Annotated in this window: 51 protein-coding genes and 1 pseudogene (2 of these 52 only partly in view); 17 read left to right on the forward strand and 35 right to left on the reverse strand. The window is 71.6% G+C overall.

All coding sequences use genetic code 11. The annotated features are described in order from the left end of the window. The 3 genes from ACFC0D_RS02680 to pssA all read left to right on the forward strand — a co-directional run. On the forward strand, positions 1-1024 hold the 3' portion of the coding sequence (locus ACFC0D_RS02680) for an acyl-CoA dehydrogenase family protein (RefSeq protein WP_329114005.1). It extends 182 nt beyond the left edge of the window; the window shows 1024 of its 1206 coding nt (coding positions 183-1206); its start codon lies beyond the left edge, outside the window; it ends in the stop codon at positions 1022-1024. Between the two features lie 169 nt (positions 1025-1193). Next, positions 1194-1850, forward strand: coding sequence for a phosphatidylserine decarboxylase (locus ACFC0D_RS02685; RefSeq protein ID WP_376430642.1), 657 nt, complete (start codon positions 1194-1196; stop codon positions 1848-1850). Next, the gene (gene pssA / locus ACFC0D_RS02690) at positions 1843-2718 is read left to right on the forward strand and encodes a CDP-diacylglycerol--serine O-phosphatidyltransferase (protein WP_376430715.1); all 876 of its coding nucleotides are present in this window, start codon (positions 1843-1845) and stop codon (positions 2716-2718) included. Before ACFC0D_RS02685 ends, pssA begins: the two co-directional genes overlap by 8 nt. Positions 2719-3057: 339 nt before the next feature. On the opposite strand, the gene ACFC0D_RS02695 is transcribed toward pssA, so the two are convergent. The 5 genes from ACFC0D_RS02695 to ACFC0D_RS02715 form a co-directional block, all read right to left on the reverse strand. Continuing rightward, positions 3058-4329: an ABC transporter substrate-binding protein gene (locus ACFC0D_RS02695; RefSeq protein WP_376430643.1), complete on the reverse strand. Its 1272-nt coding sequence runs from the start codon at positions 4327-4329 to the stop codon at positions 3058-3060. After that, a complete protein-coding gene (locus ACFC0D_RS02700; RefSeq protein ID WP_376430644.1) occupies positions 4326-5429 on the reverse strand; it encodes a branched-chain amino acid ABC transporter permease in 1104 nt (367 codons plus the stop codon). Before ACFC0D_RS02700 ends, ACFC0D_RS02695 begins: the two co-directional genes overlap by 4 nt. Beyond that, complete coding sequence (locus ACFC0D_RS02705) at positions 5422-6312, reverse strand: branched-chain amino acid ABC transporter permease (RefSeq protein WP_329114013.1); 891 nt, start codon at positions 6310-6312, stop codon at positions 5422-5424. The genes ACFC0D_RS02700 and ACFC0D_RS02705 overlap by 8 nt, the downstream gene beginning before the upstream one ends. After that, entirely contained in the window at positions 6309-7142 is an 834-nt protein-coding gene (locus tag ACFC0D_RS02710; RefSeq protein WP_376430645.1) for an ABC transporter ATP-binding protein, read from the reverse strand. The genes ACFC0D_RS02705 and ACFC0D_RS02710 overlap by 4 nt, the downstream gene beginning before the upstream one ends. An 82-nt stretch (positions 7143-7224) precedes the next feature. Further along, positions 7225-8043, reverse strand: coding sequence for an ABC transporter ATP-binding protein (locus tag ACFC0D_RS02715; protein WP_376430646.1), 819 nt, complete (start codon positions 8041-8043; stop codon positions 7225-7227). A 181-nt stretch (positions 8044-8224) separates the two neighbouring features. Between ACFC0D_RS02715 and ACFC0D_RS02720 the strand changes: the two genes are divergently transcribed. Then, positions 8225-9424 carry a PucR family transcriptional regulator gene (locus tag ACFC0D_RS02720; RefSeq protein WP_376430647.1) on the forward strand — a complete coding sequence of 400 codons (1200 nt, stop codon included), beginning with the start codon at positions 8225-8227 and terminating at the stop codon, positions 9422-9424. Positions 9425-9462: 38 nt separating this feature from the next. Here the strand turns inward: ACFC0D_RS02720 and ACFC0D_RS02725 are convergent, their stop codons facing one another. Beyond that, positions 9463-10617 carry a glycerate kinase gene (locus ACFC0D_RS02725; RefSeq protein WP_376430648.1) on the reverse strand — a complete coding sequence of 385 codons (1155 nt, stop codon included), beginning with the start codon at positions 10615-10617 and terminating at the stop codon, positions 9463-9465. A 168-nt stretch (positions 10618-10785) separates the two neighbouring features. On the opposite strand from ACFC0D_RS02725, the gene ACFC0D_RS02730 reads away from it, so the two are divergent. The 3 genes from ACFC0D_RS02730 to ACFC0D_RS02740 all read left to right on the forward strand — a co-directional run bounded on the left by ACFC0D_RS02730 (position 10786) and on the right by ACFC0D_RS02740 (position 13179). Beyond that, positions 10786-11859, forward strand: coding sequence for an ADP-ribosylglycohydrolase family protein (locus ACFC0D_RS02730; protein ID WP_376430649.1), 1074 nt, complete (start codon positions 10786-10788; stop codon positions 11857-11859). Then, complete coding sequence (locus ACFC0D_RS02735; RefSeq protein ID WP_376430650.1) at positions 11856-12347, forward strand: NUDIX domain-containing protein; 492 nt, start codon at positions 11856-11858, stop codon at positions 12345-12347. The genes ACFC0D_RS02730 and ACFC0D_RS02735 overlap by 4 nt, the downstream gene beginning before the upstream one ends. A 115-nt stretch (positions 12348-12462) precedes the next feature. After that, on the forward strand, positions 12463-13179 hold the full coding sequence (locus ACFC0D_RS02740; protein WP_376430651.1) for an NAD-dependent deacetylase: 717 nt from the start codon (positions 12463-12465) through the stop codon (positions 13177-13179). 14 nt (positions 13180-13193) lie between these two features. Here ACFC0D_RS02740 and ACFC0D_RS02745 read toward each other — a convergent pair whose 3' ends face one another. The 3 genes from ACFC0D_RS02745 to ACFC0D_RS02755 are packed head-to-tail and all read right to left on the reverse strand — an operon-like array spanning position 13194 to position 16656. Next, positions 13194-14615, reverse strand: coding sequence for a hypothetical protein (locus tag ACFC0D_RS02745; RefSeq protein WP_376430652.1), 1422 nt, complete (start codon positions 14613-14615; stop codon positions 13194-13196). 45 nt (positions 14616-14660) lie between these two features. Further along, the gene (locus tag ACFC0D_RS02750) at positions 14661-15161 is read right to left on the reverse strand and encodes a methylated-DNA--[protein]-cysteine S-methyltransferase (protein WP_376430653.1); all 501 of its coding nucleotides are present in this window, start codon (positions 15159-15161) and stop codon (positions 14661-14663) included. A 13-nt stretch (positions 15162-15174) separates the two neighbouring features. Further along, positions 15175-16656, reverse strand: a complete 1482-nt coding sequence (locus ACFC0D_RS02755; RefSeq protein WP_376430654.1) for an AlkA N-terminal domain-containing protein — start codon at positions 16654-16656, stop codon at positions 15175-15177. 206 nt (positions 16657-16862) lie between these two features. On the opposite strand from ACFC0D_RS02755, the gene ACFC0D_RS02760 reads away from it, so the two are divergent. Further along, positions 16863-19622 (forward strand): SpoIIE family protein phosphatase, encoded by a 2760-nt coding sequence (locus ACFC0D_RS02760; RefSeq protein WP_376430655.1) that lies wholly within the window; start codon positions 16863-16865, stop codon positions 19620-19622. Positions 19623-19637: 15 nt separating this feature from the next. Here the strand turns inward: ACFC0D_RS02760 and ACFC0D_RS02765 are convergent, their stop codons facing one another. Then, positions 19638-21698, reverse strand: coding sequence for a SpoIIE family protein phosphatase (locus ACFC0D_RS02765; RefSeq protein ID WP_376430656.1), 2061 nt, complete (start codon positions 21696-21698; stop codon positions 19638-19640). Between the two features lie 163 nt (positions 21699-21861). On the opposite strand from ACFC0D_RS02765, the gene ACFC0D_RS02770 reads away from it, so the two are divergent. Beyond that, the gene (locus tag ACFC0D_RS02770) at positions 21862-23805 is read left to right on the forward strand and encodes a cellulase family glycosylhydrolase (protein WP_376430657.1); all 1944 of its coding nucleotides are present in this window, start codon (positions 21862-21864) and stop codon (positions 23803-23805) included. A gap of 3 nt (positions 23806-23808) precedes the next feature. Here the strand turns inward: ACFC0D_RS02770 and ACFC0D_RS02775 are convergent, their stop codons facing one another. Both ACFC0D_RS02775 and ACFC0D_RS02780 read right to left on the reverse strand, forming a co-directional pair. Beyond that, the gene (locus ACFC0D_RS02775) at positions 23809-25014 is read right to left on the reverse strand and encodes an aromatic amino acid transaminase (RefSeq protein ID WP_376430658.1); all 1206 of its coding nucleotides are present in this window, start codon (positions 25012-25014) and stop codon (positions 23809-23811) included. Beyond that, a complete protein-coding gene (locus ACFC0D_RS02780) occupies positions 25007-25939 on the reverse strand; it encodes a DMT family transporter (RefSeq protein WP_376430659.1) in 933 nt (310 codons plus the stop codon). The genes ACFC0D_RS02775 and ACFC0D_RS02780 overlap by 8 nt, the downstream gene beginning before the upstream one ends. 172 nt (positions 25940-26111) lie before the next feature. Between ACFC0D_RS02780 and ACFC0D_RS02785 the strand changes: the two genes are divergently transcribed. After that, on the forward strand, positions 26112-26585 hold the full coding sequence (locus tag ACFC0D_RS02785) for an Lrp/AsnC family transcriptional regulator (RefSeq protein ID WP_376430716.1): 474 nt from the start codon (positions 26112-26114) through the stop codon (positions 26583-26585). Between the two features lie 110 nt (positions 26586-26695). On the opposite strand, the gene ACFC0D_RS02790 is transcribed toward ACFC0D_RS02785, so the two are convergent. The 4 genes from ACFC0D_RS02790 to ACFC0D_RS02805 form a co-directional block, all read right to left on the reverse strand. Beyond that, a complete protein-coding gene (locus ACFC0D_RS02790; protein ID WP_376430660.1) occupies positions 26696-27259 on the reverse strand; it encodes a tellurite resistance TerB family protein in 564 nt (187 codons plus the stop codon). A gap of 93 nt (positions 27260-27352) precedes the next feature. Beyond that, positions 27353-27877: an O-acetyl-ADP-ribose deacetylase gene (locus ACFC0D_RS02795; RefSeq protein ID WP_376430661.1), complete on the reverse strand. Its 525-nt coding sequence runs from the start codon at positions 27875-27877 to the stop codon at positions 27353-27355. A gap of 117 nt (positions 27878-27994) precedes the next feature. Beyond that, positions 27995-29416, reverse strand: coding sequence for a phytoene desaturase family protein (locus ACFC0D_RS02800; RefSeq protein WP_376430662.1), 1422 nt, complete (start codon positions 29414-29416; stop codon positions 27995-27997). A 63-nt stretch (positions 29417-29479) separates the two neighbouring features. Continuing rightward, entirely contained in the window at positions 29480-30316 is an 837-nt protein-coding gene (locus ACFC0D_RS02805; protein ID WP_376430663.1) for an inositol monophosphatase family protein, read from the reverse strand. A 121-nt stretch (positions 30317-30437) separates the two neighbouring features. Between ACFC0D_RS02805 and ACFC0D_RS02810 the strand changes: the two genes are divergently transcribed. Continuing rightward, complete coding sequence (locus ACFC0D_RS02810; RefSeq protein ID WP_376430664.1) at positions 30438-31493, forward strand: biotin/lipoate A/B protein ligase family protein; 1056 nt, start codon at positions 30438-30440, stop codon at positions 31491-31493. Positions 31494-31534: 41 nt separating this feature from the next. Here the strand turns inward: ACFC0D_RS02810 and ACFC0D_RS02815 are convergent, their stop codons facing one another. Both ACFC0D_RS02815 and ACFC0D_RS02820 read right to left on the reverse strand, forming a co-directional pair. After that, positions 31535-32965, reverse strand: a complete 1431-nt coding sequence (locus tag ACFC0D_RS02815; protein WP_376430665.1) for an amidase — start codon at positions 32963-32965, stop codon at positions 31535-31537. Between the two features lie 33 nt (positions 32966-32998). Continuing rightward, positions 32999-34540 (reverse strand): NCS1 family nucleobase:cation symporter-1, encoded by a 1542-nt coding sequence (locus ACFC0D_RS02820; protein ID WP_376430666.1) that lies wholly within the window; start codon positions 34538-34540, stop codon positions 32999-33001. Positions 34541-34764: 224 nt separating this feature from the next. On the opposite strand from ACFC0D_RS02820, the gene ACFC0D_RS02825 reads away from it, so the two are divergent. Further along, positions 34765-34938, forward strand: a complete 174-nt coding sequence (locus ACFC0D_RS02825) for a CsbD family protein (protein ID WP_376430717.1) — start codon at positions 34765-34767, stop codon at positions 34936-34938. Positions 34939-35076: 138 nt separating this feature from the next. Here the strand turns inward: ACFC0D_RS02825 and ACFC0D_RS02830 are convergent, their stop codons facing one another. The 8 genes from ACFC0D_RS02830 to ACFC0D_RS02865 all read right to left on the reverse strand — a co-directional run bounded on the left by ACFC0D_RS02830 (position 35077) and on the right by ACFC0D_RS02865 (position 42632). Next, complete coding sequence (locus ACFC0D_RS02830) at positions 35077-35391, reverse strand: hypothetical protein (protein WP_376430667.1); 315 nt, start codon at positions 35389-35391, stop codon at positions 35077-35079. 142 nt (positions 35392-35533) lie between these two features. Then, positions 35534-36535, reverse strand: a complete 1002-nt coding sequence (locus ACFC0D_RS02835) for a TIGR03842 family LLM class F420-dependent oxidoreductase (protein ID WP_376430668.1) — start codon at positions 36533-36535, stop codon at positions 35534-35536. Between the two features lie 9 nt (positions 36536-36544). After that, positions 36545-37948, reverse strand: coding sequence for a dihydropyrimidinase (hydA, locus tag ACFC0D_RS02840; protein ID WP_376430669.1), 1404 nt, complete (start codon positions 37946-37948; stop codon positions 36545-36547). Positions 37949-37974: 26 nt separating this feature from the next. Beyond that, a complete protein-coding gene (locus tag ACFC0D_RS02845; protein ID WP_376430670.1) occupies positions 37975-39255 on the reverse strand; it encodes an aspartate aminotransferase family protein in 1281 nt (426 codons plus the stop codon). After that, on the reverse strand, positions 39252-40094 hold the full coding sequence (locus ACFC0D_RS02850) for a nitrilase-related carbon-nitrogen hydrolase (protein WP_376430671.1): 843 nt from the start codon (positions 40092-40094) through the stop codon (positions 39252-39254). The genes ACFC0D_RS02845 and ACFC0D_RS02850 overlap by 4 nt, the downstream gene beginning before the upstream one ends. 316 nt (positions 40095-40410) lie before the next feature. Then, positions 40411-41667 (reverse strand): UL36 very large tegument protein, encoded by a 1257-nt coding sequence (locus tag ACFC0D_RS02855; RefSeq protein ID WP_376430672.1) that lies wholly within the window; start codon positions 41665-41667, stop codon positions 40411-40413. Positions 41668-41845: 178 nt separating this feature from the next. Continuing rightward, a complete protein-coding gene (locus ACFC0D_RS02860; protein ID WP_376430673.1) occupies positions 41846-42226 on the reverse strand; it encodes a PPOX class F420-dependent oxidoreductase in 381 nt (126 codons plus the stop codon). A gap of 10 nt (positions 42227-42236) precedes the next feature. Then, positions 42237-42632, reverse strand: coding sequence for a winged helix-turn-helix transcriptional regulator (locus ACFC0D_RS02865; RefSeq protein ID WP_376430674.1), 396 nt, complete (start codon positions 42630-42632; stop codon positions 42237-42239). Between the two features lie 61 nt (positions 42633-42693). Here ACFC0D_RS02865 and ACFC0D_RS02870 point away from each other — a divergent pair, with 61 nt between their 5' ends. After that, positions 42694-43368: an NAD(P)-dependent oxidoreductase gene (locus tag ACFC0D_RS02870; protein WP_376430675.1), complete on the forward strand. Its 675-nt coding sequence runs from the start codon at positions 42694-42696 to the stop codon at positions 43366-43368. A 38-nt stretch (positions 43369-43406) separates the two neighbouring features. Here the strand turns inward: ACFC0D_RS02870 and ACFC0D_RS02875 are convergent, their stop codons facing one another. After that, complete coding sequence (locus tag ACFC0D_RS02875) at positions 43407-43658, reverse strand: helix-turn-helix transcriptional regulator (RefSeq protein WP_362358844.1); 252 nt, start codon at positions 43656-43658, stop codon at positions 43407-43409. A gap of 27 nt (positions 43659-43685) precedes the next feature. On the opposite strand from ACFC0D_RS02875, the gene map reads away from it, so the two are divergent. Continuing rightward, a complete protein-coding gene (gene map, locus ACFC0D_RS02880) occupies positions 43686-44459 on the forward strand; it encodes a type I methionyl aminopeptidase (protein ID WP_376430718.1) in 774 nt (257 codons plus the stop codon). 178 nt (positions 44460-44637) lie between these two features. Here map and ggt read toward each other — a convergent pair whose 3' ends face one another. Beyond that, positions 44638-46434 (reverse strand): gamma-glutamyltransferase, encoded by a 1797-nt coding sequence (gene ggt / locus ACFC0D_RS02885; RefSeq protein WP_376430676.1) that lies wholly within the window; start codon positions 46432-46434, stop codon positions 44638-44640. A gap of 104 nt (positions 46435-46538) precedes the next feature. Here ggt and ACFC0D_RS02890 point away from each other — a divergent pair, with 104 nt between their 5' ends. Then, a complete protein-coding gene (locus ACFC0D_RS02890) occupies positions 46539-47279 on the forward strand; it encodes a hypothetical protein (RefSeq protein ID WP_376430677.1) in 741 nt (246 codons plus the stop codon). On the opposite strand, the pseudogene ACFC0D_RS02895 reads toward ACFC0D_RS02890, so the two are convergent. Together ACFC0D_RS02895 and ACFC0D_RS02900 are read right to left on the reverse strand one after the other, a co-directional pair. Beyond that, positions 47251-48470: pseudogene (locus ACFC0D_RS02895) on the reverse strand (cytochrome P450). The gene ACFC0D_RS02890 and the pseudogene ACFC0D_RS02895 sit on opposite strands and share 29 nt — an antisense overlap. Before the next feature lie 47 nt (positions 48471-48517). Beyond that, complete coding sequence (locus ACFC0D_RS02900) at positions 48518-49132, reverse strand: hypothetical protein (protein ID WP_376430678.1); 615 nt, start codon at positions 49130-49132, stop codon at positions 48518-48520. Positions 49133-49325: 193 nt separating this feature from the next. Here ACFC0D_RS02900 and ACFC0D_RS02905 point away from each other — a divergent pair, with 193 nt between their 5' ends. Both ACFC0D_RS02905 and ACFC0D_RS02910 read left to right on the forward strand, forming a co-directional pair. Then, positions 49326-50501, forward strand: a complete 1176-nt coding sequence (locus tag ACFC0D_RS02905) for an Ig-like domain-containing protein (protein ID WP_376430679.1) — start codon at positions 49326-49328, stop codon at positions 50499-50501. 106 nt (positions 50502-50607) lie between these two features. After that, entirely contained in the window at positions 50608-52155 is a 1548-nt protein-coding gene (locus tag ACFC0D_RS02910; protein WP_376430680.1) for an alpha/beta fold hydrolase, read from the forward strand. A 51-nt stretch (positions 52156-52206) separates the two neighbouring features. On the opposite strand, the gene ACFC0D_RS02915 is transcribed toward ACFC0D_RS02910, so the two are convergent. From ACFC0D_RS02915 to ACFC0D_RS02935, 5 genes are all read right to left on the reverse strand, one after another. Next, positions 52207-53079: an amino acid ABC transporter permease gene (locus tag ACFC0D_RS02915; RefSeq protein ID WP_376430681.1), complete on the reverse strand. Its 873-nt coding sequence runs from the start codon at positions 53077-53079 to the stop codon at positions 52207-52209. Further along, positions 53076-53720: an amino acid ABC transporter permease gene (locus ACFC0D_RS02920; protein WP_376430682.1), complete on the reverse strand. Its 645-nt coding sequence runs from the start codon at positions 53718-53720 to the stop codon at positions 53076-53078. The genes ACFC0D_RS02915 and ACFC0D_RS02920 overlap by 4 nt, the downstream gene beginning before the upstream one ends. A gap of 14 nt (positions 53721-53734) precedes the next feature. After that, positions 53735-54652, reverse strand: coding sequence for a glutamate ABC transporter substrate-binding protein (locus ACFC0D_RS02925; protein WP_376430683.1), 918 nt, complete (start codon positions 54650-54652; stop codon positions 53735-53737). A 17-nt stretch (positions 54653-54669) separates the two neighbouring features. Next, positions 54670-55416 (reverse strand): amino acid ABC transporter ATP-binding protein, encoded by a 747-nt coding sequence (locus ACFC0D_RS02930; protein ID WP_376430684.1) that lies wholly within the window; start codon positions 55414-55416, stop codon positions 54670-54672. 142 nt (positions 55417-55558) lie between these two features. Beyond that, positions 55559-55812: the 3' portion of a DUF6278 family protein gene (locus ACFC0D_RS02935; protein WP_376430685.1), read on the reverse strand. Its footprint extends 184 nt past the window's final position; only the last 254 of its 438 coding nucleotides appear in the window; the start codon falls outside the window, past its right edge — the gene reads right to left on this strand; the stop codon is at positions 55559-55561.

Raw genomic sequence — 55812 nt, forward strand, 5'->3', positions numbered from 1 at the left:
CGAGGAGTACGGGGGCCTGGGTGAGTCGCTGCTCACCTACGCGCTCTGCGTGGAGGAGATCGCCCGCGGCTGGATGTCGGTCTCCGGCATCATCAACACGCACTTCATCGTCGCGTACATGCTGAAGCAGCACGGCACCCAGGAGCAGAAGGACTACTTCCTTCCGCGGATGGCGGCCGGCGAGACGCGTGGCGCCTTCTCGATGTCGGAGCCGGGCCTCGGCTCGGACGTCTCGGCGATCACCTCCAAGGCGGTCAAGGACGGCGACGAGTACGTCCTCAACGGCCAGAAGATGTGGCTGACGAACGGCGGAACGTCAACGCTGGTCGCCGTTCTCGTCCGAAGTGACGAAGGACACCCCGAGGGCACGGCGCCCCACAAGTCGATGACGACCTTCCTCGTCGAGAAGGAGCCCGGCTTCGGAGAGGTCCGCCCCGGCCTCACGATCCCCGGGAAGATCGACAAGATGGGTTACAAGGGCGTCGACACGACCGAACTCATCATGGACGGACTGCGCATTCCGGCCAATCGGGTACTCGGCGGCACCACCGGCCGAGGGTTTTACCAAATGATGGACGGCGTCGAGGTCGGCCGCGTGAATGTCGCGGCCCGTGGCTGCGGTGTCGCACAGCGTGCCTTCGAACTGGGTGTCTCGTATGCCCAGCAACGTCACACTTTCGGCAAGGCGATCGCCCAGCACCAGGCGATTCAGTTCAAGCTCGCCGAGATGGCTACCAAGGTCGAGGCCGCTCATGCCATGATGGTGAATGCAGCACGCAAAAAGGACTCCGGGGAACGAAACGACCTCGAAGCAGGGATGGCGAAGTACCTCGCCTCCGAATACTGCAAGGAAGTCGTCGAGGACGCCTTCCGTATCCATGGCGGATACGGGTTCTCGAAGGAGTACGAGATCGAGCGCCTCTACCGCGAGGCTCCGATGCTGCTCATCGGCGAGGGTACCGCCGAGATCCAGAAAATGATCATTGGGCGCAGGCTGCTCGAGGAGTACCGATTCCAGGGCTGATTGTCGGATTTGGGTCGGTTTGGCCGCGAAGAAGATCACACCCTGTCATCGTCTTCCGGCCGCCGACTCGGCTTCTGGCTTGCCCAGTTGCGGCCCGCAACCGATAGCATCGCCCGAAAGCCGCCGTCCCCTGTTGCCAGTGCGGCATCATCCGCTACGAAGGTCATCCATGCCCCACAGCCAAACCTCTGCACACCGCGACACCCCCAAGGGCGTACGCATCGCACGCGGAGCATCGCCGTGGCTTCTGCCGACCGTCGCCACCGCGGCGCTGAGCCTCGTGCGTGCGCGCAAGTCTCGGCGTGCCGCGGCCATCGCCGTGCCCACCACCGCCCTGGCGGCGGGCATGCTGTGGTTCTTCCGCGACCCCGAGCGCGAGATCGCTCAGGGCCGGGTCATCTCCCCCGCCGACGGTGTGGTGCAGAGCATCATGCCGTGGAAGGACGGGCGCACCCGGGTCGCCATCTTCATGAGCCCGCTGAACGTCCACGTCAACCGCGCGCCGCTCGCCGGCACGGTGACGTCCGTGGAGCACGTCCCCGGTGGGTTCGTCCCGGCGTTCAACAAGGAGAGCGAGAACAACGAGCGCGTTGTCTGGCACTTCGACACCGAGCTCGGTGACATCGAGATGGTGCAGATCGCGGGGGCCGTGGCCCGCCGCATCGTGCCGTACATCCCGCAGGGGACGAAGGTCGAGCAGGGTGAGCGCATCGGCCTGATCCGCTTCGGGTCGCGCGTTGACATCTACCTTCCGGAAGGTGTCGACGTCGCCGTCGAGGTCGGTCAGACCACGACCGCGGGGGTGACTCGCATTGACCGTGATTGATCCCGACACCAGGGCCGCCGACTGGGTCGCCGACGGCGACGCGGAGGAGGCCGAAGAGGCCGAGGAGATGCCTCTGTCGTTGAGGCTGTCCATAGCGGACGCCCTCACGCTCGGTAACGCCACGTGTGGATTCATGGCGGTGTACTTCACCACCACGGGCATCCTCATCCCGCACCTCACCGGCAGCGCCGAGACCGGCATGGCGCGCAACAGCGCCGCCACCGCCGTGATCCTGATGCTCGCCGCGGCGATCTTCGACCTGTTCGACGGCATCGTGGCGCGCAAGCTGCGCTCGTCCCCGATGGGCGCCGAGCTCGACAACCTCTCGGACCTGATCAGCTTCGGTCTGGCCCCGGCCTACTTCGTACTCGTGTACGGCATGGTCACGCCCGGCGCGCAGCAGAAGGTCTCGGCGGTGGCCGCGATCGTGGTGCTGCTCGCGGTGGTGCTGCGGCTGGCGAGATTCTCGTGCGTGACCTTGAAGGACGGCATGTTCCAGGGCATGCCGAGCCCCTTCGGCGCGCTGACGGTGGTCTCGATCGTGCTGCTGGAGCTGCCGTTCATCCCGACGCTGCTCGCGATCATCGGTGTCGCCTGGCTGATGGTGAGCCGGGTCGAGTACCCCAAGCCGCGGGGTGTCCTCGCGGTGGCGATGCTCGCCTGGATCGTCGGAGCCATGGGCATGCTGGCCGCCTGGGCGTTCGACGCGCCGGGCGGACAGTTCCTGCTGCAGGCCGGTTGCGCCCTGCAGGTGGTGATGGGCGCCGTGATCCCCCTCTTCGCGACGGCCCGTCGGGTGAACACCTTCCGCGGCAACCGCCGCGAGAGCCGCGAGGCGCGCCAGGCGCAGGCGGCTCAGCTGCCGTAGCGGTACGTGTACGAGGAAGGGCCCGGAGACATGGTCTCCGGGCCCTTCCTCGTTCTGTCGGACGCCCAGGGAGCCCCTGGGGGCGGTCCACGTGTACAGCCGCCTCGGTCGCGCCGGCGCCGCCGACACGGGCCCACGCGGGTCCGGGTCCCCTCAGGGGCGCTGGTGCCACCGGCACCGGGGCGGACGGCGGGCGGCGCCCTCAAGGCCCGCGACAGGACGAACGCCGGGGCACGCGGGACCGGACGGCGGTCCTCGTATCCGTCGGGGCGGACGGGCTCGGACAGCACATCGCCCCGCCGCGCGGGCCGCGCGGCGGGGCGATACGTACCTCTGGGGTCAGCCCACCTTCGGGGTGAAGCCCTTCGCCGCCTCCGAGACCTCCGGCTGGCGGACCGTGCGCATACCGCCGGGGACCGTCTTGTCCGGCTGGAGGATGACCGACTCGCGGGAGGACGGGGCCTTCGGGTCGCTGAAGTCGTGCGTGCCGAAGCCCGCGTCGTAGCTGTTGAGCGTCAGCAGCGCCTTGTCGATGCCCTCACGGGTGAGGTCCTTGGAGGCGCAGGCCTTCTTCAGGGCCTCGCCGAAGACGCTCGCCGCCGTCCAGCCGGCCACGATGCCGTTGTCGAGGCTGTCGCTCGGGTACGCGGCCTTGTAGTCGGCGACGAGCTTCTTCGCCGTCGGCGTGTCCGCCCCGATGGGCAGGGCCGGGGAGGCGAACCAGTACATCTTCTCCAGCGCGGGACCGGCCTGGGTACCGAGCAGCTGCGGGGCGAAGGCCGAGTTGTTGCCGATGATCGGCACCAGGAGCTTGGTCGCCGCGGCGACACCGACCAGAGAGGCGGCCTGGCGCGGGCCCGCGCTGATGACGATGCCCTTGACCCCGGCCTGCTTGAGCGCGGCCACCTGCGCCGACATGTCGTTGTCGGTGGGCTTGATCTTCTGCTCCACGACCGTGAGCCCCGCCTTCTCCGCCGCGTACTTCGAGCCGGCCAGCGCGTTCTCGCCGTAGTCGCCCTCGAAGTAGACGTGGCCGAGCTTGTCGCCCGACTTCAGCCCCTTCTCCTTGACCAGGAAGTCGACGGCGTTGATCGTCTCGACGTCGTACGTGGAGCCGAGGACGCGGATGTACGGGGAGCCGAGCAGCGAGGCCGACCAGGCCTGCGGCAGCACGAGCCCCTTGTCCTGGCCGTCGACGCGCTGCTTGACGGCGGCGACGAACGGGGAGCCGATGAACTGGGTGTAGCCGACCACCTTCGGTTCCAGCTCGGTGTAGGCCGACAGGGCCTTCTGCGGGTCGTAGCCGTGGTCGCGGACCGTCAGCTCCAGCTGCCGGCCGCAGATTCCGCCGGCCGCGTTGACCTGCTTCACGTACAGCTGCTGGGCCTGCGTGACGCTCTTGCCGAGCGTGGCGTACACCCCGGTCATGTCGGTGAGCGCGCCGAGCGCGATGGTCTTGTCGGTGACACCCTTGCCGGCCTTCACCCCGCCCGCACCGGTGCCGTTGTCGTCACCGCTCTTGGCCTTGGAGCTGCAGCCGGCGGCGGTCAGGGCGACGAGGGTGGCGAGCGCGGCGGCCGTGGTTCTGGTCGCCTGTCGTCGGTGGATCATCGTTCCTCCCCAGAGGAGTGCGAGGGTTGGGCGGTTCGCTTGGGTTTCCGGGCGGCCAGCCGGACCAGGCCGCCGGGCAGGAAGAGCACCACCGCGACGACGGCGGCGCCGTAGAGATAGCGGGCTGCCTCCCCCGGTGCGATCCCGCCCGTCCCGGGGGCGGAGACCAGGGGAAGCGCGTCGCTGTACCGGTTGAGGAGCTGCGGGAGAAGGGAGACGAAGACGCCTCCGATCACCGCACCGGCGACCGAACCGAGACCGCCGATGACGATCATGGCCAGGTACTCGAGGGAGAGCATCATGCCGAAGTACTCCGGCACGGTCCGCTGGAAGACCAGCGCGAGCAGGACGCCGGCGAGCCCCGCGTACATCGACGACAGGACGAAGACGGCGGCGCGGTAGCGGGCCACGGGGATACCCATGACGCCGGCGGCGATCCGGTGGTCCCGGATGGCGTTCATGGCGCGGCCGGGACGGCCGCGAAGGACTCCGCGGGCGAACAGGGCGCCCGCGAGGAGGAGGACGAGGCCGAGGTACCAGAGCTTCTCGGCGGAGCCGAAGGGCACCTGGGCGACAAGGAGCTCACTGTCGTCGAAGGTGACGCCGAAGAGGCTGAGCGGAGGCACCGCGCGTCCGTTGAAACCGCCCGTGAGGTCGTGGGCGTTGAAGAGGACGTGCTGGCCGATGAAGATCAGCGCGAGGGTGGCGATACCCAGGTACGCGCCCCGCAGCCGGCCCGCGATCGGGCTGAACACACCACCCGCCAGGCCCGCGAGGGCGACGGCGAGGACGGCGGCGAGCCAGCCCGGCAGGCCGAATCCGGCGAGGTCGTCCTTGCCGTCGCCGGCGAAGGCGCAGTAGCCGTAGGCGCCGACGGCGAGGAAGAAGGCGTGGCCCATGGAGAGCTGGCCGGTGGCACCGGTCAGCAGGTTGATGCCGATGGCGCCGATCGCGGCTGCCATGGCGAAGAGCCCGGCCTGGAGCCAGAAGCGGTCCAGGTAGAAGGGGAACGCGGCGAGGACGAGGCCGGCGACGGCCCATGCGTAGACGCGGGGTCGGGCGAGTGTGGCGACTCCACGGCGGGGAAGCGCGTCAGACACGGGCCAGCTCCTTCGTGCCGAAGAGTCCGGCGGGGCGGATCAGCAGCACCGCGACCATCACGAGGTACGGGGCGAGGTCGCCGATACCCCGGCCGAGGAAGGTCAGATCGCCCTGGTAGCCGGTGGCGAGGGACTCGGTGACGCCCACCAGGAGTCCGCCGACGAGGGCGCCGGTGGTGGAGTCGAGGCCGCCGAGGATCGCGGCCGGGAAGGCCTTCATCGCGGCGAACGAGGTGGTGCGTTCCAGGCCGGGGGTCGGGAAGACGGTGAGGAAGAGGGCGGCGACGGCCGCGAGTCCGCCGGCCACCGCCCAGGCACCGAGCGACACCCGGCCGAGCCGGATGCCCATCAGGGCCGCGGTCTCCTGGTTCTCGGCGGCGGCGCGCATGGCGACGCCCCACGAGGTGTAGCGGAAGGCCAGCAGGAACGCGGTGATGAGCAGCGCCGCGGCGAGGAAGGCGGCGATCCGGGTCTGGGCGATCGTGACCGGGCCGAAGGTGACGACGGCATCGCCCCAGGGGTCGCCGAGCGAGAGGATGTCCGTACCGATGCGGCGGGTCAGCTCGGTGGCCAGCAGGATGTCGACGCCGATGGTCACGATGGCGAGGACGCTGTGGTCGGAGCCGCGGTAGCGGCGCATCACGAGGAACTCGACGGCCGCGCCGACCAGGGCCGCGCCGCCGATGCCGACGAGCAGCGCCGGCCAGAAGCCGATGTCGTCATGGAGCACGGCGGTGAAGTACCCGCCGGCGAGCAGCAGGGACGCGTGGGCGAAGTTGACGACTTCGGTGGCGCGGAAGATCACCACGAAGCCGAGGGCGATGAGGGCGTAGATGGAGCCCAACGAGACACCGTTGAGCAGGAGTTCGGCGAAGGTGGTCACTCGGCGGTCTCCTCTCCGAGATAGGCGCGGACGACCGCCGGGTCGTTCTGTACGTCGCCGGGGGCGCCGTCGGCGATGCGACGGCCGAAGTCGAGGACGGTGACGGCGTCGGCGAGCCGCATCACCACTCCCATGTCGTGCTCGACGAGGACGATGGAGATCCCGAGGCTGTCGCGGACACCGGCGATGACGGCGGCGGTACGTCGCCGCTCGTCGGCGGTCATACCGGCGACGGGCTCGTCGAGGAGGAGCAGCTTGGGCTCCATGCACAGGGCGCGGGCCAGTTCGGCCAGCTTCTGCTGCCCGTACGGGAGCGATCCGGCGGGCTGGGCGAGCTGCTTCTCCAGGCCGACGAAGGCGGCGATCTCGCGGACCCGGGCGCGGTGGCGCGCCTCCTCGCGGGCGGCGGAGGGCAGCCGGAGCCCGGAGGCGACGAAGCCGGTCCGGGTGAGCCGGTGGCGACCGAGCATCAGGCTGTCCTCGACGGTGGCGCGGGGCGGCAGCGCGAGGTTCTGGAAGATGCGGGCGACGCCGAGGTCCGCGATCTTGTGCGGCGGCAACGCGGTGAGCTCGTGCTCGCCGAAGCGGACGCTGCCCGAAGTCGCCTTGTAGACCCCGGAGAGGACGTTGAAGCAGGTGGACTTGCCGGCGCCGTTGGGGCCGATGACGGCGTGGACGGTGCCGGGGCGGACGGTGAAGCCGACGGAGTCGAGGGCGGTGAGCCCGGCGAAACGGACGGTGAGGTCACGGACTTCGAGGGCGGGTACGGACACGGCGGGGGGCCGGTCCGCCTCGGCGGCTGCCTCGCCGGGGGGCGGGAGCTGGCTCATCGGTTCTCCCCACGGGACGGCATCGGGCGAATGGCGGCGGCGCGCGGTGTGCGGCCGGCCGCGGGCGGGGCGGCGGTCGTCGTCATCGGCCGCCCTCCCAGCGGGCCAGGACCGGGTGCGTGGTCGCGGCGCCCGCCGCGTCGGCGGCGGCGTCCTCGTCCACGACGCCCAGGTAGCGGCGGCGGACCTCGTCGGAGGCGGCGAGTTCGGCGGCCGGGCCGGAGAGGGTGACCTCGCCGACCTCCAGGACGTACGCCCGGGAGGCGAGGCGCAGCGCGAGCGCGGCGTTCTGCTCGACGAGCAGCACGGCCGTGCCCTGGGCGTTGATCTCGCGGATGGTGTCGGCGATCCGGGCGGCCATCAGCGGCGCGAGGCCGAGCGAGGGCTCGTCCAGGAGCAGCAGCTTCGGTGAGGCCATCAGGGCGCGCCCGACGGCGAGCATCTGCTGTTCGCCGCCGGAGAGCAGCCCGGCGCGCTGGTGGGCGCGCTCGGAGAGGACGGGGAAGAGTTCGTGGACCCGTTTCAGGGCCGCCGCCTTCGCTGCGCGGTCTCCCGGCGCGCCGAGCGCTCCCGCCCGCAGGTTGTCCTCGACGGTCATACGGGCGAAGACCTGGCGGCCTTCCGGCACCTGGGACACCCCGGCGGCCACGATCCGGTCGGGTGCGAGCCCGCCGATCTCCCTGCCGCCGAGGCTGATGGTGCCGGACGTGACGGCTCCGCCGTGGAACGGCAATGTGCGCGAGATCGCCCGCAGCAGCGTGGACTTGCCCGCGCCGTTGCCGCCGAGGACGGTGACGACGCTGCCCTCCGGCACGGCGAGCGACACCTGCCGCAGGGCGCGTACCGGTCCGTATCCCGCCGACAGGTCCGCCACCTCGAGGGCGAGTGCGGTACCTCCCATGGTTCCCCTTCCGTGGGCCCGTTCAGTGGCGCTCACCCCAACACCGCGTGGGGCCGTGCGTCCACGTGCGGCGGCCGAAACGCTGCCGGTGACCAGCGGGCGCGGCGGTGGGTTGTGCACGCGCACAACACCGCGTGTCAGGGGCCTGTCGGGAAGGGGTGCGGGGTGGCATCCTCCGGGCATGGGACGGCGCAGACCGCGGACCGGCGATGACTGGAAGCTGCTGGCAGAGGCGTGCACGGCGCTTCTGGAGCGGCTGCCCGAGCTGGTGGACGAGCATCTGAGGGAGTTGCACGCGTACGAGCCGGCGTACGGCCGGATCGTGCCGTACGACCAGCACTGGCAGGAGGCCCATGAGGCGATGCGGATCGGGATCGAGATGATCTCGGCGCCCCGGGACTCGCCGCGGCGGGACCTGGAGCACGCGGACGAGATGGGGCGGCGGCGGGCCGAGCAGGGGATGCCGGTGGAGCTGGTGGTGCACGCGTACCGGCATGCCGGGCATCTGGTCTGGGACGCGCTGATCGAGGACGCGTCGGCGTTCCCGCCGAGGCTGGCCGCGCTGACGCAGTCGGCGACGATCGTGTGGTCGGCGGTGGACGCGCAGGCGGACACCGCGTCGGAGGCGTACCGGTCGACGGAGCTCGAGCTGAGGCGCCGTACGGACGAGCAGCTGCAGGCGCTCCTGGACGCCCTGCTTCAGGGGCAGCGCTCGCCGGAGGTGACCTCACGGGCGGCGGCGGGCCTGGACCTGCCGGAGCACGGGCGGTACGCGGTGGTGGTGCTGCGCCACGACCGCCGGGAGGTGCCGGAGCCGTTCCACCGGCGGGTGCAGGGGGCGGGGGTGCGGTTCCTGTGGCGGATGGGGGCGGACTGCGAGTTCGGTGTCGTGTCGCTGGCGGAGGGCACGGGGCTGGACGCGCTGTCGGAGCTCCTGGAGGGCCGCTGTCCGGGGCCCGGCGGGATCAGCCCGGTGGTCACCGGCCTGTCGGAGCTGGGCCGCGCGCGGCGCCTCGCGGAGCTGGCGCTGCGCACCTGCCCGCCCGGCTCCCACCAGGTCGTGCGGCTGGACCGCCGGATGGGCGGGGCGCTGGTGGTGGGCCAGCCGGAGCTGGCCGGGCTGCTGGTCACGGACGTGCTGGGCGCCCTGCTGGAACTGGATCCGGCGGACCGGGCGGTCCTGCTGGAGACCCTGGACGTCTGGCTGGACTGCGAGGGGTCGGCGGGTCGGGCGGCGGGTCGTCTGTACTGCCACCGCAATACGGTCTTCAACCGCCTACGCCGGCTGGAACAGCTGACGTCGCGGTCGCTGTCCCGTCCGCGGGACCTCACGGAGATGACCTTGGCGCTGGACGCGTTCCGGCTCACGGCGACGGGGTGAGGGGCGGGGCGGACTCCCCCACCCCGCCCGCGTGGGCGCTACGCCAGGAAGTCCCGGGCGATGTTCTCCGCCACCTGCTCCAGGAGCGGGCCCGCGTTCGCGATGCACTTCGCGGTGTCCGGCTCGAGGTCCGTGAGCGGGTAGGCGCGGCGGATGCCGGCCGTGCCCAGGGTCGCGGGGGCGAGCGCCAGGCGGCCGCAGACCGCGACGACCTCCTTGCCCGCCGCACGGGCCGCCGCGGCGACGCCCGCGGGGGCCTTGCCGTGCAGGGTCTGCTCGTCGAGCGAACCCTCACCCGTGATGACGAGCGTGGCCCGCTCCAGGGCCGGGGCGAAGCCCAGGACGTCGAGCATGAGCTCGATGCCGGGGCGGAAGCTCGCGTCGAGGCCGACGAGCGCCCCGTACCCGATACCGCCCGCGCCGCCGGCGCCCGGCGCGACCGCGCACTCCGCCGCCTTGGGCCCGATCGCCTTCTCCAGGACGGTCACGAAGTGCGCGAGCGCCGCGTCCAGCGTCTCGACGTCCTCGGGGGACGCGCCCTTCTGCGGGCCGTACACGGCCGGAGCGCCCTTCGGGCCGGTCAGCGGGTTGTCGACATCGCTGGCCAGGATCAGGTCCACCGAGGCGAAGCGCGGGTCGAGGCCGGAGAGGTCGGCGGAGGCGAGCGACGCCAGCGCCGCTCCTCCGGGTCCCACCGGCTCGCCCTGCGCGTCCAGGAACACCGCGCCGAGCGCGGCGAGCATCCCCGCCCCGCCGTCCGTGGTCGCGCTGCCGCCGACGCCGAAGACGATCGTCGTCGCGCCCGCGTCCAGCGCGGCGCGCAGCAGCTCGCCCGAGCCGTACGTCGTCGACGTGAGGGCCGCGAAGACGCCCGTCGGAAGCAGCTGGAGGCCCGAGGCCTCCGCCATCTCCACGACGGCCGTCGTGCCGCGCAGCGCGAACGCCGCCGTCACGGGGTCGCCGACGGGCCCGGTGACCCGTACCTCACGCCGTTCGAACCCGGCCGCCACCGCGGCGGCGACCGTACCGTCGCCGCCGTCCGCAACCGGCAGGGTCTCCACTTCCAGCTCCGGGACGACCCGTCGCAGACCTGCTGTGACCCGCTCCGCGACCTGTACGGCCGTGAGCGAGCCCTTGAACTTGTCGGCCGCGACGAGTACGCGTGCGACCTCAGTTACTGCTCCGTCCGTCACCTTGCATCCCTTGCTTTCGAACGTGCAGTCGCGCCGAGCCGACCCTATCCGCACCCCCCGACACCGTGCCACCCCCTGATAAGACGATATTCCGCACCATAAGGGTGCTATCCGAGCGCCCGGACGCGTCGGCGCGCGCCGCGACGGGGGATTCGGTACACCGGACGTATGGCGCTCACGCACGGCGAACTCGCCGACCGCATCCTCGGCGGCTGGACGGGACGGATCGCCGGGAACATGCTCGGCAAGCCCGTCGAGCGGGGCGATCACTGGACGCCCGAGCACATCGACCGCTACCTGCGGCTCACGGACGCGCTCCCGCTCACCGACTACCTGCCGCCGCCGCCCGCGGACGCCGTCGCGGCGGGGTTCGAGCTGCGGCCCGAGTGGCCGCAGTGCGTGCGCGGGCGGATCGACGGGAGCTGCCGGGACGACGACATCGACTACTCGGTGCTCGGTCTGCACCTCCTGGAGACCCACGGCTTCGCCTTCACCACGGAGCAGGTCGGCGAGCTCTGGCTGCTGCGCCTGCCCTATCTGCAGACGTTCACCGCCGAGCGGACGGCGTACCGCAATCTCGCCAACGGTCTGAAGCCGCCGCTCACGGCGACGTACGACAATCCTCACCAGGAGTGGATCGGTGCGCTGATCAGGGCGGACGTCTACGGCTGGACCTCTCCCGGCGATCCGCGCCGGGCCGCCTCGCTGGCCCGGCGGGACGCGGTGCTGTCGCACACGGGCAACGGGGTGTACGGCGCGATGTGGGCGGCGGCGCTGATCTCCGCCGCGTTCACGGCGCCGGACGTGCGCACGGCTCTGGAGACGGCGCTGGAGCGGATCCCGGCGAGCACCCGCCTGGCGCGGACGGTGCGGCACACCATCGCCCTGTACGAGTCGGAGGTGCAGTGGTCCGACACCCTCGCCGTGCTCGCCGAGGAGACGGCCGGCCTGGGCTGGATCCACACCGTTCCCAACGCGGCGGTGCTCACGGCAGGACTGCTGTACGGCGGCGGCGACTTCACCACGACGATCGCCCTGACGGTCCGCGGCGGTCTGGACACGGACTCGAACGGAGCGACGGCGGGCTCGGTGGCCGGGGTGATGTGCGGTGCGGCGGCGATCCCGCCGCAGTGGTCGGAGCCGTTGCGTGACCGGGTGCGCAGCGCGGTGTTCGGCTTCGACGGGGTGCGGATCGGCGAGTTGGCGGATCGGACGCTGCGGCTGGCTACTCTGACGGTATGACGACGACCGATTACGCCGCGTACATCGCCACCCTGCCGCGTGTCCTCGCCGGCGCCGCCGCGCTCTTCCGGGACGCGGCGGGCCGCGTTCTGATCGTCGAGCCGAACTACCGCGAGGGGTGGGTACTGCCCGGCGGCACGATCGAGTCCGACGCGGGCGAGACGCCCCGTCAGGCGGCGCGCCGCGAGACGGCGGAGGAGATCGGCCTGGACGTGGAGCTGGGGGCGCTGCTCGCGGTCGACTGGGTGCACGGCGCGGAGCGGCCGCCCATCGTGGCGTACGTGTACGACGGCGGGGTGCTGTCGGACGAGCGGTTCGCCGAGATCCGGCTCCAGGAGGAGGAACTGCTGTCCTGGAAGCTGATCACCCGCGACGAGGTCACCGCCCACCTCCCGGGAAGCCTGGCTCTGCGCGTCCTCGTCGCCCTGGACGTCCTCGCGACGGGCCGGGGCCCGGCGGAGCTGGAGAACGGTCGGGCACCGCGCTGAGCGAGCCGCGGTGCTCGGCGTCGAGTGTCATGGCCGGTCGGCCCCGGCCTCGGCATGCACGTCACACCCGTTAATCCGTTCGCGGGAGCCCCACGGACCTGCCTACGCTCGCGTCATGACCATGGTCGCGATTCTCAGCGGGGCAGGCATCTCCACGGACTCGGGCATCCCGGACTACCGGGGACCCAACGGCGTGTGGACGCGTGATCCGGAGGCCGAGAAGCTCGCCACGTACGACCACTACATGGCCGACCCGGAGATCCGGCGGCGGGCGTGGCGGATGCGTCTCGACGGGCCGGTGCTGCGCGCCGAGCCGAACGCGGCGCACCGGGCCGTCGCCGCGTTCGAACGGACCGGGAACGCGCTCCGGGTCATCACGCAGAACGTCGACGGGCTGCACCAGATCGCCGGGGTGCCGGACCGCAAGGTGCTCGAACTCCACGGTTCGGCCCGGTCGGTGGTCTGCACCGGTTGCCATGCCCGGTCGCCGATGGCCGAGGCGCTGGAGCGGGTGAAGGCCGGTGAGGACGACCCGAAGTGCCTGCGCTGCGGGGGCATTCTGAAGTCGGCGACCGTGATGTTCGGTCAGCGGCTCGATCCGGTGGTGCTGGGCGAGGCGATGTCGATCGCGAAGGCGACCGAGGTGTTCATCGCGGTCGGTACGAGCCTCCAGGTCCAGCCGGCCGCCTCCCTCGCGGGCATCGCCGCCGAGCACGGAGCCCGGTTGATCATCGTGAACGCCGAGCCCACTCCGTACGACGAGATCGCGGACGAGATCGTCCGCGAGCCGATCGGGACCTCACTGCCCGCGCTGCTGCGCCTCGGGGCCTGAGGGCGGAGGCCGGGTCAGCCGTCGGAGCGGCGCAGCCCGGCCACCGCCCATTTCGCCCGTGCGGACAGCGGACCGAGCGCCTTGACCGACGGCTTGGCGATCCTGTCCAGCAGCACTCCGGCATGCGCCATCGTCGCCTTCGCGAGGTTCGCGTCACCCGCCTCGACGGCGGCGAGCGTCAGCTCCAGGTGCTGCTCCGTGATGAGCCGACCCACGCCCCGGCGGTGCCATTCGGTGGCGTCGGCGCCGACCGCGGCCCTGGCCCGCTCCAGCGCCCGCCCCGCCGCCGCGAGGTCGCCCTTGCGGCGCTCCAGGCGGGCGAGGACGTACGCCTCCGTGGCCCGCTCCCGGGCCGTGTCCTGGAGCGAGAGGAGGTTGAACTGGGCGCGCGCCGCCTGTGCGTGGTCGCCGAGGCGCTCCAGCGCACGGCTCAGCTCCCGGAGCCGGTCCGCGTCCGGGCCCGTGTCGTCCAGCATCCGGATCAGGGCGACCCGGGCGTGCTCGATATGCCCCTGCCGGTGGGCCAGTTCGATCCAGGTGAACTCGCTGTCCTCGGCCACCTCGGCGCGGGCCCACTCCACGCCTCCGGCACTGTCGGTGACCTCCCCGTGGGTGGCCGCCCGCAGGAGCGGGACGTCCTCGGGCCGGCCGTGCGCCGCCACCAGGAGCGCGGTCAGCCGCCGTTCCCGGTACCAGTCGGTCCGTTCGGCGTTCTCGTGCTCCAGCAGGAACCGCAGCAGCGGCAGGTCGCCGTCCCGTCGGTCGTGCCACGCCGCCCGCACGGTCGCCGCGCGCAGCACCGCATCGTCGGCGACCTCCCGACGCGCGCCGGCGTCGCCGGAGCGCAGCCGTTCCAGCGCCTCCCGGCCCGGGGCGAGAACGATCTCGCGCAGGGGCTGCCGGTACGACTCGTGCAGCCGGTACGCGCACAGCTCGTCGGAGTTGAGCAGGAGGTGATCCGGCTCGGTGCGCCGGCCGGCCGACTCCGACAGGGCGACGAGCTCGACCAGCGGCCGCTCCGGCAGACCGAGCCCGTCGATCAACGCCGCTCGCTGGGCGTCCAGTTCGGGAGCGAACTCCTCCCGCGCCTCTTCGTCCGCCGCCCCTGTCTCGGCGAGGAGCTCCTCCTCGCCGAGCTCGGAGGAGATGTTCTCGCACCACCAGGGCAGCCGGACCCGCATCTCGAGCGCCTCGCCGACGCTGTCGGCGAGCAGCACGGCGCTCCCCTCGGAGGAGGCGTAGAGCACGGCCGTTCCCCCGCTCAGGAAGTACGTGCCGCCCGTGTCGTCACCGGCGATCGGCTCCAACGACGCGCCGGACGCCAGGTGCACCGGCTCGACGTGGTACGCCCGGTCCACATCGAAGTTGAACGGAAACGCGGCCAGTTCGGCCAGATCGGGGCGGCTGCGCAAGAGCTCCAGAACGCGGTCGGTCATACGGCCGAACCCTAGTGGGGCTCCGGCATCACACCCGGCACGGGTTCAGAACAGCGCGCCCGGCTCGGCGGTGCCCGACTCGAAGGCGAGCAGCCGCTGCTTGCGGCCGAGGCCGCCGCCGTACCCGGTGAGGGAGCCGCTCGCCCCGATCACCCGGTGGCAGGGCACGACGATGCTGACCGGGTTCTTGCCGTTGGCGAGGCCGACCGCACGTGAGGCGCCGGGGCTGCCGAGGGCCTCCGCCAGTTCGCCGTACGTGCGCGTCTCGCCGTACGGGATCAGGGTCAGCTGCTCCCACACCCGGAGCTGGAACGGCGTGCCGATCAGCTTCAACGGCAGGTCGAACTCGGTCAGTTCACCGGCGAAGTAGGCGTCGAGCTGGCGGATCGCCTCGCCGAAGGGGCGGGGGTCGGGCTCCCCGAAGGTCTCCTCGGCGGGACGGTGGCGCTGGTCGGTCATGTGGACACGGCTGAGGACGCCGTCGACGGCGACCAGGGTCAGCACGTCGTAGGGGCTGTCGATGACGGTGTGCCGGACGGTGGGCATGGCGCGCTGCTCCTCAGGCGGGGAGGTGGTTGATCGGGTGACTGTCGGTGGCCCAGAGGTACTGGACGGCGTAGGCCCGCCAGGGCCGCCACCGCGCGGCGCGGGTCGTCAGCGCGGCCGGGGTGGCGGGCAGGCCGAGGCCCTCGGCGGCGCGGCGGACCCCGAGGTCCCCGGGGAGGAAGGCGTCGGGGTCGCCGAGCGCCCGCATCGCGATGACCTCGGTGGTCCAGGGGCCGAAGCCGGGCAGCGCGAGGAGCCGGGCGCGGGCCTCGTCCCAGTCGGTGGCCGAACCGAGGCTCAGGGAGCCGTCGGCGAGGGCCTCGACGAGGGTGAGGAGCGTGGTGCGGCGGCTGCCGGGCAGCGCGAGGGACTCGGGGTCGAGTCCGGCGAGCGCCTGGGGGGTGGGGAAGAGATGGGTGAGGCCGCCCTCGGGGTCCTCGACGGGGACGCCGTGCGCGGCGACGAGCCGGGCCGCGTGCGTGCGGGCGGCCGCCGTCGAGACCTGCTGGCCGAGGACGGCCCGTACGGCGAACTCGGCGGCGTCCACGGTCCGCGGCACGCGTCGCCCGGGAGCCCGCTCGACCAGCGGGGCCAGCAGCGGATCCGTGCACAGCTGCTCGTCGACGGCGACCGGGTCGGCATCGAGATCGAGCATCCAGCGGCAGCGGCTGATGGCGAGGGTGAGATCGCGCGGGTCGGTGAGGAAGAGCCGGCAGGCGATGTGGTCGGCCCGGGGCGCGAGGGCCACGATGCCGTGGCCGTGCGGCAGCGTCAGGGTCCGCCGGTACGCGCCGTCCCGCCACTCCTCCACGCCGGGGACGGCGGTCGCGGCGAGATGGCCGAAGAGATTGGAAGGGTTGAGGGGCGCACGGTACGGCAGCCGCAGCGCGATGACGCCCGGGGTGCGCGGGGCGTCCGCGGCGCCCCGCGACCGCGCCGCCCGGGCACGCAGCTCTCCCGGCGCGAGGGCGAAGACCTCGCGGACGGTGTCGTTGAAGGTCCGGATCGAGGAGAAGCCGGCGGCGAAGGCGATCTCGGCCATGGGCATCGGCGTCGTCTCGATGAGCAGCCGGGCGGTCTGGGCCCGCTGGGCGCGGGCCAGGGCGAGCGGTCCCGCGCCGAGTTCGGCGAGGAGCTGGCGCTCGATCTGGCGGGTGGACCAGCCCAGCCGGGCCGCGAGCCCGGGCACGCCCTCGCGGTCCACGACGCCGTCCTGGATGAGCCGCATGGCCCGGGCGACGGCGTCGGCCCGTACGTTCCACTCGGGCGAACCGGGGCTGGTGTCGGGGCGGCACCGCTTGCACGCCCGGAAGCCGGCGCGCTGGCAGGAGGCGGCGCTCGGGTGGAAGACCATGTTCTCGGCCTTGGGCGGCACGACCGGGCAGCTGGGGCGGCAGTAGATCCGAGTCGTCAGGACGGCGGTGAAGAACACGCCGTCGAAGCGGGCGTCCTTCGATCGGACGGCCCGTACGCAGCGCTCGGTGTCGGTGTGCATGCATCCAGGATCGGGGATCCCGGGGCGGTCGGCTGGCGAGAAAACGACATGGACGTTCCCTGTGAGCGGATCGGGCCCGACTGCCCCACCGGCCCCGCCTCGCCTCGATATCCCGCCGCGGCAGGAGCAGCATGGAAGGGAAACCGAGGAAGTGGACGGGTGACAGCCGAATCAGTGACGACAGCCGAACCTCCGAGAAGCACCCCATGAGCGGACGTCTTGGCCGCCGACCCAAGGGGCTGGGGCTGCACAGCGTCGCCGGGCAGGTGTTCGCCCTGCAGGCGATCATCGTCGTGCTGCTGGTGACCGCCGGGGCGCTGGCCCTGTTCTTCCAGGCCCGGTACGACACGGAGCGCGACGCGCGCAACCGTTCGCTGGCAGCGGCGGAGGCCTTCGCGCACGCGCCGGGGCTTGTCGACTCCCTGAAGGCACCCGACCCGACGCTCCTGCTCCAGGACCGGGCCGAGACCGCGCGCATGGCCTCGGGGCTCGACTTCCTCGCCGTGATGACGCCCGACGGGATCCGCTACACGGACTCCCGGCCGGAGCTGATCGGGCAGCGCGCCACCGGTGACATCGCCAGGGCCAGGGCCGGTGAGTCGTTCACGGAGATCTTCACCGGGGAGCCGTCGGACGCCGTCCGGGCCATCGTCCCGATCCGGACCGAGGACGGCGACATCGTCGGCCTGGTGGGCGCGGGGGTCGAGATCCAAAACGTCGGCAACGTGGTCGAGGACCAGCTGCCGCTGCTGTTCGGCACGGCCGCGGGAGCGCTGCTGCTTGCGGTGGGCGGCGCGGCGCTGGTGAGCCGGCGGCTGCGCCGGCAGACCCACGGCCTGGGCCCGCTGGAGATGACCCGGATCAACGAGCACCACGAGGCGGTCCTGCACGCGGTGCGCGAGGGCGTGATGATCATCGACGCGGACCGCCGGCTGCTGCTCGCCAACGACGAGGCGCGCCGCCTGCTCGACCTGGCGCCCGACGCCGAGCAACGGCACGTCACCGAGCTGGGCCTGGACCCCCGTACCGCCGCGCTGCTCTCCTCCGGGCGGGTCGTGACCGACGAGGTGCATCTGGCGGGCGACCGGCTGCTCGCCGTCAACGTACGGCCCACGGCGCCGTACCGTGGCCGGCCCACCGGGACCGTGATGACCCTGCGGGACTCGACCGAACTCAGCACGATCTCGGGCCGGGCCGAGGTGGCCCGCGGCCGGCTGCAACTGCTGTACGAGGCCGGGGTGCGGATCGGTACGACGCTGGACGTCGTACGGACCGCGGAGGAGCTGACGGAGGTGGCCGTCCCGCGCTTCTCGGACTTCGTCACCGTGGAGCTGCTGGAGCCGGTGCTGCGCGGCGAGGAGCCGTCGGGGGCGTTCACCGAGATGCGGCGTACGGCGTTGAACGGCACCCGCGCGGAGCATCCGTTCCAGCCGGTGGGCGACGTGATCAGGTTCGTCGTGCCGACCACGCCGATGGCGAGGGCGCTCGACGCCGGTCACGCGGTGCTGGTGGCGGACCTGACGACGGCCGGGGGCTGGCAGGCCCAGGACCCCGAGGGGGCGACGGACGCCCTGGCGTACGGACTCCACTCGCTCGTCGCCGTGCCGCTGCTGGCCCGGGGTGTCGTCCTGGGGATGGCCAACTTCTGGCGGGCCGAGACCGACGAAGCCTTCGGGGAGGAGGACCTGACGTTCGCGGAGGAGCTGACCGCGCGCGCCGCGGTCTCGATCGACAACGCCCGTCGGTTCACCCGCGAGCACGCCATGGCGGTGACGCTTCAGCGCAGTCTGCTCCCCCGCGTCCTGCCCGAGCTGTCGGCGGTCCACGTGGCCTACCGCTATCTGCCGGCGAAGGCGGGCGTCGGCGGCGACTGGTTCGACGTGATCCCGCTGCCGGGCGCCCGGGTGGCGCTGGTCGTCGGCGATGTCGTCGGGCACGGTCTCCATGCCGCGGCGTCGATGGGCCGGCTGCGTACGGCGGTGCACAACTTCTCCACCCTGGACCTGCCGCCCGACGAGCTCCTGGGCCACCTCGACGAGCTGATCGACCGGATCGACCAGCCCGACACGGGCGGCGGGGAGGACAGGGGCGAGGCCGGTGCGGGCGACGCCGAGGACGAGGGCAACGAGCGGATGACCGGCGCCACCTGCCTGTACGTGGTCTACGACCCCGCGAGCGGGCGCTGCACCATGGCCCGGGCCGGGCATCCTGGGCCGGCGCTGGTGCACCGCGACGGCCGGGTGGAGTTCCCGGAGGTGCCTGCCGGGCTGCCGCTGGGCGTGGGCGGGATGCCGTTCGAGGCGACCGAGCTGCAACTGCCGGAGGGAAGTCGGCTGGTGCTGTTCACGGACGGCCTTCTGGAGGATCGCGACCGGGACTTCGACACGGGGCTCGGGCTGCTGTGCGACGCGCTGGCCACGACGGGGCGCAGTCCGGAACAGGCCTGCGCCGACGTCCTGACCACGCTGCTCGGGCCCGCTCCGGACGACGACATCGTGCTGCTGATCGCCGACACCCAGCGCCTGGACGCCGACCGGATCGCGGAGTGGAACGTTCCCGCCGACCCGGCCGAGGTCTCCCGGGTCCGCAACGCAGGCGCCGCGCAGCTCGAAGCCTGGGAGCTGGGCTCCCTCTCGTTCACCGCCGAACTCATCCTCAGTGAACTCGTCACCAACGCCATCCGGTACGGTGCCGAGCCCATCCGGGTCCGGCTGCTCCGCGACCGCAGGCTGATCTGCGAGATCTCCGACGGCAGCAGCACCGCCCCGCATCTGCGCTACGCGGCCACCACCGACGAGGGCGGCCGTGGGCTGTTCCTCGTCGCCCAGTTCGCCGAGCGGTGGGGCACCCGTTACACCAAGCGCGGCAAGGTCATCTGGGCGGAACTTCCGCTGACCACGCGCGACTCGGAGCTGCCGGGACTTCCGGCGCCGGACCTCGACGCCCTGGAGGACCTGGCCTGGTGAGTCGGCGTCCGGCCGTCACCGCAGGGGCGTGCGGGCCAGGAGTACGGCGACGTCGTCCGGCGGTGCGCAGGGCAGCAGTTGCGCGAGGATGTCGTCGCAGAGCTGGCTGAGCGGCTGTTCGATGTGCAGCAGCGCCTGGGCGAGCTGGTCCATGCCCTGGTCGAGGTCCCGGTCCCTGGCCTCGATGAGGCCGTCGGTGTACAGCACCAGCAGGCTGCCCGGCGGGAGCCGCAGCTCCTCGGTCCGGAAGTCCTGGCCGCCGGTGCCGAGCGGGGTGCCGGGCGGGCCCTCCAGAAAGGTGATCGCGCCGTCCGCGGTGGCCACGGCCGGTGGGGGGTGTCCGGCCCGGGCGATGACGACCCCGCCGGTGGCCGGGTCGTGGACGGCGTAGACACAGGTCGCCATCTCGTCCTCGCCCAGGTCGGCGACGGCCGCGTCGAGGGAGCGGAGCAGTTGGGCGGGCGGCACCCCGTGCCGGGCGAGGGTGCGTACGGCCGTACGGAGCTGGCCCATCACGGCCGCGGCGTGGATGCCGTGCCCCATGACGTCGCCGATGACGAGACCCGTCCGGCCCTCGGGCAGGGCGATGACGTCGAACCAGTCGCCGCCCACGTCGTGGTCGCTCGCGGGGAGGTAGCGGCCGGTGAGCTCCAGGCCTTCGACCTTGGGCAGGGCACTGTTGGTGAGGCTGCGTTGCAGTGTGAGGGCGGCCTCGCGCTGGGTGGTGTACATCCGGGCGTTGTCGATGTTCAGGGCCGCGCGGGCGACGAGTTCGTCGACGAGGACGCAGTCCTGCTCGTCGAAGGGTTCGCGCTCTTTGAGGCGGGTCATGCTGACGGCGCCGAGCACCTTGCCGCGGGCGACGAGCGGGACGATGCGCGCGGAGCCGATGTTGGCCTGGAAGTAGGCCTTGAGGGGGTCGGTGCGGGGGTCGGGGAAGAGCGCCGGGAGGTCGGAGTGGTAGAGGTTCATCGGCCGGGCGTCGGTGATGACCTGCTCGTACACGGTGCCGAGCGGGATCTGGAAGGTCTGTCCCGGGACGAGCAGGGCGGTGGGCGCGGTCGGGTCGGGAAAGACGGCCGCGAGGCGGCGCAGCAGGCCATGGCTGGAGGCGCCCGCCTCGTCGGGTTCGATGACGCTCTCGAGCAGCTGCACATCGGCCGAGTCGGCGAGCTGCGGTACGAGGACCTGGACGATCTCCTCTGCGGTCTGGCTCAGGTCGAGGGTGGTGCCGATCCGGGTGCCGGCCTCCGCGAGCAGGGCGAAGCGGTGCCGGGCCCGTTCGGCCTCGACGAGCGCGCGCTGCCCCTCGGTGATGTCGATGAGGGAGGCGATCAGGCCGAGCCGCCGGCCCGAGCCGTCGAGGAGCGGGGCGTAGGAGCAGGACCAGGTCCGGTCGTGGTCGGGGTCGGCCGAGGTGCGGCCGGTGCGGCGCACATCGACGACGGCCTCGCCGCGTTCGAGGACCTGCCGCATGGTGGCTTCCAGCGCGACGGCGTTGACACCGGGCACCACCTCGGTCAGCCGCTTGCCGAGATGCTCTTCGGCCGAGGCCCCGTTCATCCGCGCGAGGGCGTCGTTGACCCGGAGGAACCGCAGGTCGGGACCGAGGGTGGCGAGGCCGATGGGCGACTGGGTGAAGAGGCTCTGGAGGGCGGCGAGCGAGTCCCGCATCCGCAGGACCTCGGAGGTCTCCACGGCGATGAGCATCGCGCCGGGCCGCCCCTGGGGGTCGACCTCGGGGACGATCCACATCTCCATCGTGATCTGGTGACCGTCACGGTGGCGTACGGGCAGGGTGCCGACGACGGTCTCGCCGGCCTGGACACGGCGGGTCAGCTGATCGGCGAGTTCCCGGTTGGCGTCGGGGACCAGAATGGGTGAGGCGGGGCGGCCGAGGACATCCTCGGGACGGTGGCCGAGCAGGTCCTGGGCGGCCAGCGACCACTCCACGACGCACCCGTCCGAGTCCTCCCTCCACAGGGCGATCGGCAGTAGTTCGCGCAGTACACCCGCGTATCCGATGGCCGCCGGTGGCCGTTCCGGCGTCTCGCTCGGCGACTGAAAAGTGTCCAACACTTCGACCTAACCCCGGGGGGTGCCTTCCTTCCCCATCACCCTAGCCGAGCCGTCGGAACGGGGCGCTGTGGCACCGCTCCGTACAGTGTGGGTTCCCCTCCCGGCGACCCGCCGGTAACTTGGCGCGCGCCCACTCCCCGACCGTCATGGCAGGTACGAGATGCAGAGCGTGTTACGTGTGGTCCGAGGCGTCCTCCTGGTGGGCGCGCTGCTTGTGCCGACCGTGCCGGGTGCCGCGGCGCAGGCCGGTCCTCTCCGGTCGGCGACGGCCGCGTCGGACGGGGCGGACGCCACCGCCCGCACGTCCGAGGCCGCCTCCTGGACCCCGCCGCTGTCCACCCGGGGACGCCATGTGGTCGATGCCCATGGCAACCGTTTCCGGCTGCGGTCCGGCAACTGGGACGGCGCCCAAGGGTCCTGGAACGGCTCGGGCGACATCTCCGACCCGGCCAACCACCATGCCGGGCAGCCCTCCCACGGCATCCCGCTCGGCCTGGACCGCACCCCTCTCCCCACGCTCCTCGCCGACTTCCGCGCCCTCGGACTGAACAGCATCCGGCTCCCCTTCTCCAACGAGATGCTGCGCGCGACGGCTCCCGTGCCGGACAGCGCCGTGGCGGCCAACCCGGCCCTGCGTGGCAGGACTCCGCTGCAGGTCTTCGACGCCGTCGTCGCCGCCCTCACCGCCGACGGGTTCGCCGTCATCCTCAACAACCACACCGTGACGACCCGCTGGTGCTGTGCGGTGGACGGAAACGAACGCTGGAACAGCAGCGGGCAGTCCACCGCCCGGTGGGCCGACGACTGGGTCTTCATGGCGAAGCGCTACCGCGCCGACCCGCGCGTGGTCGGCGCCGACCTGTACAACGAGGTCCGCCGCGACATCTGGGACGACCCCAACTGGGGCCTGGGCGACAACCACGACTGGCACGCCGCGGCGCAGGAGGCCGGCGACCGCATCCTGGCCGAGGCCAACCCGAACCTGCTCATCGTCGTCGAGGGCATCAACTGGCAGGGCATTCCGGTGGACGGCTTCCCGCACGGCCGCCCCACCCTCGCCCCGGTCCGTACCCTCTCGCACACCCTGGTGGCCTCGGGCAAGCTCGTCTACTCGGCCCACTTCTACGGCTACACCGGCCCGAACCACAGCGGCGCCACGGGCATCGGCGAGACCAGCGACCTGCGCTACCAGGACCTCGGCCGCGAGCAGCTCCGCCAGGTCGTCCACGACCAGGCGCTCTACGTCTCCGCCGAGACCGGCAAGCACTTCACCGCCCCGGTGTGGATCAGCGAGTTCGGCATCGGAGCCGACGAGACGAACAGCCGCCCGCGTGACTGGTTCCGCAACCTGACCGAGCTGCTCACCGACGCCGACGTGGACTACGCGTACTGGCCGCTCGTCGGCTGGAGCGGCGGAGGGGACAGCTGGGCGCTGCTGCGGTACGACTCCGAGGGCCGACGGACCGGGGTCCTGGACGCGGGCGACTGGCGGACCCCGCTGTGGACCGGGCTGACCGACGCGCCCGGCCGCACCGGAGCCGTACCCGTCACACCCGCCTGGTATCAGCTGACGACCGACCACCGTGACCACAACGCCTCGCTGCGGGTGCGGGCGGGCGGGGACTGGGACAGCGGCGCCCGGAAGGCCGTCTGCCCCGACGGCTCCCGGCTGGCCGGGCTGAGCCACACCGGCGGGCGCGGTCTGTGCGCGAGTTCCGCCCTGCGCGCCGCCACCGGCGGGCACACCGTCGTCCGCGACGAGTCGCACGTCCCGCCGGGCGGGGACTGGGCCGGCGGGTACACCAAGTTCCAGTGCCCGGCCGGTCAGTTCCTGATCGGCTACAGCCTGCGCGGCGAGCGGGTCTCCGCCGCCCTGTGCGCTCCGGCCCGTACGGCGCTCGCGGCGAGCGGCGGCCGCACGGTGTGGTTCGACCGGGGCGACAACCGCCCGGCGGGCACGCCCGGTGGGGAGTACGCGAGCGGCCACTACAAGGGCCAGTGTCTGCCCACCGAGTACGCCGCGGGCATCGCCTTCACCACCCGGTTCGGCGCCCGGACCTCCCCGGCCGCGCTGCTGTGCCGCCCCGCTCCCCCGGAGGCGTGACGGTCAGACGGACGACATGGCGTGGGGCGTCTCCAGGACGGCGGCGATGCCCTGCGCCAGGTACGGGATCCGGTGCGCGGAGACGCCCGCGATGTTGATGCGGCCCGTGGTCGTGCCGTAGATGCCGAACCGCTCGCGCAGCACGCCCATCCGGTCGGGCGTGAGCGGCAGCATCGAGAACATGCCCTTCTGCCGCGCGAGTGACGTCGCCTGCTCGTCCTGGCCGAGGGCGCGGAGATGGGCGACGAGGTCGGCGCGGTTGGCCGTGATGCGGTGCCGCATCACGTCGAGTTCCGCGAGCCACTCGGTCCGCAGCCGCTCGTCCTCCAGGACGGTGGCGACGACGGCGGCGCCGTGCTCGGGCGGCATGGAGTACAGGGTGCGCGCGGCGTTCTGGAGTGCCGTCTCCACGTGCGTCAGCGCCTTGCCCGACGAACCCACGACCATGGCACACCCGGTGCGGTCGCTGTACAGGCCGAAGTTCTTGGAGCAGCTGACGGCGATCAGCACCTCGGGCAGCCGCTCGGCCAGCATCCGGGTGGCCCGCAGGTCGGCGGCGAGGCCGTCGCCGAGCCCGTGGTACGCGAGGTCGACGAAGGGGACCCAGCCGTTGGCCGCGGCGAGTGCGGCCAGCTCCTCCCACATGGCGAAGGAGGGGTCGACCCCGGTGGGGTTGTGGCAGCAGCCCTGGAGCAGGACGACGTCGTCCCGGCGGGCCGCGCTCAGATCGTCGAGCACGGCCGCGGTGTCCGGCAGTCCGGTGGAGTCGAGCCTGCCGTACGTCCGGACCCGGAGGCCGGCGCCTTCCAGGATGGGGCGGTGATTGACGTAGGCGGGGTCGCTGATCCACACCGTGGTGCCGGGGCGCGTCCGGCTCACGAGATCGGCGAGCAGACGCAGGGCTCCGGTGCCCGCCACGGTCTGGACGGCCGTCGCCCGCGCGGTCAGCGCCTCGGTGCCGAGGACCATGGACAGCATGGCGCGGTTGAAGGCGATGTTGCCCGAGAGCCCGCGGTACTCCTTGGAGGCGGAGCGTTCCGCCAGGCGTATCTCGGCCTCCCTGACCGCAGCCATGACGGGGGTGACCCCGGTGTGGTCGCGGTAGACGCCGAGTACGAGGTTCAGGCGCTCGGGTCGCGGATCGGCGGCGAACTCGGCGGCGAGGTCCCACAGCGGGTCCACAGGCGGGGCGGGCAGCAGCTCAAGCATGGGCGGAGACCTTGGATCGGGGGCGCCGGTTGGCGAGCGCGACGCCGAGGGTGATGAGGGGCACGCCGACCATGACGGACAGGGTCGGCGACTCGTCGAGGAGAGGGATGGCCAGCAGGACGACGGCGACCGGGCTGAGGCTGCCGACGACCGAGCTGCGCTCCGGTCCCAGCCGGCGGATGGCGAACGCGTACAGCAGCCCGGCGCACAGGCCGACGCCCAGACCCTGGACGACGAGGAACAGCGCGATGTCGCCACCGGCCGCCCGGGCGAGGCCGGTGGGCAGGATCCCGGTCAGAGTCAGCAGCGCGATGACGGCGAAGGAGGGCAGGCAGAGCAGCCCGATGGACCCGACGGGGTCGAGGTCCACCTCACGCAGACCCACGGTGTAGAGGGCCCACAGACCGCTGGCGACGAGCAGCGTTCCCACGCCGAGCAGCGCGTCCGCGTCCAGCGCTGCCGTATGGCGCCAGACCAGCGCCACGACGCCTGCCACGATCAGCGCGAGACCGGCCGACTGGGTGCCGCGCGGGACGCTCTTCCCGCCCGCGACCATGAGGGCGGAGACGAACAGCGGGACCATGCCCGGGACGATCGCCCCGACGAACGCGGCCGAGGTCAGCGAACCGCCGTACATGGCGGCGAGGAAGAACGGGACCCCCGCACCACAGATGATCTTGACCGCGGGGCCGAGCCGCACCGCGGCCAGCCGGCGCCTGCGCCGCCACAGGGCGGGCGCGAGGACCACGAGGGGCACACCGAAGCGCAGCAGCGCCGCGTCGGCGGGCAGCAGCGTGGAGGCGCTCAGCGCACGGGCGCTGAGGGCGAACGCGGCCCAGATCGTCACGGTGAGCAGCAGGGCGAGATACCCGACGGTCTGCGGGGAGAGCGACCCGCTCCGGCCGACGCCAGGCGTCGACTCCACGGGCGGTGCCCCCATCGTTCGTATCCCGCCCACCGAAAGTCCTCCCGCTCGCACCACTGCCACAAGCAACGGTAGAGCTTTCGGCGAGGCAGCCGATTGCCAGTTCTGCCCTCCAGACCTAGCGTGGGGGCAGAATCTGCCAAGAAATGATGAAGGAGCGGCATTGGACGCGGTGGACCTGCAGATCATCCACGAGTTGCAGCAGGACGGCCGGCTGTCCAACCAGGATCTCGCCGACCGGATCAGGCTGTCCCCGTCGCCGTGTCTGCGCCGCGTGCGCCGTCTGGAGGAGGCGGGCCTGATCCGCGGCTACACGGCCATGGTGGACCAGGTCGCGTTCGGTCTGCCGATCACCGTCTTCGTACGGATCCGGCTGGAACGCCACACCGCCGAGGCCGTCAACGTGTTCGAGGAGCATGTCGGCCTCATCGAGCACATCCAGGACTGCTATCTGATGGCAGGCAGCAGCGACTACCTGCTCAGGGTCGTGATCGAGAGCCTGGAGGCGTACGAAGCCCTGGTGCGCAACCGGATCCACGCCATCCCCGGTATCGCGTCCATCGAGTCCAGCTTCGCCTTCGGCAGCGTGAAGCAGTCCAGGATCTATCCGCGACCCACGGCTCCGGACGGAATCCGCCGGGGCTGAATCCCACCCGGCGGCCGCACCTGCCCGACGGCCGTCACCGACCGGGGGCCGACCGGTGGGGGTCGCCGCGCCGACCGACGGCGCCGGGACGACCGGTCCGGCCGACCGCATCAGAGGCCGAACTCCTGCGGGGAGACGCCGAGTGCCGCACACGCCTCACGGAGGACCTGCTCCTCGGCGGGGGCGATGTAGCCGTCCGCGCCGGCGACGACGAAGCCGGTCTGCACGACCGCCTTGGCCTCCACGGGCTTCTTCGCCGCCTTGGCGATCTCCTGCAGGGCCTCCGTCCTGCCCTGCTGGAAGTTGTACGTCAACTGGTCGACGTGCTTGTTGAACCGCTGCCGCAGCTGGTCCGGCGGGAAGTTCCGCAGGACGTCGTTCTGCAGGATGAGCGACTCCACATGCTGCCGCTCCACCGGATCGACCGACCCGTCGGCGGCCGCGACCAGCGCGCACATGGCCATGCTCGCGTCCCGGTAGGCGCCGCTCTTGAGCTCCGTCTTGAGGGAGGCGAGCTGGGTCTTGAGCACGCCGACGAGCTGGGCCTTCGATCCTCCGCGCGCCCCCGCGCCCGACCCCGCACCCGGCTGTCCGTGGCCACCGGCGCCCCGTGCTCCCTGCGCCTGCTGCTGAAGCCCCTTGGCCTGGTCCTTGATCCGGTCCCACATCGCCATGCGTGCCACCTCGGCTAGCCGTTCGTCCGCGCGCGTTCCGCACGTCCCCCTGGAAACGGCTGCCGCCCCTTCCGAGTTCCCCCGCCGCACGGGCTACGCGGCGCGGACCCTCGCGGCGAAGGCCCGATACGCCTCCTCGTCGAAGAGGACGAACCTGACCTCCTCGACGGCGGTCTCCGTGCTCCGCACGGTCTCGACGGCGATGCGGGCGCCGTCGTCCATCGGCCAGCCGTAGATCCCGGTGGAGATGGCCGGGAAGGCGACGGTACGGGCGCCCAGCTCGTCGGCCACCCGGAGAGACTCCCGGTAGCACGAGGCCAGCAACTCCGACCGGTCCTCGTCCCGGGACCAGACGGGACCGACGGTGTGGATCACCCACTGGGCGTCGAGCCGTCCCGCCGTCGTGGCGACGGCTCGGCCGGTGGCGAGGCCCCGGCCGTAGTGGCCCGCTCGGAGCGCGCGGCAGGCGTCCAGGACGGCCGGGCCGCCACGGCGGTGGATCGCGCCGTCGACGCCGCCTCCGCCGAGGAGGGAGGAGTTCGCGGCGTTGACGATGGCGTCGACGTGCTGGTCCGTGATGTCGCCGGAGTCGAGGACGAGGGACGGCTGCGTGCTCATGAAGCCATCATCGCGCCGTCCTCGCACCGGCGCTTCGGAATTGCGTACGACTCGGACGAGCTCCGGCGGCTCGGGCGGACTCCGAGGCCCGGACGGATGCCGGCCGCCGTGCAGTCGTCAGTTCCGCGTCGCGCGCAGTCGGCGCCAGACCGCCTTGGCCGCGTTGTGGCCGGACATGCCGTGCACGCCCGGGCCCGGCGGCGTCGCGGCGGAGCAGAGGAAGACCGCCGGGTGCGGGGTGGCGTACGGACGCAGCGACAGCTTGGGGCGCAGCAGCAGTTGGAGCCCGCGGGCCGCGCCGCAGGCGATGTCGCCGCCCACGTAGTTGGCGTTGCCGGCGGCCATTTCGGGCGGTCCGGCGGTGGCGCGGGCCAGGACCAGGTCGCGGAAGCCGGGGGCGAAGCGCTCGATCTGGCGCTCCACGGCATCGGTGAGATCGCCCTCCCAGCCGTTCGGCACATGGCCGTACGTCCAGAAGGACTGCTTGCCCTCGGGGGCCCGGCCGGGGTCGACGAGGCTGGGCTGGGCGGTGATGAGGAAGGGCGTGCGGGGGGCCGTGCCGGAGGACGCCTGGTTCAGTGCGGTGCCGATCTCGCCGCTGGTGGGCCCGATCTGGACGGTGCCCGCCTGCCGGGGCGCTTCCGCCGTCCACGGCACGGGGCCGTCCAGCGCGTAGTCGATCTTGAAGACGCTCGCGCCGTACCGGTAGTGGTCGTAGTGGCTGCCGAAGCCGGCGATGCGCGCCAGGGCGGTGGGCGAGGTGTCGAAGATGTACGCGCGGGCCGGCGGCAGGTCGTCGAGCCGCTTGACCTCGTAGTCGGTGTGGACGGCGCCCCCCAGATCCTTCAGATACGCGGTGAGGGCGTCCGAGATCGACTGGGAACCGCCGCGCGGCATCGGCCAGCCGCCCTCGTGCGCGGCGAGCGCGAAGACGAGACCGACCGCCGTGGTGGCGAACCCGCCCAGCGGGGCGATGACATGACCGACGAGCCCGGCGAACAGGGCCCGTGCCTTCTCGTCCTGGAAACGGCGCAGGGTCCAGGTCGAGGGCCGCATGCCGTCGAGGCCGAACCGGGCGAGCGTGACCGGGTCCCGGGGCAGCGCGGTGAGCGGCAGGGACATGAAGTCCCGTGCCAGGGTGTCCCACTTGCCGAGGTACGGGGCGACGAGCCTGCGGTACGTGCCGGCGTCACGCGGCCCGAAGGAGGCGGCGGTCTCGGCGACGGACCGGGAGAGCACGGCGGCGGTGCCGTCGTCCCAGGGGTGCGCCATGGGCAGTCGGGGGTGCAGCCACTCGAGGCCGTACCGGTCCAGCGGCATCGTCTTGAAGACGGGTGAGCCGAATCCCAGCGGGTGCACGGCGGAACAGGGGTCGTGCAGGAAGCCGGGGAGCGTCAGCTCCGCGGTCCTGGCACCCCCGCCGACGGTCGACCGGGCCTCGAACACGGCGACGGAGAAGCCTCGTCGGGCCAGCTCCACCGCGGCGGTCAGTCCGTTGGGCCCCGCCCCCACGACGACGGCATCGAGCATCGACGGCACCTTGGGACTCCTTCGTCAGCCGATGGCCAAGGCTCCCAGGATATTCCTGGGCCCCTTCGGACCTCACTGCCCCCGGAGCAGTGTCCGGATCCGGTCTGCGGTGGCCGCATCGCGTGCCGCGGTGAACGGCAGCGCGTTGCCTCCGGTGATGTGGAACGGCTCGCCGGCGATGGTCGTGTGGGCGCCGCCCGCCTCGGTCACCAGGAGCAGTCCGGCGGCGTGGTCCCAGGCGTACTCCCAACTGAAAGCGGTCCCGTCGAGGATGCCCCGGGCCACGTCCAGGTACTCCAGTCCGGCCGAGCCGCAGGGGCGCGGGTGGACGCCCTCCGTGTCCAGGCCGAGCAGGGCTCGCTTCTGGTCCTCGGTGGTGTAGTCGGGGTGGGAGGTGGCGACCTTCAGATCCGCCCCGGGCGCCGGTGAGCCGGACCGTATCGGCTCTCCGTTGAGCGTGGCCCCGCGTCCGCGCACGGCGACCGCCATCTCGTCCAGGACGGGGGCGAACGTCCAGGAGGCGAGCAGCTCGCCGCGCCGGGCGAGCGCCACGAGGCTGCAGAAGCCGGGCTCTCCGCGCACGAATTGGCGCGTGCCGTCGACAGGGTCGACGATCCAGACCGGGGCGTCTCCCTGCAGCGCCTCGTAGACCGCGGGGTCGGCGTGGACGGCCTCCTCGCCGACGACCACGGAGCCGGGCAGCAGCGCCGTCAGGGACGCGGTCAGATGCTCCTCCGCGGCCCGGTCGGCGACCGTCACCAGGTCGTGCGGTCCGTTCTTCTCGACGATCTCGTGCGCGGCGAGCTGGCGGAAGCGCGGCGTGATCTCGGCCGCGGCCGCCTTGCGGACCGCCTCCTCCACTTCGGTCGTACCACCGGCGAGGATGTGGTCAAGGAAGTCATCGATCATGCGTCCAGCTAAGCACGTCGGTCTGACATGTCGGCTGTCCGCTCCTTAACCCTCCGTTTCCCCGCGGAGTACGCTTTGGACCGGTTCACCCCTTACGGGGAATCGGGGAGAGGGAGGGTCCGTGCACGGCGAGTACAAGGTTCCCGGCGGCAAGCTGGTGGTCGTCGACCTCGAGACACGGGACGGCGTCCTCGCGGACGTCCGGGTCGCGGGCGACTTCTTCCTGGAGCCGGACGAGGCGATTCTCGCCATCGACCGTGCCCTCGACGGCGCCCCGATCGACACCGACGCGTCGGGGCTCGCGGCCCGGATCGACGCGGCGCTGCCGCCCGGCACGGAGATGTACGGCCTGACCACGGAGGGCATCGGGGTCGCGGTCCGCCGGGCCCTCGCGCACGCGACGGACTGGACCGACTACGACTGGCAGCTCGTCCACGAGCCGCCGCAGTCCCCCGCCCTGCACATGGCCCTGGACGAGGTCCTCACCGCCGAGGTCGCGGCGGGCCGCCGTCCGCCGACCCTGCGGGTCTGGGAGTGGGGCGCGCCGGCGGTCGTCATCGGAAGCTTCCAGTCGCTGCGCAACGAGGTGGACCCGGAGGCGGCCGAGCGGCACGGCTTCGAGGTGGTGCGCCGGATCAGTGGCGGTGGCGCGATGTTCATCGAACCGGGCAACACCATCACGTACTCGCTGTCGGTGCCCGACGCCCTGGTCCAGGGACTGTCCTTCACCGACAGCTACGCCTACCTCGACGACTGGGTGCTGGGCGCCCTCGGCGACATGGGGGTCAAGGCCTGGTACCAGCCGCTGAACGACATCGCCACGGACACCGGGAAGATCGCGGGTGCGGCGCAGAAGCGGATGGTGGCGGGCGAGGGCGCGGTCCTGCACCACGTGACGATGGCGTACGACATCGACGCCGACAAGATGACGGACGTGCTGCGCATCGGCCGCGAGAAGCTCTCCGACAAGGGGACGAAGAGCGCGAAGAAGCGGGTGGACCCGCTGCGCCGTCAGACGGGCCTGCCGCGCGAGGCGGTGATCGAGCGGATGATCGGCTCCTTCCGTGACCGGTACGGCCTGTCGGACGGCCGGGTGACGGAGGAGGAGATGGCCCGGGCGAAGGAGCTGGCCGCGACCAAGTTCGGCACACGGGAGTGGACGGCGCGCGTGCCGTAGCGGACGTGCCGTCTCCCGACCGGGGACCGGCGCCGGCCGGTTCACTTGAATGAAGACGCCTCACCCGACCGGACAGCCTCCGGCGGGCGGTGGGCGAACCACTTCTGGTCGTCCTCCAGTTGGGCCGCGAGTGAGATCAGCAGCGGTTCGCTGCCCGCCGGACCGAGCAACTGCGCGCCGACCGGGAGGCCGGCGGGCGTGAAGCCGGCGGGGACGTTCACGCCGGGCCAGCCGAGGACGTTCCACGGCCAGGCGTAGGGGCAGACCGACGCCATCGTCAGGTCGGTGCGCCAGGCCGGCATCGTGTCGAAGGTGCCGATCCGGGGCGGGGGCGCCGCCGTCGTCGGGGTGAGGAGGACGTCGTACGTGTCGAAGAGTGCGCCGATCCTCCGGTGTTGACGGGCCTCGCGGGCGCGGGCGGCGCGCAGGAGGCGGCCGCCGAGGCGATGCCCGGTGCGGGCGGCGCTGCGGGTGCGCGGGTCGAGCAGCGCGGGCTCGGGGTGCCGGTCGGCGTACTCGGCGATTCCGGCGGTGGCGCGGGGCAGGAAGCTCAGCCCGATCTGGCCGTAGCGCGGACGCGCCTCCTCCACGGTGTGGCCGAGCCCGGCGAGCGCCTCGGCGAGGTCGGCGACGGCCCGGCGTATCCCTGCGTCGAGGGGGTTGTACGTGGCGGTGAAGGGCGCCCGCCAGGCGAGCGCGATGCGCAGCCGTCCGGGCTCCCGGCGCGCGGCGGCCGACGCGTCGACGGCGGTCGGCCGGAAGCGGTCCCCCGTGTGCGGCCCGGCGACCGCGTCGAGGAGCAGTGCGGCGTCGCGGACGGTCCGGGCGAGCGGGCCGTTGACGGTCAGACCCTGGAAGCAGTCGTCGTACGGATGGACCGAGACCCGGCCGCGCTGTGGCTTGATGCCGACGAGATGGGTCCAGGCGGCCGGAATCCGGATGGAGCCGGCGCCGTCGGAGCCGAGCGCGGCGGGGATGATGCCGGCGGCGACGGCCGCCGCCGACCCCCCGGACGATCCCCCGGGGGTGTGGCCGGTGTTCCAGGGGTTGCGGGTGGCGCCGAAGGCGGGGCCTTCGGTGAACGGCCACTGTCCCAGTTCGCAGGCGTTGGTCTTGCCGACGATCACCGCCCCGGCGGCTCGCAGCCGCCGCACGGCCTCGCCGTCCTCGGCCGCGTCGGGGATGTCCCCGGCGCAGCCGAAGCGGGTGGGCAGTCCGGCGACGTCGGTGTCGTCCTTGACGGCGATCGGCACGCCGAGCAGCGGCAGCCTCTCCCCCGCGGCGAGCCTGCGGTCGGCCTCCGCCGCCTCGGCGAGGGCGGCCTCCGGCCGGGTGCAGCGGAACGCGTTGAGGGTGGGCTGCGTGGCCTCGATCCGGTCGAGCGCGGCCTGGACGACGGCGGTCGAGGTGACCGTTCCGTCCCCCAACCGCCGCGCCTGTTCCGCCAGTCCGATGTAGTCGACCGTGGTCACGGCAGCCCCCTCGTCTCTTCGGCTGCCGGAACCCTACTGGAGCGTAACTTCCCTGTCATCACTCTTCCGGCGCCCTGCCATGAGGGCCGTGTAGAGCAGCAGCGCGGCGGCGAGACCCACGGCCCAGCCGTAGTCGGCGAGCGGTTTCAGGAAGGGGATGAGTCCGTCCTCGGGGAAGGGACCCTTGCCCGGGGCGGAGTGCGATCCGCCGATCGCCAGGACGCCGCCGACGGCGAAGGCGAGGACGGCGGCGGGGTTCCAGCCGCCCGCGTACCAGTACGGGCCGTCCGGCCGGTAGAGACCGGCCAGGTCGAGAACGGTCCGCCGGAGGATCCAGTAGTCGGCGATGAGGATGCCCGCCACCGTACCGAGCAGTCCGCCGACCAGGCCGAGCCAGGTGAAGATGTACAGCTCGGGCGTCTCGGTCAGCTTCCAGGGCATGATGAGAACGCCCACGACACCCGTGATCAGCGCGCCCGTACGGAAGTTGACGACCTTCGGCGCGAGGTTGGCCAGGTCGTACGCCGGCGAGACGACGTTCGCCGCGATGTTCACCGAGATCGTCGCGACGAGCACGGTCACCAGGGCGAAGAGCAGCCCGAAGACGTTGTCCGTCTTCGCGGCGAGCGCGACCGGGTCCCAGATGGGCGCGCCGTACACCGCCTGCGAGCCGGAGGTCACGAGGACGGAGAGCAGGGCGAAGAGCGTCATGGTCGTCGGCAACCCCAGGGTCTGCCCCCAGATCTGCGCCCGCTGCCCGGCCCCGAACCGTGTGAAGTCGGGAATGTTCAGGGACAGGGTCGACCAGAAGGCGATCATCCCCATGAGCGAGGGGAAGAAGACGGTCCAGAAGTCGGCTCCCCAGCCCAGCTTCGAGGGCTGGTCGAGCAGCGGCCCGAGCCCGCCGGCCTTCGCGGCGATCCAGACGAGCAGCACGAGCGCGCCGACGATGACGAACGGCGCGGCCCAATTCTCGAAGCGGCGCAGCGCCTCCATCCCCCGGTAGATGATGGCGAGTTCGAGGATCCAGAAGAGGACGAAGCAGAGCCAGAGCGTCCACGGCTGGCCGCCGATCCGTGCCGCATCGGACCAGCCGCCGAAGACCTTGTCGAGCAGGATGAAGATCCCCTGCCCGCCGATCCAGGTCTGGATGCCGAACCAGGCGCAGGCGACGCCGGCACGGATGAGCGCGGGCAGGTTGGCCCCGCGCAGCCCGAAGGAGGCGCGGGCGAGGACGGGGAAGGGGATGCCGTACTTCGGTCCCGCGTGCCCGGTCAGGAGCATCGGCAGAAGCACGATCACGTTCGCCAACGCGATGGTGAGGACGGCCTGCTTCCAGTCCATGCCCAGGGCGACGAGTCCGGAGGCGAGCAGCCACGAGGGGATGTTGTGAGCCATGCCGACCCAGAGGGCGGCGAAGTTGTACGTGGTCCAGCGGCGCCGCTCGACGGGAACGGGCAGGAGATCGTCGTTGACGAACCGGGGGTCGGAGGGGGCCGTGCCGGGCGGCAGTTCGACGCGATCGTCGGAGTGCGCGGGTGTTCCGGGTCTTTCGGAGGGAGTGGTTGCGGTCATGAGCGGCGGAACCCTTCGTTCGGGGACGGAACGAGGCCGTGCGGCGCGTGGGGGGTTCGGCGGGGCGCGGGGGTCCAGCGGGCGTTTTTGACGATAACAGCGATGCCACCGGCCGCCCTATGGGCCGGACGAGGGCAATGGCCGCGCGACAGGACGTTTGCGGGAGGCCGTGCGGGTCAGTCGCGGAAGAGTACGTAGTTCCCTATCCACCGGAAGTGGTCATTGTGTCGGGCGAGCAGAAAGCAAAAGCGAAGGCCGAGCAGGCGAAGGGCAAGACCCAGGAGACCGTCGGTCGGGCCGTGGGCAACGAGCGCATGACCGCCAAGGGGCGCGCCGAGAAGGCCAAGGGAGACGCCCGCCAAGCCAAGGAAAAGATCAAGGACACTCTCGAGGACTGACCGGCTGTGCGCACGACGTCAGGCACCGGGGAGGCCATCGGCCCCCTCGGCGCCTGACGCGTGCGGTCGCAGGCCGGTGATCACCCTTCGCGAGGTGACCGATGCCTGAGGTCACCGATGTCCGCGCACGCCGAACTTTCACCGATGCCCGCGTGCGCCGAACTCCAGCCGTTGCGGCGCGCCGGCCGGCAGAGAGCCGGTGACCGCGGTGCCCGGCCCGGTCACGTCGCAGGGGATGCCGACGCTCTGGCACATGCGGTGGGTGCGGGCCACGGCGCTGAGCGACGCCGCCGAGGGGTCGGCGACGGGGAGTTCGACGGTGAGACGGGAGGGCCGGAGCGCGTGGACCAGGGCCTGGATCTGCAGGGCCGCCGCCGCACGGTTCGTGATGTCCAGGTCCCGATGAACCCGCACCTTCAGGACTCCGTCCTCGACGACATGGCTGATCAGCACGATCTACCTCCAGGGGCTCGGCTCGGGGCTTGCAGCAGTCTGCACTTCCCGGACAGCGATCACCGGAACGCCCTTCCCCGCCCTCTCGTGTGTCACCCGAACCGCTCAAGCACCACGGCACACGCATACGGCGCCCCGGCGCTCAGGCGTCGAGCGCCGGGATGATCTCGGAGCCGTACGCGTCGATGGTCGTCTCCTTCGCGTCGTGCATGGCGTACACGGCGAACTGGTCCACGCCCATCTCCCGCAGCCGCCGCAGCTTCTCGATGTGGGCCTCGACCGGGCCCAGGAGGCAGAAGCGGTCGACGATCTCGTCGGGGACGAAGTCGGTGGACGGATTGCCGGAGCGGCCGTGGTGGCTGTAGTCGTAGCCGTGCCGGTCCTTGATGTACGCGGTGAGCTCCTCGGGGACCATGCCGGAGTGCTCGCCGTACTTGGCGACCAGGTCCGCTACATGGTTGCCGACCATGCCGCCGAACCAGCGGCACTGCTCCCGGGCGTGCGCCAGGTCGTCGCCCACGTACGCGGGCGCGGCCACGCAGATGGTGAGCGCGTCGGGGTCGCGGCCGGCGTCCGTGGCGGCCTGGCGGACCGCCTTGACCATCCATTCGGTGAGGAACGGATCGGCGAGCTGAAGGATGAAGCCGTCGGCCTTCTGGCCGGCGAGGGCGAGCGCCTTCGGGCCGTACGCGGCCATCCAGACCGGCAGTTTCCCGTCCCGTACCCAGGGGATCCGGATCGGGTTGTCGTCCACGAGCGCCTCGCGGCCCTCGGCGAGGTCGCGGATGACGTCGATGGCCTCCCCGAGCCGGGCGAGGGTGTTGGGCTTGCGGCCCGCGACGCGCATCGCGGAGTCGCCGCGGCCGATGCCGCAGACGGTCCGGTTGCCGTACATCTCGTTGAGGGTGGCGAAGGTGGAGGCGGTCACCTCCCAGGTCCTGGTGCCCGGGTTGGTGACCATGGGACCGACATGCAGCTTGGTGGTGTGCTCCAGGATGCGGCTGTAGATGACGAAGGGCTCCTGCCAGAGCACGGCGGAGTCGAAGGTCCAGCCGTAGCGGAAGCCGTTGCGCTCCGCCCTGCGCATGAGGCCGACGACCGCCGATGCGGGCGGGTCGGTCTGCAGGACGAGTCCGAAGTCCACGTCGTTCTCCTAGTTCAGGTACTGGCAGGTGGATCGCGGGGTGAAGACGCCGTGCCCGGCGCGGCCGGTGAACTTCCGCTGGTCGATGACGAGTTCGCCGCGGGAGAGCACGGTCTCGACCTGGCCGGTGACGGTCTTCCCCTCGTACGCGGAGTAGTCGACGTTCATGTGGTGGGTCTCCACCGACAGCGTCTGGACGGCGTGCGGGTCGTAGATCACCACGTCGGCGTCGGCGCCCGGGGCGATCGTGCCCTTCTGCGGGTAGAGGCCGAACATCCGCGCCGGGGTCGCGCAGGCGATCTCGATCCAGCGCCGGCGGGTGATGTGCCCGTCGACGACGGCCTGGTGGAGCAGGTCCATGCGGTTCTCCACGCCCGGCAGGCCGTTGGGGATCTTCGAGAAGTCCCCGCGCCCCAGATCCTTCTGGCCGGTGAAGCAGAACGGGCAGTGGTCGGTGGAGACGACCTGGAGGTCGTTGGTCCGCAGGCCGCGCCAGAGCGCCTCCTGGTGCTCCTTCGGCCGCAGCGGCGTCGAGCAGACGTACTTGGCGCCCTCGAAGTCGGGCTCGGCGAGGTTGTCCGTGGACAGGAAGAGGTACTGGGGGCAGGTCTCGCCGAAGACCGGCAGGCCCATGTCCCGGGCCGCCGCCAACTCCCGTACCGCCTCGTCGGCGGAGACGTGGACGACGTACAGCGGCGCCCCGGCGACCCGGGCGAGCTGGATGGCGCGGTGGGTCGCCTCGGCCTCCAGGAGGACCTTGCGGACCTCGCCGTGGTAGCGGGGATCGGTCTCGCCGCGGGCCAGCGCCTGTTCGACCAGGACGTCGATCGCGATGCCGTTCTCGGCGTGCATCATGATCAGCCCACCGTCGGCGGCGGCCCGCTGCATCGCCCGCAGAATCTGGCCGTCGTCCGAGTAGAAGACACCCGGATACGCCATGAACAGCTTGAACGAGCTCACGCCTTCCTGGACGAGCCGGTCCATCTCCTTGAGCGTCGTCTCGTTCACATCGGACATGATCATGTGGAAGCCGTAGTCGATGGCGCACTTGCCGTCGGCCTTGGCGTACCAGGTGTCGAGTCCTTCGCGCAGGGTGTGCCCGACGCTCTGCACGGCGAAGTCGACGATGGTGGTGGTGCCGCCCCAGGCGGCGGCCTGGGTGCCGGTCTCGAAGGTGTCGGCGGCGAAGGTGCCGCCGAACGGCAACTCCATGTGGGTGTGCGCGTCGACGCCGCCCGGGATGACGTAACGGTCGGTGGCGTCGATGACGCGGTCGGCGGTCCAGCCGGCGGCCGCGTCGGAGCCGTGCGCGGCGAGCGCGGCGATCCTGCCGTCCTCGATGAGGACGTCTGCGTGGATCTCGTCGGCGGCGGTGACGACCAGGCCACCGCGGATGAGGGTGCGGGTGCTCACGGGTTGTCCCCCTCGGTAGGGATGAACTAGAGGACTCGGAGGGCCTGTTCGAGGATGGCCGCGCCCTCTTCGGCCTCGGCGACGGTGAGCGAGAGCGGCGGGGCGATCCGCAGGGAGCTGGTGTTGTGGCCGCCGCCCTTGCCGATGAGCAGTCCGTTCTCGCGGGCGGCCTCCAGCACGGCGGTGGCCGCCGCGGGGTCGGCCTCGTCGGTGCCGGGCCGGGTCAGTTCGATGCCGATCATCAGGCCACGGCCGCGCACCTCCCGTACCGCCTCGACGCCCGCGCCGGCCGCCCTCAGCCGCTCGATCAGCAGCCCTCCGACACGCCGGGCGTTGCCCTGCAGGTCGTGTTCGAGGAGGTGGCCGAGGTTGGCGAGACCCGCGGCCATGGTGATCGGCGAACCGCCGAAGGTGGAGATGGAGTTGGCGTCGAGACAGTTCATGATCTCGGCGCGGGCGACGACTCCGCCGACGGACATGCCGTTGGCGATGCCCTTGGCGAAGGTGAGGATGTCGGGCGGGCCCGCCTGGTCGTGCGCCTGCCAGCCCCAGAAGTGGTCGCCGGTGCGCCCCCAGCCGGTCTGCACCTCGTCGGAGATCCACAGGATGCCGTGCCGGTCCAGGACGCGGCGGAAGGCGGCGTAGAGGCCGTCGGGCGGGGAGGTGAAGCCGCCGACGCCCTGGATGGGTTCGGCGATGAGCGCGGCGACGTCCCGGGTGTGGCCGAGGAGGTCTTCGAGGTCGGCGACGCAGGCTTCGACGAACCGCTCGTCGCTGTACTGCGCGTACGGGCCGCGGCTGCGGACGCCGCCGTGCACGTACAGGGTCTGGAGCGGGGAGAGACCGGTCGGGGACCACGCACGGTTTCCGGTGATGCCGACGGTGGAGAAGGAGCGGCCGTGGTAGCTGTTGCGCATCGCCAGGATCTGGCTGGAGCGGCGGTACGCGGTGGCGAGCAGCAGGGCCGTGTCGTTGGCCTCGGTGCCCGAGGTGGTGAAGAAGACCCGGGCGTCGGGGATGCCGGAGAGGGTGGCGATCCGCTCGGCGAGCTCGACCATCGGCCGGTTGAGGTAGAGGGTCGAGGAGTGGATGATCCGGCCGGCCTGCTCGGTGACGGCCTTGGTGACCTCCGGCAGGGCGTGCGCGGTCATGGTGGTGAGGATGCCGCCGAAGAAGTCGAGGTACCTGTTCCCTTCGACGTCCCAGACGTGGCGGCCCTCACCGTGGGTGATCTCGATGGGGTCCTGGTAGTAGAGGGCGACCCAGTCGGGGATGACGGCGCGGTGGCGGTCGTAGAGGTCGTTCACGGCTGCACCAGCCCGTCGTACGCGTCGGGGCGGCGGTCGCGGTAGAAGGCCCACTGCTGCCGGACCTCCTCGATGACGCGGAAATCGAGGTCGCGTACGACGAGTTCCTCGGCCTTGTCGGAGGCGACCTCGCCGACGAACTGGCCGCGGGGGTCGACGAAGTAGCTGGTGCCGTAGAAGTCGTTGTCGCCGTACTCCTCCTGCCCGACCCGGTTGATAGCGGCGACGAAGTACTCGTTGGCGACGGCGGCCGCCGGCTGCTCCAACTGCCAGAGGTAGGAGGAGAGGCCGCGCGAGGTGGCGGACGGGTTGTACACCAACTGCGCTCCGTTGAGGCCGAGTTGGCGCCACCCTTCGGGGAAGTGGCGGTCGTAGCAGATGTAGACGCCGACCTTCCCGACGGCGGTGTCGAACACCGGCCAACCGGCGTTGCCCGGGCGGAAGTAGTACTTCTCCCAGAACCCCTTGACCTGCGGGATGTGGTGCTTTCGGTACTTGCCGAGGTAGGAGCCGTCGGCGTCGATGACGGCGGCGGTGTTGTAGTAGAAGCCGGAGTCCTCGACCTCGAAGACGGGGACGACGATCACCATGCCGGTCTCGCGGGCCAGCTCCTTCATCCGCGTGACGGTCGGCCCGTCCGGGACGGGCTCGGCCCAGCGGTAGTGCTCGGGCTCCTGCACCTGGCAGAAGTAGGGGGCGTTGAACACCTCCTGGAATCCGATGACCTTGGCCCCCTGCCGGGCCGCCTCACGGGCATGTTCCTCGTGCTTGGCGATCATGGATTCGGTGTCGCCGGTCCAGGTCGCCTGGACGAGTGCGGCGCGTACGACGTCGGTCATGAGCTGCTCCTTCGGCGCGGCGTCAGAGAGCCTCTACGCACGTAGACACGGTGCGTAGGAGGAGAACGTAAGCCCCGTCCCATCCCGGAGCAAGACCACCGCCGGGAACCGCCGGAGTCGATCATGATTCGTACCCGAGTGGTCCACGTCGGACACGCACCGACACGTCCCGTTCCTCAACGGTACGTGTCGGTACGCGTCGGCGGCCGCGGTACGCGCCGGTCGTGGACGCCTTTCCGTGGTTTCCGGTGCCGTCCGCCGCTTCCCGGGCTTCCGGTGCTGTCGGTGCCGGCAGCCCTCCGGGGCCGCCGGGGCGTCAGGCTCCGGCGAGTCCCGCGACGCGCAGCGCGTGCACCAGGTCGCGTTCGCGCGCCGGGGACACCGCGCGGGCGGCTTCCAGGAGTTGCGGTACGAGGCCGTGCGGATCGGCGGCGGCGAACCGGGCGGCGTCCTCGGGGGTGCGGACCGTGACGAACGCGGCGAGCAGCGCGTGCGCCTCGCGGTGACGGCCCTCGGCACGCAGAGCGGCACAGGCTCCGGCGAGTTCCTCCACGGGGCGGGCGACGCCCTGGCGCAGCAACTGGTCGCAGTCCTGGGCCCGGCCCGCGTCGGCGAGCGCGCCCGCCACGGCGGTGAGCCGGCCGGGAGGCAGCGAGGCCGCCTCCCAGAGCAGGGTGGTCCAGTCGGCGTCGAGACCGGCGCGGTGGAGCTCCGCCGCGAGCGCGGGCAGCCAGGCGGGCGGCCCGGCGGCGGCCTCGCTGAGCAGCGCGTGCGCCTCGCCGCCCCGCCCCTGGGCACGCAGCCGCTGCAGGGCGTAGACCGCGTTCCCTGCGGCGCGGGCCGCATCCTCGGCGACCTCGGGCGGGGTGGCACGGGGCTCCGGGGCGGCGGGCGCCTCGGCCCCGCCGAACCGGGCGCCGCGCGGAGCGGCCCCGGCCACGGGCAGCTCGGGGACGGGCACGGCCTCCCGGGCCTCCTCGGTCTCGTCCATCCACGCGTACCGGGCGCCCCGGGGGCGCCGCTTGGCGGCCGCGCGCTTCCGGGAAGGCTGAGGATCATGGGCGACCGGTGCGGGCTCGGGGTGCGTACGGAGCGGCGGGCCGGCGGCCCACGCCGGTCCGCTCCCGGCGTCCGCGTCGCCCGTCAATCGGGCCAGGCGCCCGGTCAGTTCGGTGATGCGGGCCGTGGCACGGGCGTGGTCGTCCTGGGCCCAGGCCAGGTCGCCGCTCAGCAGGGGTGCGTCAGGGGAGGCGGGGTCGGCGCGCAGTCGGGCGTCGAGGTCGCGGTACCGGCTCTCGGCGTACTGCCGTTCCGTCTCCATCAGCGCGAGTCGTTCGCGCAGCGCCTCCGCACCGCCGGGCAGCCGGTCGTGGGCGGCGGCGGCCGCCGTGTGCAATCCCCTCGCCCGGGCGACCCCGGGACCGGCGTCCACCTCGCCCAGGTCGTGGAGCAGGGACTCGACGACGTCCCAGGGCAGGATCTCCGTACCGTCGAAGCAGGAGCGCAGCCCTTCCGGGTCCCGGCTCGCGAAGACTCCGTACCAGCCCTCGCCCGGTCTCAGACGGGTCACCATGTCTCGCAGGTGGTGCGCGAACGCACTTACCTCTGCCGGGAGTTGATACACCGTCATACCGCCCGCACCGCCCGCGCACTCGACTGGAAGCTTCCGGTCCGCGGATATTCGACCCCAGTCGTGTTACGGGACGGCTACAGACTGTTTTCGCCCAGGGCCCGGCTGTCGCGCGATCGGGTCAGAAACGCACGACGATCCCGGTGTGCGGCCGCTTGCCGAGCCGCGCGACGGTGGCGGGCCAGTCGACGAGCCAGTACTGCCAGGTGTACTTGCGGGAGAGCAGCTTGCGCACGTGGCGCAGCTCCTCCCCCTCCAGCAGCCGGGCGGTGCCCTCGGTCCGCACGGCGCCTTCCGGAACGTTGCCGCGCAGGTCGCAGACGGCGACCACGACGCGGGGGTCGTTCCTCAGCCGCTTGACCTTCCAGGAGTCACTGCGCGTCCACGCGTAGAGCTCGTCGCCCTCCACGGCGTACCAGACCGGCGTCGCCACCCCCGTCCCGTTCTTCCGGAAGGTGGTGAGACTGACGTAGCGGCCGCGCCGCAGCTCCTCCGACATCATGCGACCGAGCCTACGCAGAGGTCCGGCCCTCCTCGTACGCGGCCCTGGCCTCGGTGATGTCGGGCACGTGGGCACGGGCCCAGGCACACGCCGTGTCCAGCGGTTCCAGCAGCGAGCGGCCGAGAGCGGTCAGCGCGTACTCGACCCGGGGCGGGTTCTCGTCATGGACGGTCCGGGTGACGAAGCCGTCGCGCTCCATGGCCCGGAGGGTCTCCGTGAGCACCTTGGGCGTGATCCAGTGCAGCGGCACGCGCAGCTCGGAGAAGCGCCGCGGCTGCCCGTCCTCCAGGCAGCGCAGCACCATGGCGGTCCACTTGCCGCCGACCCGGACGGGCTGCGCCCGCTCGGAGCAGTCGGGGTCGTGGAACATCTCGGGACTCAGCGGACGGGGCTCGCTCTCGATCATGCGTCCGAAGCTAGCCCAGTACCGTTGAAGTAGCCAGGTACCACCGTTCTACGGTCCCGTCATGAGCGACGACACGAAGAACAACGACGGCATCAAGAACATCATCGTCTTCGGGGCGGGCGGGCGCGTCGGCAGGGCCGCCGTGAACGAGGCGGTCGCCCGCGGGCACCAGGTGACGGCAGTGGTTCGCGACCCGGCGAAGTACGGCGACCTGGAGGGTGGTTCGGTCAGGCTGGTACGCGGGGACGTGACCGATCCGGCGTCGGTGGCGGCCCTCGCGGCGGGCCACGGCGCGGCGGTGAACGCCTCGGCGCGCCTCGACATCCCCTCGGAGGAGTACTTCACGGCGGCGGCTCGGGCCCTGGTCACCGGGCTCGACCGGGCAGCCGTACGACGGCTGTTGACGGTGGGGATCGGGGCGACCCTGGAGACCGCGCCGGGCGTACGGGTGATGGACGGACCCGAATTCCCGGCGGCCTTCCGCACGTTCTCGCAGGGGCATGTGGCGGAGTTCGAGCTGCTGGGCGCAGAGGCCGGGCCGGAACTCGACTGGCTGATGGTGGTCCCGCCGCTGGACCTGAACCCGGAGGCGACGGTGACGGGCGGCTACCGGACGGCCGTGGGCACCGTGATCGACGGACCGGGCCGGATCGCGCACGCGGATTTTGCGCGTGCGCTGATCGATGAGATCGACCGGCTGCGCCACAGCCGCGTCCAGCTCGCCGTCTCCGTCTGAGACGGGTCGAGAGGCGGCGGACGCGGCCGGCGCGAGGATCAGACCGGCACCAGCGCGCAGCGCGTGACGATCTCGTCCATCGAGAGGCCCAGCACTCCCGCGAGCGCGGCGACGGTGAAGAAGGCGGGGGTCGGGGCCCGCCCGGTCTCGATCTTGCGGAGCGTCTCGGCGGAGAGTCCGGCGGCCGCGGCGATCTCGACCATGGAACGGCCGCCGCGCGCCTCGCGCAGCAGAACGCCGAGCCGCTCGCCGCGCTCGCGCTCTTCGGGGGTCAGAGGTGTTCGCACCATGGCGACCATTCTAATACCGGTATAGTAATTGGCATGGTCGAGATCAAGACGGATGAATCGGTGCGCGCCATGCGCGAGGCCGGACGGGTGGTGGCCGAGGCGCTGGCGGCCGCGCGGAAGAGGGCGGCGCCCGGCGTGAGCCCGCGGGAGTTGGACCAGGCCGCCCGGGAGGTCCTCGCGGCGGCCGGGGCCGGCTCGCCGTTCCTGGACTACCACCCCGAGTGGGCCCCGGTGCCCTTCCCCGCGGTCGTGTGCGTCTCCGTGAACGACGCGATCGTGCACGGCATCCCGGGCGATCGACGCCTCGCGGACGGGGACCTGGTCTCCGTCGACTGCGGGGCGCTCCTCGGAGGCTGGGCGGGCGACTCGGCCATCAGCTTCACCGTCGGCCGGGCCCGCCCCGCGGACACCCGGCTGATCGACACGGCGTACGCCGCCCTGGAGGCGGGCATCGGCGCGGCCGTCGTCGGCAACCGCATCGGGGACATCGCGCACGCGATCGGCCGGGTCTGCCGGGACGCGGGTTACGGCATCCCGGACGGCTTCGGCGGTCACGGGATCGGCCGCACGATGCACGAGGACCCGGGCGTCCCCAACGAGGGACGCCCGGGGCGCGGGATGCCGCTGCGCCACGGGATGGTCCTCGCCATCGAGCCGATGCTGATCGGCGGGGGCGGGGACGAGCACTACACGGCGCGGGACGGCTGGACGGTCCACACCATGGACGGCTCCCGCGCGGCCCACGCCGAACACACGGTCGCGATCACCGACGACGGCCCGAGGATCCTGACGGCGCTGTAGGCCGGGCCCGTCGGCGCGGCCCTTCCGCGCTGCCCCGTCGGCGCGGGCCCGTCTGCGCGGGCGACGTCTGCCCGGGCGCCTGGCTTCGGCGGGCGGGCCGTCGGCACGGCCCATCGGACGTCCCCGCCCGCCGTCGCGACCCGCCCGGGCTCCGCGCCCCGCCGGCCGGTCGTCCCCGCTACCGTGCCGGCCGCACCACCATCGCCGAGCCGCCGCCCCTGCGTACCGTCTCCGCCGCGGCCACCCAGCGGCCGTCCGGGAGTCGCTGTACGCCGGTCGCCGCCCCGATCTCGGGGTTCTGCCGGAAGCCGTGGCCGATCGCCTCGAGTTCGCCCCTCGACGGGCTGTTCCACAGCCCCGGCTCCAGCTCCGTCGTCGCCTGGTTCCGCTGACTTGCGCGCGGGGCCGCGATCGCGTCGACGAGCGGCAGGCCACGGTCCACGACGCCGGTCAGCGTCTGGAGCACGGTGGTGATGATGGTGGCGCCGCCGGGCGAGCCGAGGGCGAGCACCGGTCGGCCGTGTCCGTCCAGCACGATCGTCGGGGACATCGAGGAGCGGGGCCGCTTGCCCGGGCCGGGCAGGTTCGGGTCGTGGACGGCCGGGTTCGCCGGGGCGAAGGAGAAGTCGGTCAGCTCGTTGTTGAGCAGGAAGCCGCGGCCGGGAACGGTGATGCCGCTGCCGCCCGTCGACTCGATCGTCAGGGTGTAGGCGACGACGTTGCCCCACTTGTCGGCGACCGTCAGATGGGTGGTGTTCTCGCCCTCGTACGTGGTCGGCGCCGCCGTCCCCCCGCTCGCGCAGGCCGCCGGATCGCGCGGGTCGCCCGGTGCGAGCGGGCTGGTCAGCACGGCGTCGTCGCGGATCAGGCATGCGCGGGAGTCGGCGTACCGCTGCGAGAGCAGCTCGCGGGTCGGCACGTCCTCGAAGGCCGGGTCGCCGACCCAGCGCCCCCGGTCGGCGAAGGCGATCCGGCTCGCCTCGATGAAGCGGTGCAGATAGGCGGTCTGCGAGGCCGTGGAGAGGTCGGTCCGTTCCAGGATGTTGAGCGCCTCACCGACGCTCGTACCGCCGGAGGACGACGGGGCCATGCCGTAGACGTCGAGACCCCGGTAGGAAATCCGCGTCGGCCGGCGCCGCTCGGTCTCGTACGCCTTGAGGTCACGCTCCGTCAGATCGCCGGGGCGGACCACCCTGGTGGCGCCGTCCCGTACGGGTGGCTTACGGACGGTGTCGACGATGTCCCGGGCCAGCGGGCCCCGGTAGAGCGCGCCGACACCCTCGCGGCCCAGCTTGTCGTACGTACGGGCCAGGTCGGGGTTCTTGAAGACGGAGCCCACGACGGGGAGCCGGCCGCCGGGCAGGAACAGCTCGGAGGAGGCGGGGAAGTCCCGGAAGCGGGCCTCGTTGGCGGCGGTCTGGGACCGGAAGGTCGCGTCGACGGTGAAGCCGTCGCGGGCGAGGCGCTCGGCCGGTTCGAGGAGGGTGCGCAGCGGCTTGCTGCCCCAGGCGTCGAGAGCGGTCTTCCAGGTCGCCGGGGTGCCGGGGGTGCCGACGCCCCGGCCGCTGGTCATGCCCTCCTCGAACGGGATGGGCTTCCCGTTCTCCAGGAAGAGCCGGCTGTCCGCCGACGCCGGGGCGGTCTCGCGGCCGTCGACGGTGTGGACGGTACGGGTCCTGGCGTCGTAGTGGACGAAGTAGCCGCCTCCGCCGATGCCCGCGGAGTAGGGCTCGGTGACGCCGAGCGCCGCGGCCACGGCGACGGCCGCGTCGACGGCGTTGCCGCCCTTGCGGAGCACCTCGATCCCGGCGGCGGAGGCGTCGGCGTCCACGCTGGCGACTGCTCCGCCGTATCCGACGGCGACGGGTTCCTTCGCCGGTGGCCTCGGGCCGGTCGGTGGCGCCGCCGCGCCCACCGAGAGCACCGTCGCGGCGACGGCGAGCAGAGAGACCTTCCGAGCGGCGGAACGACGCATCCGTACCTCCAGTCAACAACCGTCCGCGCAGCGTAACTTCCGTCCCGCCTTCTCGTCAGGACCGCCTCGAACAGCGGTGCACCCTGCCGCTAGCATGCGCGCCCATGAATGAAGACCTGCGCAATGTCGTGCTGGGAGTCCTCGCGACCGGGGTCAGCGCCTCGCTCGGCTGGCTGGCCAGGACGTACCTCTGGCGCCGCAAGTTCCGGCGCAAGCAGGCGTTCTTCGGCCTCACGGGGGGCTCCGAATGTCTGCTGGTGGTGAACCGCAAGGCGGGGAGCGAGCGGGCGGTGCACAACGTCGACGTGTCCGCGCTCCTCGAGCTCTCCGCGCTGATCAAGGACTGCGGGGCACGCCCGGAGATAGTCCAGCACGACGAGGCCCGGCAGGGCCTCGGGGACCGCGCGGAGTTCTGCGTCGGCGGCCCGTACTCCAACCGGCGGATGGCCGCCCATCTGTCCTCCCTGCTGCCCGGCCTGACGATGAACGTGGAGTCGGATCCGTTCGAGGACCGGGGCATGATCACGGTCGGGGGCGAGGTGTACCGGTGTGTGAACGGGACCACCGAGCATGTGATCCTCGCCCGTCTCACCGGTGGCGAAGGCGGACGGCCGGTCTTCCTCCTCTGCGGCCAGGCCGCGGTCGCCAACCGGGCCGCGAGCCGCTATCTGGCCCGGCACCACGAGAAGTTGGCGCGGAAGTACGGCTCCGGCCCCTTCGTGCTCCTCCTCAAGGTGGTCAACTCCGATGCGTACGGCCCCGATGTGGTGGAGCTGGTCGCCGATGTCACGCGGGCCGCGACGACGAGGGCCCCGGTTACCGCACCCGAACCGGCAGGGACTTGATCCCGTTGATGAAGTTGGACACGAGCCGCCGGGGCGGTGCGGTGAGGGTCAGGTCGTCCAGCGTGTCCCGCACCTCCTCGTGCAGGACACGCAGTTGCAGTCGGGCGAAGTGGGCGCCGAGGCAGACGTGCGGCCCCTCACCGAAGGAGACGTGCGGGTTCGGCGTCCGGTCCAGGTCGAGCCGGTGGGGGTCGGTGAAGACGCGTTCGTCGTGGTTGGCGGAGGCGTGGAAGACGACGACCTTGTCGCCGGCGGCGATGGGCCGGCCGGCGAGTTCGGTGTCGCGGGTGGCGGTGCGCCGGAAGGAGAGCACGGGCGGGTGCCACCGCAGGAGCTCCTCGACGGCGCGGTCCGTGGTGACGTCCCCGCTCCAGAGCCGTCGGCGTTCGTCGGGGTGTTCGGCGAGGGCGAGCAGGCCACCGGGGGCGGCGCTGCGGACGGTGTCGTTGCCGGCGACGGTGAGCAGGAAGAAGAACATCTCCAGTTCGGCGGGGAGGAGTTCGGAGGTGGCGAGCGCCGTCATGATGTCGTCGGCGGGGTGCTTCCGCTTGTAGGCGGCGAGCTCGCGGGCGTAGTCGAACATCTCGGCGAGCATGGCGGGCGAGCGAGGGTTGACCGGCAGGCCCCGCTCGTCGAGGACGGGCGGCTCGTCCGGGTCCTGGTAGGCGATGACCCGCTCGGTCCAGGTGAGCAGCAGGCCGCGGTCGCTCGCGGGAACGCCGAGCAGGTCGGTGAGGTTGAGCAGCGCGTAGTCGTCGGTCACGGCCCGCACGAGGTCGACCTCGGGGCCCGTGTCGACGGCCGCCTTCAGCAGCTCTCGGGCCCGGCGAACCGGCCGATGCGGCCGGGTGTGAAGGCCCGGCTGACGAGTCGGCGCAGGCGCCCGTGTTCGGGTGGGTCCTGATTGAGCATCATCCGCCGGATGAAGGGCAGATCGGCCGGGTCCGGGTCACGGATCTGTGTGGCGCCGAGGCATGAGGAGTAGTCCGCGGAGTCCTTGAGGACGCGCACGACGTCGGCGTGACGGGTGACGGCCCAGAACCCGGGCCCGGGGGGCCAGCCGAGGACCTCGTACTCCTCCTGCCAGGCGACGGGCCGCCGGTCGCGCAGGGCCCTGAACGCCTCGTGCGGCAGGCCGTCGGCGTAGATCCGGGGGTCGAAGACGTCCGGTACGTCGCTGGTGTTCTCCACGCCCCCAGCTTGGGGCGACCGCCGCCGGAATGCCAGATCCGGAGGGGTCACGCCTCCCCGGCGCGACTCCAGAGGGTCAGATCGCTGCTGGTCGCGACGGCGAGCGTCCGTCCGGAGGGCGAGAAGCCGACGGCCCGCAGTTCGGACCAGCGGGAGTGGAACACATGCCACCATGTCTCGCCGTGCTGCCCCCGGTGCATACCTGCGCCGGTGCTCAGCAGAACCCGCTCGTTCGGCCAGTCGGGCCCGATGGCCTCGACGCTCCACCCACCGGAAGCGGTGGAGTGCAGCCCTCCGCCGTACAGCCCCGCGATCCGCACGCGCGTCCCCGCGAGCGGACCGAGCCCCGGGCAGGAGAGCTCGGGCCCTTCGGGCAGTTCGCCTTCGGGGTCGGGGTGCGGGTCCCTCGCGATCCGCTCCCCGGTGGTGGCGTCGAACAGCCCGTGCCCGGCGTGCGAGACGACCATCACCAGGTCTCCCCCGCTCACCGGATCCACCGCGAACCCGATCCCGACCAGCCCGCCGACGGCCGCGCACGGCTCGAAGACGGACCGCCACGGCGTCGGCGCCGCAACCTGCGGGGCGGCCAGAACTCGTTCCCGCAGGGTCTGTTGATACGACGTGAGTCCCGGTCCGGCCGAGTCGTGGGAGGTGGGGGACATGGCACCGATCAAGTCGTCGAGGGCTGGAGCCGGTCCATCATGCCAGGTCGGCGGCGCGCCGACCGGGCTTCCGTACACCGGCGTATCGCCCATCTCACATCCGACATCGGCGAAATAGTCCACATATTCGGAACCGATTCCGGCCGACGGCCCTCTCACCCGGCGTAAGAGATCACCACCGGAGGTCGTCCTCGTGAAGCGCATACCCGTGCCCGCCCTGCTCGTCACCACCGCACTGGCCCTCGCGCTCAGTGCGTGTTCCGGTGGATCGGGTGGCGCGGGCGACTCGAAAGGTGGCGGGCAGGAGGCTCCCAGGACTCGGATCTCGGTGAGCCCGACCGGGGCGAACGCCGAGGCCGGTAAGCCCGTCGTCGTCACGCTCGCCGAGGGGGAGCGGCTTCAGCAGGTGAGCGTGACCGATTCCAAGGGCGGGCGGCTGGAGGGGAAGGTGGCCGCCGACGGGAAGAGCTGGACCTCCTCCCGTAAGGCCACGCCCGGGACGGCGTACGCCGTCGAGGCGCGCGACTCGGCCGGCGGGAGCGCGAAGGCCGAGTTCTCCACCGCCGCTCCCGAGAAGGTCAACAAGCTGACGCTCGCCCCGGGGAAGAACACCACGGTCGGCATCGCCCAGCCGCTGTCGATCGTGTTCGACCACCCGGTGAAGAACAAGGCGGAGGTCGAGAAGCACCTCAAGGTCACGACCTCGAACAACACCGAGGGCTCCTGGGGCTGGATGCAGGACTGGTCCGGCAAGGACCGGGTCGACTGGCGGCCGAAGGAGTACTGGAAGGCCGGCACGAAGGTCACCCTCGACGCCGACCTGAGCGGTACGGACTCCGGCACGGGCGGCTGGTTCGTCCGGGACTACACCACGACCTTCTCGATCGGCAGGAACCAGCTGGTGAAGGTGGACCTCGACAACCACCGGCTGACGCTGCTCCGCGACGGTCAGGTGGTCGAGGACGTGCCGATGTCGGCGGGGACACCCGGCGGCGAGAAGGCGTCCTGGCGCGGGAAGACCGTCCTGATGTCCAAGGAGGGGACCATCAACATGCGCTCCGAGACCGTCGGACTCGGCGACGCCTACGACAAGATGGTCGACTACTCGATGCGGCTGACCTGGTCCGGCATGTACGCGCACGCGGCGCCCTGGAACGCGGCCTACTTCGGCAGCGCCAACAGGAGTTCGGGCTGCATCGGAATGAGCGACGCGAACGCGCGGACTGTGTACGACGCGGTACAGGTCGGCGACCCCTTCGAGATCACCGGATCGGACGCCAAGGGGACGCAGGCCCTGAACAACGGCTACGGCGAGTGGAACCTGTCCTGGTCCGAGTGGCAGAGGAAGAGCGCGCTCGTGGACCACTAATCGTTACCCTCGCGTAACTTACTGACCAGTTACCCCAGGTAAGCCCTGGCGGTTACCGTCGGGTCACTTTCACTGTCCCCACCAGTGACACGAGTAGGAGTGACCCGTGCGCACACCTCTGGTCTTCGCCGTCTCGGCCGCCCTGGTGGCCGGGACGGCCCTCGGGCTCGCCCCCGCCGCCCACGCCGCCGAGCCCGGCATCCGCTTCGTCGACATCGCCGGAGACGGCGGCACGATCCTCAAGGCCAACGTCGTCACCCCCGCCGGCGCCGACGGTTCCACCCGCTACCCCGTGATCGTGCTTCCCACCAGCTGGGCGATGCCGCAGATCGAGTACCTCGCGCAGGCCAGGAAGCTCGCCGACTCCGGCTATGTCGTGGTCAGTTACAACTCGCGCGGCTTCTGGCAGTCCGGCGGTGAGATCGAGACCGCCGGACCGAAGGACGTGGCCGACGCCTCCAAGGTCATCGACTGGGCCCTCGCCAACACCCCGGCCGACCCGGCCAAGGTCGGTATGGCAGGGGTGAGTTACGGAGCCGGGATCAGCCTCCTCGCCGCCGCGCACGACAAGCGGATCAAGGCCGTCGCGGCCCTCAGCGGCTGGGCCGACCTCATCGAGTCCATCTACAGCGGCCGTACCCAGCACCTCCAGGCCGCCGCCCTGCTCGGCGGCGCCGGGTACCTCACCGGCCGCCCGGGCCCCGAACTCCGGCAGATCCTGGGCGACTTCCTCTCCTCCAACCTGGCCAAGGAGGAGGAGATGATCGCCTGGGGCAGGAAGCGCTCCGCGGCCACCCATCTGGACCGGATCAATGCCAACGGCGCCGCGATCATGCTCGGCAACGCCTGGGGCGACACCATCTTCCCGCCGAACCAGTACGCCTCCTTCTACGAGAAGCTCCAGGGTCCCAAGCGCCTGGAGTTCCGCCCCGGCGACCACGCCACCGCCGAGGCCACCGGCCTGTTCGGGCTGCCCAACGACACCTGGACCAGCACGCAGCGCTGGTTCGACCACTACCTCAAGGGTGTCGACAACGGCATCGACCGCGAGCAGCCCGTCCAGCTCAAGTCCCGGTCCGCCGGCGGCTACGAGGGCTACCCGGACTGGAAGTCGGTGGGCGCGAACGAGCGGAAGATCGCCCTCGCCGGTACGCAGAGGATCTGGGCGAACGTCGACTCCGGCGCCAACGGCGGCGTCGCGCTGCTCTCCAACGTCCTGGACCAGTTCCTGAAGACGCCGCCCGTCGCCTCGATCCCGCTCCTCCCCCGCCCCTTCGCCGGCGTCTGGCAGTCCGAGCGGTACGGGACGCCACAGCGGGTGCGCGGGACGGCGAAGCTGCACACCACGGTCACCTCCACCAAGGAGAGCGGCACCCTCGTCGCCTACCTCTACGACGTGGGCCCGCTCGGCCTCGGCAAGCTGGTCAGCAATGCCCCGTACACCTTCCACGACAAGACACCGGGCAAGCCGTTCGCCGTCGACCTGGAGCTGTTCTCCACCGCCTACGACGTGCCGGCCGGCCATCGTCTCGCCCTGGTCGTCGACACCGTCGACCCGCTCTACATCGAGCACAACCCGACCGGCGCGCAGCTGACCTTCTCCTCCCCGTCGGCCGACCCCTCGTACGTGTCGGTCCCGCTGCGGGAGAAGTGATCACCGGCTGCTGCCGGACGGGTTCGGCTCCTGCGAGCTGCTGCGTGGCCGCTAGGGCCTCGTGGGAGGACCCCCACCGGGCAGCAGCGTCTCTGGTTCGGCCGGGTGGACGTCCGCGGCCTTGGTTTTGGGACTGCGACGCTCCACCCGGGCCACCCAGGTGGCGAACCAGGAGAGCAGCATGCACATCCCGATGTAGATCGGCGAGATCACCATCACGACGGGGATGAACGGCAGATCGTAGTCGAGGTTCGACGCGATCAGCTTGCCCGCGTGCAGGAACTCCTCGTAGGTGATGAGGAAGCCGAGCGAGGTGTCCTTCAGGGCCACCACCAGCTGGCTGATGATGGTCGGCAGCATCGCCCGGACCGCCTGCGGCACGAGGACGTAGGTCATGATCTGGGTCTTGCGCATCCCGAGCGCGTACGCCGCCTCCCGCTGTCCGCGGTCGACGGAGTTGACCCCGGTGCGGAACACCTCGGCGAGTACCGAGCCGTTGTAGAGGGTCAGTCCGGCGACCAGCGCGGGCAGCGGCTGGACCTTGAGCGCCACGAAGATGAAGAAGATCATCACAAGCACGGGCATGGCGCGGAAGAACTCGACGAGCAGCGTCGAGACCCAGCGGAACACCGCGCGTTCCGAGAGGCGTCCGGTGGCGAGGACGGCGCCGAGTGCGAGCGAGAACACCGAGGCGTACGCGAAGGCCTTCAGGGTGTTCCCGAGGCCGCGCAGCAACAGCTCCTGGATTCCGATGTATTCGAAGGGCGACCACTTGGTTGCGGTGAACTGGGCGGTGTCGAAGAGGAGGTAGAGGATCCAGCCGGCCAGGGCCAGGATCGCGACGCCGGACACGACACCGTAGAGCCGGTGGCGCTTGCGGGTCTGTGGACCGGGGATGTCGTACAGGGCGGTGGACTCGGTCATCGGGCGACTCCCCAGCGCTTCTCCAGGACGTTGAAGATCGCGCTGATGGTGAGGGTGATGATCAGGTATCCGACGGCGATCCAGACGAAGGTCCAGATGATGTTGTAGCCGAGTTCGCTCAACGTCTTGTAGGTGCCGAGGAGTTCGGTGACGCTGAAGGCTCCGGCGATCGCGGAGTTCTTGGCGAGCGCGATGAGCGTGGAGCCGATGGGCGGGATGACGGAGCGGAACGCCTGGGGCAGGACGACGGCGTTGAGGGTCTGCCCGAAGGTCATGCCAAGGCTGCGGGCGGCCTCGCCCTGACCGCGCGGCACGGTGTTGATGCCGGAGCGCAGCGCTTCGCAGATGAAGGCCGAGGTGTAGCAGCCGAGCGCGAGGACCGCGAACAGCTCGAAGGGGAGCACGAGTCCGAAGCGCGGCAGGCCGAGCATCACGGCGAAGAAGAGCAGGGTGAGCGGGGTGTTGCGCAGCACAGTGACCCAGACCGTGCCGAAGACCCGGAAGGAGCCGACCGGCGCGACGCGGAAGGAGGCCATCACGAAGCCGAGGACGAGCGCGAGCGCAGAGGAGTAGACGGTGAGTTCGACGGTGCCGAGGAAGCCTTCCCAGTAGAGCGAGAAGTTCTGTGTCAGGACGTCCATGCGGGCCTGCCTCCTCAGCTCGCCGGGTAGCGGTCGATGGCGGGCGGCTGCGGGGCGGGGACTCCGGAGAGGCCGAGGGTCGCGTCGTACGCCTTCTTCCAGTCGCCGTTCTTCTCGTGGAAGGCGAGGGCGTCGTCGAGGGCGAAGCGCAGGGCGTTGTCGCTGCGGGGGACGCCGATGCCGTACGGCTCCTTCGAGAACGGCTTGCCGACGACCTTGAGTTCGTCGGGGACCTTGGCCGCGTAGCCCATGAGGATCGTGTCGTCGGTGGTGACCGCGTCGACCTGGTAGGTGAGCAGGTTGTCGACGCAGACGGAGTAGGTGTCGTAGGCGACGAGGTCCGCCTTCGGGTAGTCCTTCTCGATGCGCTGGTACGGGGTGGATCCGGCGGCCGAGCAGACGCGTCTGCCGTCGAGGTCCTGCGGTCCGTGGATGTCGTTCTCGTCGGTGCGGACGAGCAGCGACTGTCCTGCCATGTAGTAGGGGCCGGCGAAGCCGACGAGCTTCTTGCGGTTGTCGTTGATGGTGTAGGTGCCGACGTAGTAGTCGATCTGGCCGTTCTGCAGGGCGGTTTCGCGATTGGCCGAGGCGATGGTCCGGAACTCGATCGAGGCCGGGTCGAAGCCGAGCGAGGCCGACATCATCTTCGCGATCTCGATGTCGAAGCCCGAGTACCGTCCGGTGGCCGGGTCCTTCTCCCCCATGTAGGGCTGGTCCTCCTTGGCTCCGACGATCAGACGGCCGCGCTGCTTCGCCTTCCGCCAGGTCGGGGAGTCGGGCAGCTGGAACGCCGACTGGACCTGGTAGACAGGGAGTTCGTCGGGCTGCGGGCCCTTGACGGGTGGGCTGCCCTCCTTGCCGCAGGCGGCCAGCGCGGTCACGGCGGAGGCGAGCAGCGCGAGTACCGTGAGAGTGCGTCGCGCACGGTGCATGGTGTCCCGCCCCCCGTTCAGTGCGTGAGGATCTTGGACAGGAAGTCCTTGGCGCGCTCGCTGCGCGGACTGGTGAAGAACTCCTCGGGGGCGCGGTCCTCGACGATGCGGCCGTCGGCCATGAAGACGACACGGTTGGCGGCGGAGCGGGCGAAGCCCATCTCGTGGGTGACGACGACCATGGTCATGCCCTCCTGGGCGAGCTGCTGCATCACCTCCAGCACCTCGTTGATCATCTCGGGGTCGAGGGCGGAGGTCGGCTCGTCGAAGAGGAGGGCCTTGGGATCCATGGCGAGCGCGCGGGCGATCGCGACGCGCTGCTGCTGCCCGCCGGAGAGCTGCGCGGGGAACTTGTCGGCATGGGCCGCGAGCCCGACCCGGTCGAGGAGTTCGCGCGAACGCCGGTCGGCCTCCTCCTTCTTGCGCTTGCGAACCTTGATCTGGGCGAGGGAGACATTGGCGAGGACGGTCTTGTGCGCGAAGAGGTTGAAGGACTGGAAGACCATGCCGACCTCGGCCCGCAGCCGGGCGAGCGCCTTCCCCTCGGCGGGGATGGGCTGTCCGTCGATGAGGATGTCGCCGGTCTCCACGGACTCCAGTCGGTTGATGGCCCGGCAGAGCGTCGACTTGCCCGAGCCGGACGGCCCGATGACCACCACCACCTCCCCGCGGCCGACGGTGAGGCGGATGTCCCGCAGAACGTGCAATGTGCCGTAGTGCTTGTTGACGTCACGCAGCTCGATCAACGGATCGACGACGGCCATACGCTGCCCTGCCCCAATTCTCAGCGGTGTCGAGGTCAGCGCAAACTATCCACCAGGAAAAGGGACTTAACGCCCGACACGCATGAGACCGGCATTAGCCGTATTTACTGCGGAGAGGTGATCCGAGGCCTCTTCGGGCCGCTCAGAACTCGGCCGCCTCCCCGTACACCTGGGAGAGTTCGGGCGATCCGCCGACGGCCCAGTCGAGCCCCGCCGTCACCACGTCGATCTCCCGGCCCGAGGCCAGCCGGACCACCGGCCGGCCCCCCGGCCACACCTGCCAGGCCGCTCCCGGCACCGTCCGCACGATGACCGTGCCCAGGTACAGCCCCGCGTCATTGCCCACCCAGGGCAGCTCCTCCGGATCGTCCCGCCAGCGCGGCGGAAGCTGGTCGA

This window comes from Streptomyces sp. NPDC056222 (genome assembly GCF_042264065.1).
Lineage (GTDB): Bacteria > Actinomycetota > Actinomycetes > Streptomycetales > Streptomycetaceae > Streptomyces.

What these genes read in the sequence shown, in the direction of transcription:
- ACFC0D_RS02710 (WP_376430645.1), bottom strand. Translation starts at nt 7,142, where the DNA reads ATGAGCCAGCTCCCGCCCCCCGGCGAGGCAGCCGCCGAGGCGGACCGG.
- ACFC0D_RS02805 (WP_376430663.1), bottom strand. Translation starts at nt 30,316, where the DNA reads ATGATCGATGACTTCCTTGACCACATCCTCGCCGGTGGTACGACCGAA.
- ACFC0D_RS02745 (WP_376430652.1), bottom strand. Translation starts at nt 14,615, where the DNA reads ATGACCGACCGCGTTCTGGAGCTCTTGCGCAGCCGCCCCGATCTGGCC.
- ACFC0D_RS02730 (WP_376430649.1), top strand. Translation starts at nt 10,786, where the DNA reads ATGGCGCTCACGCACGGCGAACTCGCCGACCGCATCCTCGGCGGCTGG.
- ACFC0D_RS02920 (WP_376430682.1), bottom strand. Translation starts at nt 53,720, where the DNA reads ATGGACGTCCTGACACAGAACTTCTCGCTCTACTGGGAAGGCTTCCTC.
- ACFC0D_RS02890 (WP_376430677.1), top strand. Translation starts at nt 46,539, where the DNA reads ATGAATGAAGACCTGCGCAATGTCGTGCTGGGAGTCCTCGCGACCGGG.
- ACFC0D_RS02875 (WP_362358844.1), bottom strand. Translation starts at nt 43,658, where the DNA reads ATGGTGCGAACACCTCTGACCCCCGAAGAGCGCGAGCGCGGCGAGCGG.
- ACFC0D_RS02850 (WP_376430671.1), bottom strand. Translation starts at nt 40,094, where the DNA reads ATGACCGACGTCGTACGCGCCGCACTCGTCCAGGCGACCTGGACCGGC.
- ACFC0D_RS02925 (WP_376430683.1), bottom strand. Translation starts at nt 54,652, where the DNA reads ATGCACCGTGCGCGACGCACTCTCACGGTACTCGCGCTGCTCGCCTCC.
- ACFC0D_RS02695 (WP_376430643.1), bottom strand. Translation starts at nt 4,329, where the DNA reads ATGATCCACCGACGACAGGCGACCAGAACCACGGCCGCCGCGCTCGCC.
- ACFC0D_RS02775 (WP_376430658.1), bottom strand. Translation starts at nt 25,014, where the DNA reads ATGCTTGAGCTGCTGCCCGCCCCGCCTGTGGACCCGCTGTGGGACCTC.
- ACFC0D_RS02715 (WP_376430646.1), bottom strand. Translation starts at nt 8,043, where the DNA reads ATGGGAGGTACCGCACTCGCCCTCGAGGTGGCGGACCTGTCGGCGGGA.
- ACFC0D_RS02740 (WP_376430651.1), top strand. Translation starts at nt 12,463, where the DNA reads ATGACCATGGTCGCGATTCTCAGCGGGGCAGGCATCTCCACGGACTCG.
- ACFC0D_RS02760 (WP_376430655.1), top strand. Translation starts at nt 16,863, where the DNA reads ATGAGCGGACGTCTTGGCCGCCGACCCAAGGGGCTGGGGCTGCACAGC.
- ACFC0D_RS02795 (WP_376430661.1), bottom strand. Translation starts at nt 27,877, where the DNA reads ATGAGCACGCAGCCGTCCCTCGTCCTCGACTCCGGCGACATCACGGAC.
- ACFC0D_RS02770 (WP_376430657.1), top strand. Translation starts at nt 21,862, where the DNA reads ATGCAGAGCGTGTTACGTGTGGTCCGAGGCGTCCTCCTGGTGGGCGCG.
- ACFC0D_RS02865 (WP_376430674.1), bottom strand. Translation starts at nt 42,632, where the DNA reads ATGATCGAGAGCGAGCCCCGTCCGCTGAGTCCCGAGATGTTCCACGAC.
- ggt (WP_376430676.1), bottom strand. Translation starts at nt 46,434, where the DNA reads ATGCGTCGTTCCGCCGCTCGGAAGGTCTCTCTGCTCGCCGTCGCCGCG.
- ACFC0D_RS02900 (WP_376430678.1), bottom strand. Translation starts at nt 49,132, where the DNA reads ATGTCCCCCACCTCCCACGACTCGGCCGGACCGGGACTCACGTCGTAT.
- ACFC0D_RS02930 (WP_376430684.1), bottom strand. Translation starts at nt 55,416, where the DNA reads ATGGCCGTCGTCGATCCGTTGATCGAGCTGCGTGACGTCAACAAGCAC.
- ACFC0D_RS02790 (WP_376430660.1), bottom strand. Translation starts at nt 27,259, where the DNA reads ATGGCGATGTGGGACCGGATCAAGGACCAGGCCAAGGGGCTTCAGCAG.
- ACFC0D_RS02855 (WP_376430672.1), bottom strand. Translation starts at nt 41,667, where the DNA reads ATGGTGACCCGTCTGAGACCGGGCGAGGGCTGGTACGGAGTCTTCGCG.
- ACFC0D_RS02915 (WP_376430681.1), bottom strand. Translation starts at nt 53,079, where the DNA reads ATGACCGAGTCCACCGCCCTGTACGACATCCCCGGTCCACAGACCCGC.
- ACFC0D_RS02860 (WP_376430673.1), bottom strand. Translation starts at nt 42,226, where the DNA reads ATGATGTCGGAGGAGCTGCGGCGCGGCCGCTACGTCAGTCTCACCACC.
- ACFC0D_RS02755 (WP_376430654.1), bottom strand. Translation starts at nt 16,656, where the DNA reads ATGCACACCGACACCGAGCGCTGCGTACGGGCCGTCCGATCGAAGGAC.
- ACFC0D_RS02870 (WP_376430675.1), top strand. Translation starts at nt 42,694, where the DNA reads ATGAGCGACGACACGAAGAACAACGACGGCATCAAGAACATCATCGTC.
- ACFC0D_RS02820 (WP_376430666.1), bottom strand. Translation starts at nt 34,540, where the DNA reads ATGACCGCAACCACTCCCTCCGAAAGACCCGGAACACCCGCGCACTCC.
- ACFC0D_RS02750 (WP_376430653.1), bottom strand. Translation starts at nt 15,161, where the DNA reads ATGCCCACCGTCCGGCACACCGTCATCGACAGCCCCTACGACGTGCTG.
- ACFC0D_RS02735 (WP_376430650.1), top strand. Translation starts at nt 11,856, where the DNA reads ATGACGACGACCGATTACGCCGCGTACATCGCCACCCTGCCGCGTGTC.
- ACFC0D_RS02685 (WP_376430642.1), top strand. Translation starts at nt 1,194, where the DNA reads ATGCCCCACAGCCAAACCTCTGCACACCGCGACACCCCCAAGGGCGTA.
- ACFC0D_RS02720 (WP_376430647.1), top strand. Translation starts at nt 8,225, where the DNA reads ATGGGACGGCGCAGACCGCGGACCGGCGATGACTGGAAGCTGCTGGCA.